Raw genomic sequence first — 57,671 nt, 5'->3', positions numbered from 1 at the left:
AAACCTGGTGTCATCAGCCTAAGGAGCAGGTGGAGGAGCAAATCGAGCTAATTCAGCAATCGGCCAACCAAGCGGTCAGGGAGCTGAAAGGGGCAATTCATAGCCTAAGCTCGAAAAAAAGCGGAGGCTCAACTTGGTTAGGGACGGTGAAAAGCCATCTGCATACGCTCTCCAAGCTGAACCATGTACAAATTGACTTTGATATTCATGGTGATCATTATTCTCTTCCGTACTTGTATCAAAAGGCTTTGTTCCGCATCATTTCCGAAGCAGCGGGGAACGCAATCCGGCATGGATTGGCCAAACGAATTGATGTGAAGTTAAAATTGACGCCCCAAGTGATTAGACTGTCTATTCATGACGACGGAGTAGGGTTTGAGACGGCGAGAATGGTAGCAGGAGGTGAGGTGGTCAGTGCAGGCGGGGGCCTGGGCATGATGAATATGGAATATTTAGCTCAATCGATGGGAGGCGAATTTGATATTTCTAGTCGAATCGGAGAGGGAACACAAATCCGATTGTCCATTCCGGTAAATGCTTATGAATAGGGTTTTGCAAAAATCCTTAAATAAGATGTGTGAACATCCTGCAATACAAAATCTGCGGTAACAATCGGATACATAGGGATTGTGCAAATCCTGAACTGTAGACAGGAGGCCGAATCATGAAAATTGTCATTGTCGATGATCATCCTTTGGTACGGAAAGGACTTGCTGCAGTTATATCCATGCAGCCCAATGTCCAGTTTGCGGGAGAGGCCCAGAATCAACAGGAAGCACTTGTAGTGATCGAGGAAACCGATCCGGACTTGGTGCTGCTAGATTTGAAGCTAGCGGACGAATCAGGTCTGGATATTATCAAGGTCGCGCGCGGGCGCGGGTTCAGAAGCAAATTTATTTTGCTGACCTCTTCTGCAACACGTGAAGATTTTCTGAAAGCGGAGGAAGCTTCCGTGGACGGCTATGTGCTTAAGGAGGCTTTGCCAGAGGAACTAATTTACGCGATTCACCTGGTCAACAAAGGACGCAAATATTATGATCCGGCTATTCTCGAAAACAAGCTGCGCGAGGATGCTGGCAATCTGACGGACGACCTGACACCGAAGGAAAAGGAAGTGTTGGTCGAACTGGGACAGGGCGCCTGCAACCGCGAAATTGCATCCCGGTTATTTATCAGTGAGTTTACTGTAAAAAAACATGTCAGTCAGATTCTGGCCAAGCTGCGGCTGGCAGATCGTACGCAGGCAGCGTTGTATGCCAATGCCATTGGTCTGGCGAAGTATGAGCCAACCAATATGATGATGCGCTGACACCATAAGCTGCGCTGCACTTCCGTGTGCGAATGTTGGAAAAGCCCCAAAATCACCGAATCCGGTGGTTTTGGGGCTTTTTTTCGATTTATTTTTCTGTAATCGACAAAGTATGGTACAAAAGTATACCATGCCGTAGCCAAAAGTATACAATCCCCTTCCCCTCTAGTGAGGGAGAAAGTGCCATTCGGTCCCATGCCGTTCACAGGGCCAATTGTTACAATAAAGTCATACTTAGAATAAGAAGAGAAATGGTATAGGAGGGAGGATTTTTGTGGAGAAAACCATTTTGGATTATCTGGTCCTGATCAAAAAAAGATTGTGGCTGATTGCGATTTTTGTCATCCTCTCATGCGTGACGACTTACATTGTGAGCAATATTGTCGTGAAGCCAGTCTATTCTGCTTCAAGCCAACTGCTGGTTAATCATATTTCCGGCAAGCAGGGAAGCAACAATCTGAATGACGTCAACACAAGTCTTAATTTGGTGGAAAGCTACAAGCAAATTCTCACTTCACCTAAAATTATGGAGGCTGTCGTAACGACTCATCCTGAGTTCGGTTTGACGCAGGAAAAGCTGGCAGAAAAGCTCCAGATTAAATCCTCGGATAAAAGTCAGGTTATCGGCTTGACGTTTGAGGCAGGTAGCTATCCACAAGCCGCAGCTGTTGTCAACGCGGTAGCCCAGAAATTCGTGCAGACGGTTCCTGGATTGATGGAATTGAATAATGTGAAAATTTTGAATGAAGCGGACCCACAGGCCAATCCTGACCCGATTAATGGAAATCCGCTCATGAATATTGCGATTAGTCTCCTCGTATCGCTGATGATTGCGCTGGGCACGATTGTGTTCCTGGAAAGCATTAACGGTACGCTGCGGTCGGAAAAAGAGGCAGATGCAGATATCGGCCTTCCGGTGATTGCATCTATACCGGTCATCCGCAAGAAGGACACCGACGGGGCCACCGGAAATTCTAAAGAACGAGTAGGGGAGCGTAAATATGCTGCGATTGAATGACATGTTGATTACAGAAAGCAATCCTTCATCGTATATCTCCGAATCATTTCGTTCCCTCCGTACATACATCCGGCAGCAGGTGATTGGACACAAGGACCGCGGAACGGTTCTACTGCTGACCTCGCCGGAAAGCGGAGCGGGCAAAACAACCCTGCTTGCCAATATCGGGGTCACTTTTGCACAAGAAGGCAAGAAAGTGGCTTTGGTGGATTGCAATCTGCACAAACCGGCGTTGCACGAGATATTCGGAATGGAGAATACCGGAGGTTTATCGGCTTATTTGCGCGGCGGCGCTTCTTCCAAATCGATCGTTAGACATGGTGGGCTGGAGCTATCAATTGTTCCCGGTGGAGACACCCTGTATAACGCAGCAGATCTGCTGGGCAGCGAACGCATGACAGAGCTGCTGGAAGAGCTAAAACGTGAATACGACATTATCCTGCTCGATTCGGCTCCGGCGTTGAACTACACGGATGCGCGCCTGGTTGCAGGCTTGACGGATGGTGTGATTCTCGTCGCTAAACACGGCCGAACCAAACGTGATGATCTACGCAAAACAAAGCAACTCATGGAGCAGGCCAGTGCAACACTGGTTGGAATTGTGATGAATCAGGTGAAGTAGCAACACCAAAATTCGATGAAGCAAGGAGAATGAGTGCGATGATGAAGAGAGTGAAAAAAGCCATTATTCCAGCAGCAGGGTTGGGTACACGCTTCCTCCCTGCGACAAAAGCGATGCCGAAGGAAATGCTTCCGATCATCAATAAGCCCACGATTCAATATATCGTTGAGGAAGCCATTGCTTCTGGTATTGAGGACATTATTATCGTTACAGGTAAAGGCAAGCGTGCGATTGAGGATCACTTTGACAACGCTTTTGAGCTGGAATCGAAGCTGCTGGAGGACGGCAAGCTGAAGCTTCTGGAGGAAGTACAGCGCTCTTCGGGAGTGGAAATTCACTACATTCGCCAGAAAGAACCTAAAGGTCTGGGGCATGCGGTATGGTGCGCAAGACGTTTTATCGGGGACGAGCCGTTCGGTGTATTGCTGGGCGATGATATCGTAACAGGTCAGAAGCCTTGCCTGCGTCAGCTGATGGATCAGTATGAGGAAACACAAAATTCCGTGATCGGCGTGCAGCGGGTTCCGATGGAATTCACGAACCGCTATGGCATCATTGAACCGGACCAGCAGGACGGACGTTTGTACCGAGTGAACAATTTTATAGAAAAACCGGCTCCAGGCACAGCTCCATCCGACTTGGCTATTATGGGTCGCTATGTGTTCTCGCCGAAAATTTTCAAATATCTCGATCTTCAGGAAAAAGGAGCTGGCGGTGAAATTCAGTTGACGGATGCAATCCAAAAGCTGAATCAGAGCGAGCGCGTGTACGCTTATGATTTTGAAGGTACACGTTATGACGTAGGTGAGCGCCTCGGATATATTCTAACCACACTTGAATTTGCACTCGCCAGCGATGATCTGAAGTATCCGGTTATGGAGGCCATGAATGAATGGTTAAAAAAGACCGAAAAAGCAACTACAGCAGGTTGAGAGGGGGTACGTCAGCATGAGCATGGAAAATTTACCGGAGGACGGCGAGGCTGTCATGTCAGGTAAAGCGTTTTACATGCCATACGGAAATACACAAATTCAGGATAAAACGTCTTACCTGGTCACAAAGCGTCTCCTTGATATGCTGCTGTCTTTCGTGGGTTTGATCGTCTTGCTTCCGCTTTTTGTGGTGGTGGGTGTGCTGATTAAGCTCGAAGATCCAAAGGGAAGCGTGTTTTTCAAGCAAATTCGGGTGGGCAAGAATGAGAAGTTATTCAACATGTATAAATTCCGTTCAATGGTGTCCAATGCCGAGGAGCTGAAAAACGATTTGATGGAGCTGAATGAAGTGAGCGGCGCCATGTTCAAAATTAAAAACGACCCTCGGATTACGAAGATCGGCAGCTTTTTGCGCAAGACGAGTATTGATGAGATTCCGCAGCTGTGGAACGTATTGGTCGGGGACATGACTTTAGTGGGTCCTCGCCCCCCACTGCCCAGCGAGGTTGAGCAATACTCCGATTATGACAAGCAACGCCTGATTGTAACACCGGGCTGTACCGGCTACTGGCAGGTGAGCGCACGTAACAGCGTTGGCTTCGATGAAATGGTGCAAATGGATTTGAAGTATATTCATGCTCGCAATACGTGGCTCGATCTTAAAATCATCATGAAAACAGGCGTTAAAATGCTGTTCTCCAAGGATGCTTACTGATGGATGCATTCAAGCGATGTCCCGCAGTGTCCGTCGTTATTTGCACCTATAACCGGGCGGACCTGCTGGAGAAAACGTTAATGTCCCTGTTGGAGCTGGAGGACCTTGCGCTGGCCGAGATCATTGTGGTCGATAACCGATCCACCGATCATACAGCGGCAACGATCAAAAGATTTAGTGTTGCACATGGTCAGGATATTCACCTCCGATATCATTATGAGCGCGAACAAGGGTTGTCTGCTGCTCGTAATGCAGGCATTACGTTATCGAGAGCAGACGTCATTGCTTTTCTGGATGATGATGCGATCCCGTGTGTTACATGGCTGCAAACGATTATGGCGGCCTTCGGGAACAATCCCGAGCTGACGGCAATGGGTGGAAAAATTGAGCCTATGTTTGAGGTGGAACGACCGGGGTGGCTAACAGGACCGCTTGAGCTTCCTTACACGATTATTGATCTGGGGTCAGCGGTCCGCGAATATCCGGTGGGACTGAATCCGTTTGGAGCCAACATGGCTATGCGCAAAACGGCCTTTGCTGCCGTCATGTTCCCGCTTCACTTGGGCAGAAAAGGAGATATCCTTTTGTCTGGTGAAGAGTCGTGGGTATTTGAGCAAATTCGTAAAAATGGTGGGACGATCATGTACCATCCTCACATGGCTGTGAAGCATTTTGTTCCGGCTACACGATTAACGAAGGAATGGATCATGAACCGCTACTACTGTCAGGGCATGTCTAACGCTGCACAGGCCGCTGGCTTGCTCGGCAACGTCATGCTGATGGCAAAGACGGCGGCCAAAGTATTATACATCACGGTGGATTCCCTGCTGGCACGTACTGAGGGCAGGAAGCTGTTGAACCGATGCAGGTTTGAAAGTATTCGTGGGACGCTGGATACATTGCGCAACCGGAAAAGCGAGTCAGCTGCGGGGTGAAAGATTGAACATGAGTAATTATCCTTGGACTTCCAGAATAAACACCATACAGCATGTTTTTATTTTTCTGCTGGGCGCTCTTGCTGTAGGAGTTGCGGCTACTTATCAGCCTGTAGTCAGTATTGCTGCGGTATGCTTGCTGCTTCTACTGGTCGTTTCGATCCACCACCCGGAGCGCATCAGCTATGCGGTTTTGCTAAGTACAGCAGTATCGGTAGATTCCCTGTATCAGGGCGGTGTGTTTGGTATTGAGATTTTGTCATTGTATAAATTGGGCATTTTGGCTCTGCTGGTGCCTTGCATGCTCGTATATGGCATTCGTCTCAAGTTCAGCTATCCGGTCTGGGCGTTGGTAATCATGCTGGGGATTACATTTGGATTTTCAGCATGGCTGCCTTTGCTAACGACCTCGATTGCAGTGAAGGCATTCGTCGGATTGTCACTCCCCTTCATTTTTCTATTGATTCAGTGGAAAAAGGATGTGGCGGATAAGCATATCCGGCTGATCAGTCTACTGCCGATCATCAGTGTGGTCATTGGATTGGGCCTGCAGACCGTAGGGCTGCATTCGTTTACCGATGTGGAATTTACGGGCGCGGTGAGAATACAAGGAGCGAACATACCGCCGCATCTGGCGATGCTCTCCTTTCTCGGAATTGCCGTCTCTCTGATTGAGATCAAGCGCAAGCCGAAGCAAGCTGCCTTTTATTACACTGTACTGGCATTGAATTTTCTAATCTTGATCGCCACCGGTACACGTGGACCGATTCTGGCATTGCTGTTGATGTTTGCTGTGTATCTGTTTGATATTGCCCGTCAGTACCTCAAAGGTAGAGTCAATTATTTGCTACCGCTGGCCGGATCGTTTTTGGTTGCTCTGGGGGCGGTGGCCCTGCAATGGAACAATTTAAAAAAACGCTCCTTCGAGCGGGAGACCGATACAGGCATTGACCTGTCGGGGCGCTCGGAGGCATGGGAATATTTTTTGAACAAAGTACATGATTACCCGTGGTCAGGCAGAGGGCTGGGTGCAGTAACGGTCGCGAACGACGGGACGCTATTCAATGGCTTTGTTGTACCGCATAACGAGTATATACGCTTTTATTTTGACACGGGATATATCGGCTGCGGGCTATTAATGCTTTCATTGCTGGTCGTGTTCGTTCTCATTTACCGGTCGCTTGCCAAATCGATCAAACCTTATTTTGCAAGCTTAATTGCGGGCTTTCTGATCTATTCGTTTTCAGATAACACGTTGTCGACGGTTCAGATGATTATTCCGTTTTGCTGGTATTTGAACACGTTATACCAGACGTCCACCCAAACCGATTTTTGCAAAGAGAAGTGATACGATGAGCAGAGTGAACATGTTCGATGTCAACTTTGATAATTACGATTTTAACGATTTACTCGAATTTATAGATACTTCTATTGTACATCAGCGTCATTCCTACATTTTGACCTGTAATGTCGATCATGTAATCAAGCTTCGCAAGGATGATGAATTCCGCAAGGTATATTCGGACGCAGGAGCTGTAGTGGCCGATGGAATGCCTATCATATGGGCGTCCAAGTTGCTGAAAAAGCCTCTCAAGCAAAAGGTGTCGGGATCAGATTTGTTCACCCGGCTGGGAGAGGCATTTGAGGATCGAGGCTATCGACTGTTTTTTCTGGGTGCGGCTGACGGTATACCGGAGAAGGCCATGCGCAACCTCCAGGAATCGTATCCGAATATGAATGTGGTGGGCTGCTACTCTCCTTCCTATGGCTTTGAGAAAAATGAGGAAGAGAACAGACACATTGTCCGCTTGCTTCAAGAGGCTCGCCCAGACATTGTTTTTGTTGGCGTAGGCGCACCCAAACAGGAAAAATGGATTTACAGATATTATGAGACTTACCGCGCTCCGATTTCGATTGGGGTGGGGGCAACCTTTGATTTTCTGTCTGGAAATGTGAAGAGGGCACCGAAGCTGATGCAGAAGACGGGATTTGAATGGTTTTGGCGGTTGTCTCAGGAGCCCAAACGCTTGTGGAAAAGATATTTGATTGAGGATTCACAGTTTCTTGTGCTGCTGTTTAAGGAAATGTTCAAGCAGGAGCGGATGAAGGGAGGTCAGGGGTGAGAAATATGAGTCGGTTGGCAGATCAGCAGATTTCCATTTGGTTGGGAAATCGGCGTGGAATCGGCATGATCGGCGTGGGGTTGCTGGCTTGCATGCTGCCACTCGCCATTGGATTTGTCAGCGCCAAGCTGAATCCCACCACGAGCCAACAGGGAGCCATATTGCTAGCGCTCGTTTTTCCGGCCTTCCTGCTGGCGATTTTTCAATCGCGGCTGCTGATTCCCTACACATTGCTGGTGTGGGCAGTGGGCCCGGAAATCCGTCGTATTGCAGACTGGCTGGAAGGGACGTATCACTCGGTTTCCTTGTTGAGCTTGGCACCACTGCTGGTGAGCAGCATGTTGATTATTCCCGTGCTGCGAGGCATTCATGAGGCGGAAAAACCTCTGACCCGGATTGCTGTGTTCTTTGGCATAGAATTGGGCTACGGAAGTGTCGTCGGGTTGTTCAAAAATGGCATTGTTTTTGCTTATGATTTAGCCAACTATGTCATCCCTTTGCTCCTGCTGCCTTATCTTGCGATTAAGCCCATGAAGGCGAAGGAGTTGGACCGACTGCTGTATTCATATGCCAATATTGCTGTGCTTGTAGCGATTTACGGCATTATTCAGTATTTGACGGTCCCTCCCTGGGATGCCTTCTGGATGAATCATGTAGAAATGAATTCCATTGGCTTACCGGAGCCGCTTCAAATTAGAGTTTTCTCTTCCATGAACTCGCCCGGTCCCTGCGCTATTTTCCTGGCGATGGCCCTTGTACCAATGCTGATGGAAAAACGGTGGCGCGGCACTTTGGGATGGATTGGCATCCTGCTGACGGTTGTGTGTCTCCTGATCACGCTGGTACGCTCGGCCTGGCTGATTGCATTCGTCATGTTGCTGGCCTACATTCTCAGTTCATCCTCCAAGGGGAAATGGAAGACCTTGTTTCAACTGGCTATTGTCGGTCTTCTTCTCTATATGATTGTTCCCAAACTCCCGGGAGCAGAGGGACTGGTGGCCCGCATGCAGACATTGACGGATATTCAACAGGATCATTCGTATAATGAGCGCCTGGATTTGCTGAATACGATGATTCCGGCGGTTGTGGGCAATCCGGTCGGGCAGGGGATCGGGAGTGTAGGAATTGGAACCAAGCTGGATAACGGCGGCGATCTTGGCGAACTTGGAATTATGGATAATGGCTATATTGCCATTTTCCTCACCTTCGGTATTTTCGGAGCATTCTTTTTCTTCGGTGGCCTGTTCGTTATCATCAAGCGCCTCCTTGTCCGTATTGCCGAGCGAGATTCCACTCAGCCTTACATCAGACTGGCGCTGGCTACGTGGGCTGGAGCTGTAGCCAGTCTGATATCAGATAACGGTTTTCCTGGTATGCGCGGCTATCTGATCTGGATGATGATCGGAATAGGACTGTGGGCGAAAGATGTCATCGCGGAAAGAAGGTAAAGGCTGTGCAAAACTTACAAACATTATCCGCACCTGTCCGGACACTATGGTCTACGGTGATTCGCTTTGCCAAAAGCAAGGATAATAGCTCGGCAGCAGTAAAAACGATGATATTCAGCATGCTGATTCTCGTCGTGAATATGCTGACTGGCGTGCTGACGGCCCGATTCCTGGGTCCTACCGGACGCGGGGAACAGACCGCCATGGTGAACTGGTCCCAGTTTCTCGCCTTCTGCATGAGCTTCGGTGTACCGTCTGCCTTGATCTACAATGCGAAAAAAAAACCGGAGGAAACGGGCAAGCTGTATGGACTCGCCTTGCTGCTGGCTACGATATTCGGTGGCCTGGCGACACTCGTCGGAGTATTTCTGATTCCTTATTGGCTGCGCTCCTTTTCCTCATCGGTCATACTGTTTGCGCAATGCTCCATGATGATGTGTCCGCTCATTGCGATTTCACAAATCAATAATGCATTGCTTCAAGTTCGATCGGAATACAAGCAGTACAATTTGTTTCGTTATCTCGTACCGCTGAGTACGCTGCTTGGTCTGGTGATCCTGATTCTTACGGGTCATATAAGCCCGTACACCTCAGCACTGGCCTATTTGCTGCCAGGCTTGCCGATTTATATCGGTGTGACGATTCGAATGATTCGGCTGTACAAACCAAAGATAAAGAACAGCTGGACACAATTCAAAAATCTCTTTACCTACGGTATGGGATCATACGGCAACGATCTGATGGGGCAGGTTTCTACCTATATTGATCAGATTCTGATTGCAGGCCTGCTCAGACCGGCTGATCTTGGTTTATATGCGGTAGCAGTCAGCCTGGCCCGAATGGTGAATGTATTTTCAACCTCGATTATTGTCGTGCTCTTCCCCAAAGCCTCCGGGCTGAATAAGGAGGACGCGGTGGCAATCACGTTTCGGGTATTTCGCGTGACTTCGACGGTAACCGTTTTGGCCGCGGTAATGCTGACGCTGATTGCTCCGTTGGTATTTACATTGTTATATGGTCCAGAGTTTAAGCAAGCACTTACGGTATTCCGGTTTCTGGTGCTTGAGGTTGCTATCAGTGGAGGGACCATGGTATTGGCACAACAATTTATGGCGCTGGGCAAGCCCAAGCTGGTGACCATTTTACAGGGTGTCGGATTGGCGCTCGTTATTCCATTGTTGTCCATACTTGTTCCAAAATACGGTTTGACGGGTGCAGGGATAGCGATGCTGTCCTCGGGGATTCTACGGTTCGTTTTCATTTTATGCAATGTTAAATTCGTTCTGAAAATGAAAATTCCAAGACTGGTTATTTCCAAACAAGATTTCCAATGGCTCCGATCAACAATGGCACACTACATCCGGAAAAAGCCAGTTAACGGTTAGATAAAGAAGGAGGCACCCGCTAATGAACCACATGTCTAGCGTTCCCGCGGACAATCGGATATCCGTAGTTATTATCGCTCAGGATGACGGCATCCGCATCTCGGCTGCCATTGAATCCTGCAAGCCCTTTGCGGACGATATCGTCGTCATTGACGGAGGGAGCAAGGACAATACGATTCAGGTAGCTGAATCATTGGGCTGTCGGGTGTTTTCCAACCCGTGGCCGGGCTATGCAAAGCAGCGCATGTTTGGTGTCGATAAAGCGGAATTTGATTGGATTTTCCTGATTGATACGGACGAGGTGGTGGATGCAGAGCTGCTTGGAGATTTACTGAAGGTGAAGGAAACACTCCATGATCCGGCCAAAGCATATTCCGTGTTTCGGATTGGCGATTTTCTCGGCAAATGGATGAACAAAGGCGAATACCTCGTTCGTCTGTACAATCGGCGTATTTATGGCATTACGAACAGTCTTGTTCATGAAATGCCGGATGTAGCTTCTTCCCAGATTGTCAATCTGGACGGGGTGCTATGGCATTACGGCTTCCGCAGCATCAGCGATCATATGACACGTTTTAACAAATATACGGATCTTGAAGCAGAGACGGCATTTAACAAAGGCAAATCCTTTCGGATTACCAGACTGCTGCTGCGGCCCCCTGCCCGCTTTGTCCAGAAGTATTTTGTTCAGGGCTTATACCGCAAGGGGGTGGCAGGCTTTGCCGTAGCGGTCTTCTGGGTGATGTATGAGTTTCTCGTCTGCTTCAAGCATTATGAGCTGACCAAGCGGCGAAAAAAGTTAAAGATTGTGGATGATGGACAGACCGATCAGAAAGGAGAAACCAGCTATGTCGTACAATAACGGTTTTCGGATTGCGGCAACGGGTCTTAGCTGGCCGTCCCTGCAGCCAGGGGGGCTAAACACATATTTCAAATCCATCTGTGAGCAGCTGACGGCAGAGCGCAATACGCTGGATGCTTTGATCTGTACTGACGAGCAGCCGCAGGCGCCCGAGCGTATCCGAATTCATTCGATTGGGAGCAAGCAGCAATCCATTTGGAAGCGTAGAGATCTCATGCAAAAATATGCAGCAGAGCTGTTCGACAAGCAACCGGTGGATGTGCTGTATTCCCATTTTGCCCCCTATGGTGTCGGACCGGCGCTGGAGGCGAAAAAACGCGGGATTCCCGTCGTTACTACCTTTCACGGCCCGTGGACAGAGGAAATGAAGATCGAAGGGCAGGGCCTCAAGCATCTGCTGAAAACGACAATGGCTAGATCCATTGAGATGAAGGCCTATGGTTTGGCGGACAAATTTATAGTGCTGAGCGAGACCTTTCGGGATATTTTGCATGAGCACTATAAGGTTCCGCTTAGCAAAATCCATATCATTCCCGGCGCGGCGAATGTAGAAAGGTTCCATCCGGCAGAGAATCGGGGAGCCGTGCGGGAACGGCTGAATTTGCCACAAGATGCGACGATTGTGCTGACCGTCCGTCGTCTTGTTAACCGAATGGGACTGCTGCAGCTACTTCGAGCATGGCGACGGGTAACCGAGCGTCATCCTGATCATCTGCTGCTGATTGGGGGGAAGGGCCCCTTGATGGAGGAACTGGCTTCCAAGGTGGCGGAATACAACCTTCAGAACCATGTTCGGCTGCTCGGTTATGTGTCGGATGAGGAGCTTCCGCTGTATCATCAGGCTTCAAATCTATTCGTTGTGCCGACACAGGCACTGGAGGGTTTCGGTCTGATCACGGTGGAGGCGATGGCTTCAGGGCTGCCGGTGTTGGCTACTCCTGTGGGCGGCAACAAGGAGATTTTAAGAGGATTCCGACCCGAGCTATTGTTCCAGGGAACAGACAGTGAGGCCATCGCTCAGGGACTCCTGCGTGCGCTGGATCATCCTGAGCTTCTTCCGAACGCAAGGGAGTGCCGGGAGCACGTTCTGAGCAAATATACGTGGGGACATGTAGCGGAGCAGGTGGAAGATGTGTTCCGGCAGGTTCTTGACAGAAAGGCGGCGGCGAAATGATGAGAGTGGCTTATATTGACCATACGGCAAGATGGAGCGGCGGTGAGGTCGCGTTGTATAACATCCTGACGAATATCGGGGAACATATCGACCCGCTTGTCATTTTGGCGGAAGAGGGCGATTTGGCGGATCGGCTCAGGCAGCGTGATATCGACGTGCGTATCGTTCCACTGGACGATTCGATTCGTAATCGGGGGCGGAACGCCGTGAATCTGGGTGCGCCTGCGGCAGCCTATCGATTGCTGGCTTACGGCAGAAAACTTGCGCCCTTGCTCCGCGAGGAAAAGGTTGTGTGTGTTCACACCAACTCGCTCAAGTCCGCGCTGTATGGTGCAGTAGCTGCCAAGTCGGCAAAGCTTCCGCTGATCTGGCACATCCGTGACCACATTGGTCCGCCTTACCTGAAGCCAATCGTAGCCAAAGGCATTCGGCTGATGTCGCGTTTCTTGCCCAATGGGGTCATAGCCAATTCCAAATCCACGCTGAGTGCGCTGGAGCTGCCCCCGGACAAAAAGACGCTCGTCGTCTACTCCGCTTTTGCCAAAGCCATCACGGCTCGTGATGCGTCTGCAAATCCACGGACCGATGACTCGTTTAATGTCGTACTGGTCGGCAGACTGGCGGAATGGAAGGGGCAGCATATTTTGCTGGAAGCAGCCCGCTCCTTTTTACCGGATAAGCGGGTGAAATTCTGGCTGGCCGGGGACGCATTGTTCGGTGAAGAGGAATATAAGAGCCGCTTGGAATCCACGATGCGCGAATACGGGCTGGATAACGTCAATCTGCTGGGACATGTCGATGACATTCAAGGCCTGATGCAGCGCTGTGATTTGCTGATCCACACCTCTATTACGCCGGAACCATTCGGCCAGGTCATTATTGAGGGCATGGCGGCAGGGCTGCCGGTGATTGCCTCAAATGAGGGTGGACCGAAGGAAACTGTAGTGCCGGGCGAAACCGGACTGCTCATTGAACCGGGCGACCCGGCCAAGCTGGAGACGGCCATCCGCTGGATGCTGGAACATCCGCAGGAGCGTCAGCACATGGGTGAGAAAGGGATGGAACGAGTCAAGCAGCATTTTGTCATCGAGAACACGGTTAAGGATATAGTTCATTACTATAAGGGTTTGTTGGCAGGAGTCTGACCGACATTCGCGTTAAAGGATGATTCAGATGAAAATAGCGATAGCACATGATTACTTAATCCAAATGGGCGGGGCAGAAAGGGTGGTAGAGGTATTCCACGATATGTATCCGGAGGCTCCGATCTTCACAACGGTGTTCAGCGACGAACGCCTGTCAAGCAACTTGAAGGATGCGGATATTAGAGCCACCTGGCTGCAGAACCTCCCGGGAGTGAAGGCCAATTTCAAAGGAGTGCTGCCGCTGTATCCCATCGCTATCCGTGATTTTGATTTTAGGGATTTCGACATTGTGTTAAGCTCCAGCAGCGCATTTATGAAAAGCATCCAGGTACCTAAACATACGTTTCACATTTGTTACTGTCACACACCGATGCGGTTTGCCTGGGATTACGATACATATATGGCCCGGCAGTCCAAATCCAACCTGCTCAAAAGCATGCTCAAGCTGTACATGAATCGGTTGAAAACATGGGATGCCAAAACTTCTCGCAACGTAGACCAGTTTGTCGCCAATTCTTCCGTCGTCAAGCGGAGAATTCTGCACTATTACCAACGGGAGGCGGATGTTATTTTCCCTCCTATTAATACGTCACGTTTCGAACGTGCTGCAAGCATCGGTGATTATTACCTGATCGTATCCCGATTGGTGTCCTACAAGCGCATCGATCTGGCGATCGAGGCATTCAAACGCAACGGTCTCAAGCTGCGCATTGTCGGTGAAGGACCGGACCGTAAAAGACTGGAGTCCATGGCTTCCCCGAACATTGAGTTTCTCGGCAGGCTTGAGGATCAAGAGGTTAACAAGCTGATGGCAGAATGCCGGGCGCTCGTTTTTCCGGGAGAAGAGGACTTTGGTATTACGCCTTTGGAGGCGAATGCAGCCGGACGGCCTGTCATCGCTTTTCAGGGCGGAGGCGCGCTGGATACCATTGTCCCTAATGTGAACGGTGTGTTTTTCCGCAAGCATGAGGTGGACGATGTGCTGGAAGCAGTCGCCAGGGTCGAGCAGCATGCATGGAATGTGGATGACATCATCACCCATGCCCGTAAATTTGATGAAAATACGTTCAAGGATCAATTGAAAAAGTATGTAGAGCAAGCCTATGTGAACTTTCTAAAAGGAGGATGAACGGAATGAAGCTGGCTGTAATCGGTACTGGATATGTTGGGCTCGTCTCGGGCGTATGTTTTGCACACAAAGGTAATGAGGTGATTTGTGTCGATCTGGAGCAATATAAAATCGACATGCTGAACCGCGCAGAATCTCCGATTTATGAACCTGGTATTGAGGAATTGATCTCGCTGAATAAGGAAGCTGGCCGTTTGGAGTTTACCTCGAATTTGGCCGATGCGGTACGTCGGTCGGATATCGTTATTTTGGCAGTAGGTACACCTTCTCTGGCTAACGGTGAGGCGAATCTGTCTTACATTGAGCAGGCGGCTGCCGATGTCGGGAAAGCGATGAACGGGTACAAGATTATTATGACCAAGAGTACTGTACCTGTCGGAACAAACGAAAAGATCAAAGACGTAGTGTCCCAGCATACGAATTATTCATTCGACATCGTATCTGCTCCGGAATTTCTCAGAGAGGGCTCTGCCATCAACGATACGCTTCACCCGGATCGCGTCATTATTGGTTTGGACAATGCGGGGCTGCGTGAAACGATGGTTACCCTGCATCAGGTGTTCACGGATAAAATCTATGTGACCGATATCCGCAGTGCTGAAATGATCAAATATGCATCCAACGCATTTCTGGCAACCAAAATTTCATTCATTAATGAAATTGCCAATATTTGCGAAAAGGTTGGCGCGGACGTAACCTGCGTGGCTGACGGTATGGGCATGGACAAACGGATTGGTTCCTCTTTCCTGCAAGCAGGCATCGGGTACGGGGGCTCCTGCTTCCCGAAAGATACGAATGCGCTCATCCAAATTGCGGGTAATGTAGACTATGAATTTAAATTGTTAAAATCGGTAGTCGAGGTTAACACCGACCAGCGCTTTATGATCGTATCCAAGCTGCGTGAATCGCTGGGGCAGCTGCATGGCGTGCCGATCGGTATTTGGGGCTTGGCCTTCAAACCGAATACAGACGACATTCGTGAAGCACCGGCGCTGGAAATTGTAGAAACGCTCATTCAGGCAGGCGCTATTGTGAAGCTGTATGACCCGATTGCGATGGATAAATTCAAGGAGCGTGTGAATCACCCGAATATTGTATGGTGCTCCTCCCCGCAACAAGCCGCCGAAGGAAGCGATGCCGTGTGCTTGCTGACAGATTGGGAAGAGTTCAAAAAAGTCGATCTCGTACAGCTGTCTTCCGTTTTGCGCAAGCCTGTTCTGATTGACGGCCGTAATGTATTCACAGAGGATCAGATTCAAAGCTCCGGGCTGGAATACTACTCCGTGGGTCGTCCGCGGATGAGCGGGTGGAATCGGGATAAGGTGGAAGCTTAAAAAGTGACTTTGGCGGTGTTGGGGGCGCTGCGCGTTCCATTTGATCTTCCGATCGCTGTTGCAGCGGGATTCCTGGATTGTATAAAACATTCCAAGGTAAGAATCCCATTGCAAAGGCGAACGCTGACGCTTCTACAGATTCAAATGGCCCGCTTCGCTGCTTTTACCGCATAAAGTCACGATTTTTAACCTCCCACCTTATGGGGGAGGTAGAAAGGGCGTATCGGAAGAAGCGGCACGCTTGAAGCCGCTCCTTCCGATCAAGGCCGCCATGCGGCTGCGCCGCGCCCGAACGTCTTTACAGGCTGACCGGACTTAATAATGTCCGGTCGTGCCTTTTTGCAATAAACGGTATGATCGGCATGATGCATTTTTGAGTAGCGCAGGGATGGATTTGAATCTGGAGAAGCGAAGCGTTCGCCTGAAAGCTTTCCAAAGGAAAGTTCGCATCGGAAGCATAAGCTTGGAACGGGATTCAAACCTTTATACGGTTTTATACAATCGAATGAATCCCGGTCCAACAGCGATCGTAAGATCAAATGCAGCCCGTAGCGGGCTACTCAACCTTGCCCATCCGATCACCCACACATTATAGAGAGGAAGTGGAGAGTTATGAAGCTCGTACTTTTGTCTGGTGGTTCCGGTAAAAGATTATGGCCTTTGTCTAATGATTCCCGTTCCAAACAATTTTTAAAGGTACTGGAGAGCCCGGAGGGGATTTCGGAATCTATGGTGCAGCGGGTATGGAGACAGTTGGGGGACAACCAATTATCTGAGTCCTCGTTCATTGCGACAGGGAGAGCACAGGTCGAAATGATCCAGAGCCAGGTCGGACAGGATATACGTATCATTGTTGAGCCGGAACGTAGAGATACCTTCCCTGCCATTGCGCTGACAGCAACTTATCTATATTCCATTGCTGGTGTTTCGCCTAATGAAGTTGTTGCTATATTGCCTGTAGATCCTTATGTAGAGGATGCTTTCTTTGCTACAGTTGCCCAGTTGGAGCACACACTTCAGGAGAGTGAAGGCAAGCTTGCATTAATTGGAGTCGTTCCTTCCTATCCATCTGAGAAATATGGTTATATTATTCCAAAAAATGATGCCACCCAAGGGAGCACAGGCTACCGTGAAGTGAGCCACTTTCAAGAGAAACCCGACCGTGAGCAGGCGGAGCGTCTAATTGAACGCAATGCTCTATGGAACTGCGGGGTTTTTGCATTCAAATTAAGCTATTTGCTTGATATCTTGGCAGCCAAGGGTTTGCCGCTGAACTATGAAGAAATGCAAAAGCAATACGCATCTCTGGAAAAAATCAGTTTTGACTATGAAGTAGTCGAGAAGGAGAAGGACATTGTGGTTCTTCCGTATGATGGATTCTGGAAGGACTTGGGCACCTGGAATACGCTCACAGAGGAAATGTCCCATCAGCAAGTGGGCAGAGGGGTAGTAACGGAGGATTGCGTCAACACAAGTCTCATTAACGAGCTCGACATTCCTGTGGCGATTATCGGGACAAATGATCTCATTGTTGCCGCCAGCCCGGACGGTATTCTTGTGACCAATAAGGCGGAAAGTCCACGCATTAAGGAAGTGCTTAAGGCTCATGATCAGCGTCCGATGTACGAGGAGCGTCGTTGGGGGCAGTATCGAGTTGTGGATTATGTAAAGTACGATGAAGGCAACGAGGTGCTGACCAAACGAATCCGCGTGCGCAAAGGTAAAAATATCAGCTACCAGTTGCATTTCAAACGCAGTGAAATCTGGACCATTATCAGTGGTGAAGCGGAAATTATTTTGAATGAAAAGCTGCACAAAGTGAAGGCTGGTGATGTCGTGCGTATTCCTGAAGGAACGAAGCATAGCATTTTGGCCGTGACCGATGTGGATTTGATTGAGGTGCAAACGGGGTCTGAGCTGGTCGAGGAGGATATTGTACGTTTTTGCATGAATTGGAATGAAATTTCTCGTCACCAATTTATTTCATAAATTTCTTCGTAAAAATGAAAAAAAGACGAATTGATGAATATTTATAGCCCGAACTGTCGAAAATGCACGAAAATCTGTAAATTCTTGCACTTGACCTATTAAATTTTGGTAAAAAAAAGTCGATACTTAGGGTAAGAAGGAATCCAAACTCCTTCCAACGATAAACGCAGCCCTGTCGAAAGGTAGGTACGCAAAGCTAAAGGGCCTTCCGTAGGGATGGCAGCCTGGCTACCGAAAGGAAGAGCAAAAGTGAGATTCGATTTTATTCCTCTGTATCGACTGATACGCCATGCACTCCCCGTAGTTATACTTTTTTCTTTGTTGCCCGTCGGTTTTGGTGAATCTCTGTCCGTGGCGAATGCCGCTGCATTACAGCCTGTTGATTCGGACGCTTCTACTCAGGCCCGTGAACTATACAGCTATTTACTCAGCATCTCGGGGAAAAAAATAATCACCGGTCAGCATGATTATTTGGAAAGTCCAGATGAACTAAGTAACAAGATCCAAAAAATCAGTCAGTCGTATGTGGGTGTGCACGGCTATGAGATGGGAGCCATCTCCGGCCAATCTGCCGATACGGAAGCAGAGCAACGTAAAAATGTCGTCGATAGTGCTATCCGCTGGAACAGATCCGGTGGCATTGTGACGATGACTTTTCATGAAGCACTGCCAGGTAGACCACTGACTTGGGCCAATGTGCAGGCGAAAGTAAGTCAGACGGAGTTCAATAAATACGTGACGCCAGGCACTACGCAATACAACCTCCTCATTGCCGATCTGGATAAGGTCGCTGTATCGTTAAAGCAGCTTCGTGATGCGGGTGTTCCGGTTTTATGGAGACCTTATCACGAAATGAACGGTGACTGGTTCTGGTGGGGAAACAAAAACAATTTCAATCAGCTATGGAATATCATGTATGACCGTTTTGTAAACACACATCAATTGAACAATTTGTTGTGGGTATGGAGCCCGAATGCTCCTAATTCGTACACCTTTCCGTATACCCCTAAATATCCGGGAGATGACAAGGTGGACATCTTGGCTGTAGACATTTACAACAATGATTTTAAACAAAGTCATTATGAAGAACTGCTCGGATTGGCAGGGAATAAGCCGATTGCCATCGGGGAACACGGTGAGATGCCAAGCTCCGAGGTATTACAGGCTCAGCCCAAATGGGTGTATTCCATGACTTGGGGCAAGATGCTCTCGGAGAATAACACAACGGATCAAATTCAGGATTATATGAATGATTCGAGGAGCTTGACGCGAGATGATGTGGAAAATGGATTGGCAGCCATTCAACAACCCGGGACAGATGTACCGACCATACCGGATGGGGGGCAAAGCGATCCTTTCCCGGCTCCGCCAGTAGTGATCGTTCCCCCGGCTCCGGCGCCTCCTTCTGTTTCGGATGAGGTTTATGCGAACGGGCTGCGGGGCGAGTATTTTAACAACATGAATCTGGATGGTAGTGCTGCTTTGGTCCGTACAGATAGCAAGCTGGACTACAACTGGCGTGCTGCTGCAGCTGATGCCAAGGTGAATGCTGATCAGTTCTCGGTTCGCTGGACCGGTAAAATAAGGCCTCAATATAGTGAGACCTATACATTTACAACGATATCCGATGATGGTATCCGCGTATGGGTAGACGACAAGCTGATTATTGATAGCTGGTTCAAACAAAGCTGGACAGAGCGTAAGGGCAGTATCACCTTGCAGGCGGGGAAAATGGTAGATTTAAAAGTTGAATACTATGATGAAAAAGGCGACGCGATGGCACGTCTGATGTGGGAAAGTCAGCATGAAGCGAAAGCGGTTGTTCCCGGTAACGCTTTGTTTCTTCCTTAATAGATTCTCTTTCCCGGTCAAAAATTTTGAGGAGAGAGAGTGGATTATATGATGAAAAAATGGTTGACCCACAGGTATACGGCAGTATTATCAGGGCTTTTTGGGATCGCAATAATAGCGCTGATTGCTTGGTTGATTTACACGCCTTCAAGGAGCGTAGAACTGCAGACGGATAAAGTAGCGGCAGCCAGTCCGGTATGGAAGCTGGGTCAGAGGGATGACTCTTCGGCGGAATTTAAAGGGCTGGTCGATAGAAAAAGTGTCAATATTTCCGCCTCTGCTGCTTCTACCGAGACGTCTGCCAAAGGAGCAGCGGCAGTGATGTCCGTAGCAGAGAATACATCGGCCCCGGTATTGCTGGGCAGTGGAGATATTCCTCCCGGCTTGAATGCGTCCATGAATCCCGAATTGTCGCTCCAGTATACGCTGGATCAGGTTCCTCCCAATGGGATGATATTCCGTGTACGGATATTGGATGCGGGCAAAGCTGTTCCGCAAATGGCTGTATTTTCAAATCATCAGCTGTCCGGTATTATTCAGATCGCCGGGGTTTCCGGTACGGGCAGTGCATATAACTACAAAAGCAACTATGAGCTGTATATCCCTAAAGAGCAATTGCAAAGCGGTGTTAACGTACTCAAGCTAAAGACAGCGCGCTGCCTATACTGCTCCTCTGCAGAAGATAAAAATGTGTGGTGGACTTGGGATGACTTGAGCTTGGAGACGTTAGCTTCACCTGCAACTGAACCGATACACGGTAAATATATATTGACTGGAACGAATGTGAACAACAAAGAATTCTATTATGATCAGGGTGCGGTCAAGCATTTACCATACGTTCTCAAATGGCTGGGAATTGCTTATAGCGGCAATGTCATGAGGGTCACCTGTGCCAGCAATGTGGGCAAGGCTTGTACAGACGCGGATGATTACTATCAAACGTTGAAGCAGTATAATATGCAATCGTCTGCTCTGTACTTATATACGGGCGATATCAAGCTGCAAAGGGATGGTTCTCTGCCAGAGACGGCCAAGCAAAAATTGCGCGATTATGTAAAAAAATATGGTTCATACCTTCAATATTATGAAGTAGATAACGAACCCGGGTTGTTTAATCGCTCGAAGGCAGTCAATCTGGCTGTGGCCAAGTGGTTTAACACGGAAGGCAAGCAATTGGCACCGCATCTCAAAACCGTAGCGCCGGGCTGGGCCTATTGGCCTACGTACTCCACCAAGGCTTGCAAAAATCAAGTTGGAGGCACGCTCAAATGTGGTGACCCGGATGGATGGGAAAGAGATCCGGCGCAGCGTAAGCAGTTGGAGGACGTCACCGACCTGACCAATGGACACGCCTATGGTGAATCCTATAACGAAGAGAGCGGAGGCAGTTTCGTTCAAAATCTGAAAACCTTTGGCGGTTCGAGCAACGGGCTGGCCAAGAAGATGCTGAACACGGAGTTCGGTACGAACGATACGCATCGGGACAACCCTGAGTACGGGGCCAGTCAGCCACAAGCAGCCGCTTTTGACCGTATTATGCGTTCGCAAATCGGGTTTGCTGATATGTTTATCCAGCATGCTGCGTTTTATAAGGATTATACGCTGTTTAAAACCGGCTTTGATCTGCAAAGCCACAACCCGGCAAGCACAGAAATTTATCCGTTCGGGGAAGGGCAGGACAGTCGTGTAAAGATCATGAGACGTTTGAGTCTGGCATATGCCACCCACGGCAAACCGCTGACCTATACGGTGCTGAATCGAGAGGATACCAAGGATAAGATGGTCTACGTTCGTGCAGTGGACACGTCCAAGCTTAAACCGCTGGCAGGCAGTGGCGCTACCTCGGACAAATTGCTGGTGAACCTGGTGAATTTCGAGGATTCAGCACAGACCATTCGCGTACGGGTAACGATGCCGAAAGCCGGTGTGTACGCTGGTGAGCGTTTTGGAGCCGGCGCTACCTACAGTCAGGCACAGCGTTCCATATCGGGACTCAAGGCTTCACCTGCCCTTGATTTTGAAGAAAAGCTGGGTCCTGGTGAATCGGTACAATATATTTTGGAACTGAAGAGTACGGATCAGTCCACAGCCTCAGCCCCGACAGGGGTAAAAGCCGCCTCTGTTCAGGATGGGGCGGTAAAGATTGATTGGCTTCAGGCAGAAGGCGTATCCTCCTATGATGTACTGCGTGCAGATGGGACAGACGGGGTTTATCAGGTAATTGCCTCGCAAGTAGCGGGAAGCACCTACACGGATCGTACAGTGAAAGCCGGAAGCCACTACGCCTACAAGATCCGAGCGACCGGAGGCACCCAGATATCTCAAGCAGCCGAGGTTGCTTAATGATTACTGCGAGCAGTATAGGACCTTGGCTGAAGAATACCCGTCTGATATCGCCAAAAAAACAAAAGAGAACCTATCAGGAAAAATAGGACCTGACAGGTTCTTTTTTTATTAATAAATCGTACTGAATTGGCAATACATTACGTATAATGGAGAAAAAAACACGAAAATCCTTTAAAATTCTCGCCATAAGACGACAACATTGCAGGTATGTATTCATATATAATAGGTTTGTTCATAACAATACATACATGGGTTGTAGGGAATCTTTTTCCAGTGACTAAGAATAAAAAAGTGAGGTTAGTGCTGAATGAACAAGGAGACAGAATCAAGGGTGGACAGCCCTCTTCTTCGGAACAACGCACGGAGAGCAGGCAAATCTGTCATCCGCCTAGACATCCGTGACATCTTGCTCCAATGCGGCATTACGATGCCAGAATGGATAGAGAGCGACCTAGACAAAACCAAGTGCCGGAAGGACAAGCACGTGTAATTCCTTCCGGCTGTCTTCTTTATTTCATCATTCGTTCCATACGGACAAACGCGATAAAGCGCTTGGCTTCTTCCTCAGACAAGGTACGTCCGTCAATCGTCAGGTTGAAACGCTGCAGAATATCCTCATCGGACAGTTCCAGCTGATCCACAAACTCCTTCACATCTGAATCCAATATCGCTGTAGGATGGCTCGTGCGTCCCACCAGGTAATCAATGGTTACTCCGAAAATATCGGCAAGCTTGTTCAGGATCTCAAAGTCTGGTTTGCGTCTATTTTTTTCATAGTGAGAAAGAGCCGCCCGCGTAATTCCGAGGGATTGCGCTAGTTCCTCTTGTTTTAATCCCTTATGTTCCCGTAATTCAGCGATTCGGGTTCCATAATTCATCTTTTTTTCCTCCTGAATACAAGGTTGAGAAAGTGAGAAAAGCAATTTTACACTTGACAAGATACAATTTGTATCATAAATTAGTTATGTAAGTTACATATTGTATCACTATTTTGTAGTATTCACGGATGTCATGGTTTATATACTTTAACAGGCCACCGATGATCAAGCATTTGTGCTTAATCGCTGGCTAGACCTGCTATGCGCTATTATATAACATTTTACTATAGATTAGAGGCTCATGCATCGTTCTTTTCCCCGGTGTGCAGAGGATCAGTACAAGCGTTATCACATCGAAAACAAGTCAATCAGGGAGGTCTGGTCTTGTGCAGTTGAAAGAGTACATCCGTGTGATCCGAAAAAGAATGTGGTTGATTGGGAGTATCGTGCTGCTGGTATGTGCTGTAGTGGGCATAAAAAATGTATACTTTACCCCGCAAGTGTATGAAGCGACGGCAAAGCTTATTATCAACCAGACGCCGCGACCGGATCGTGCAGGTGTCGTCGATTACAGTGTCGTACAAACGAATATAGCCTTAACGAACTCCTATAAGCAAATCATGATCTCCTCGGCGATTATGGATCAGGTGGTCGCCAGCTTCCCCGATCTTAAGGTTACTCCGACAGTTCTGGCTCAGAAATTAAGAGTGAACACCGCCGGTGATTCACAGGTCATGGATGTGACAGTTCGCGACTTATCGTATACAAAGGCTGTGAAAACCGTCAATGCGGTAGCCAAAGTATTCAAACGACAAATTCCCTCTATCATGAAAATGGACAATGTCACGATTCTAAGTGAAGCCAGTTTGACTGACCCGGCAATTCCTGTGAACAGTAATCCCGCTGAACAGATGTTTATTGCCTTTGCCATCTCCTTGTTGCTGGGTATAGGCTTGGCATTTTTGCTGGAGGTATTGGATGACACCTTTAAGAATGAGGAGGATATTGAAAAAGAACTCGGCCTGCCGACTCTGTCTTTGATTACGAAAATGAAAAAAGAAGATAAACGCTCTGACAGCTCCACTACAACTCCTAAACAGGTAGGTGAAGGACAATATGCCGCGATTAATCAATAATCAGCTGGTCACATCCCTGCATGCCCAGTCTTTCGTTTCGGAGGAATATCGTATGCTCCGCACAAACATCCAGTTTTCCTCTATAGACGAGCCGATTGAGGTTATGATGGTGGCGTCTGCTCAGGCGGGAGAGGGCAGGACGGTCACGATTAGCAATTTGGCTGTAACCTATGCGCAAGAGGGAAAAAAGGTGCTGGTTATGGATATGGATTTGCGTCGCTCCTCCTTGCATCATATGTTTGGCTTGCGCAATCATACGGGACTGACTCGGGTACTTGCCAATCAACAGGCGTGGCAGGATGTGGTTCAGGAAACCGGGATTGACCAACTGCATGCGATGACAGCCGGACCGAACCCGCCCAATCCGTCCGAAATGCTCAGCTCCCGCAAAATGAAGGCTCTGCTGGTTGAGTTAAAAGAACATTATGACGTGATCCTGATGGATACGCCGCCATTGCTGTCTTTTCCGGATGGCCTCATTATTAGCTCTATGTGTGATGGTGTCATTTTGGTCGTACAGGCAGGGAAGGTCAAAAAGGATGTCGTTAAGAAAGCAAAAGCCCACTTAGAACGAGTGAAGGCGCGCATTTTGGGCGTAGTGCTCAACAATGTGAAGCGATCGAATACCCGCGCGCAGCGTGGAATGGAGGAACGCAGCCTGACATAACTAAAAAGAAGGTGATCGAAAAATATTAAAAATTCCTTTAACAATGTACAAGTGAAACTTAATGATAAGAGAGTGAGGTGATGAAACGTGTCTTCTTCCCGCTCAAACGAGGCAGAAGTTTTGGGCGCGTCAGTGGATGTATACTCGGTCGCTCACAGGCTTGAACGGCGCCAGGGATTGAGCCTGTATCCGTTCGTGAAGCGCAGCATGGACATTATCCTGTCTTTCATCGGCATCATCGTGTTATGCCCGGTATTTCTGCTCGTGATTTTGCTGATTAAGCTGGAGGACCCGAAAGGAAGCGCGTTATTTTACCAAATTCGTATTGGCAAACATGAGCGTCCATTTCGCATGATCAAATTTCGTTCCATGGTATCAGATGCTGAGGACCAATTGTCTGCACTGCTGCTGGAAAACGAAATCGAGGGTGCCATGTTCAAAATGCGGAATGATCCGCGAATTACCCGTGTGGGCCGATTTCTCCGCAAAACGAGCATCGATGAGCTGCCGCAGCTATTCAATGTGCTGCGTGGGCAAATGAGTCTGGTAGGTCCCAGACCACCGCTGCCAAGAGAAGTCCATGATTACACAGTGAGAGATAAGCTGCGTCTGACGGTTACACCGGGTTGTACCGGGCTATGGCAGGTCAGCGGTCGCAATCATCTGAGCTTTAACGAGATGGTAGAACTGGATTTGGAGTACATATCCAGACGCAGCTTACGCACAGATATGATCATCATGCTCAAAACATTTCGTGTACTGCTGGGCTCCAACGATGCGTATTAAAGTCATTTTAACAAGGAAGGGTAGGGGATAGGCATGGATCTTCATTCCAATATATATGTAGCCGGGCACAACGGGCTGGTAGGTTCCGCTATTGTTCGAGCGCTTGAGGGAGCAGATTACCAGCATATTATTACTCGCACCAGTCGTGAGCTGGATCTGCGCAACAAGGAGGCCGTAGATCACTTTTTTGAAACAGAGCCTGTGGATTATGTGTTTTTGGCAGCGGCCAAGGTTGGGGGGATTTTGGCGAACAACGAATATCCGGCTGATTTTATCCGCGACAATCTGCTCATTCAAACGAATGTGATTGATGCGGCATACCGGGCCAATGTAAGCAAGCTGTTGTTCCTCGGCTCTACCTGCATTTATCCCAAATTTGCTCCGCAGCCCTTGCGGGAAGAGTATCTGCTTACCGGTGAGCTTGAGCCTACCAACGAAGCCTATGCGATTGCTAAAATTGCCGGAATTAAAATGTGTCAATCCTACAATCGCCAGTATGGAACCCGTTTTATTTCGGTGATGCCGACGAATTTATATGGCCCGGGGGACAATTTTGACCTCCAGACCTCTCATGTGCTGCCCGCGCTCATCCGCAAGTTTCATGAAGCCAAGCTGAATCAAGCTCCAACTGTAGAAGTATGGGGCTCCGGCACGCCGCGTCGAGAATTTCTTCATTCTGATGATTTGGCGGAAGCCTCCCTGTTCCTGATGAACAACTATGAAGGAAATGAAATTGTGAATATCGGGGTGGGTGAGGATATTTCCATCCGTGAGTTGGCTGAACGGGTGAAGGATGTGGTCGGTTATGAGGGGGAAATTACTTTTAATACATCCGCTCCTGACGGAACGCCACGCAAGCTGGTAGACGTGTCGCGAATTGCCGGTTTGGGCTGGTCGGCGCGTATTTCGCTGGAAGAGGGATTAAGGTCTGTGTATGAGGCATTTCAAGGTCTGAACCTGGTTGAACAATAAAAAAACGGTGGGGGAATTGGAATGAAAAAAGCGCTGATTACAGGGATTACCGGACAAGACGGATCTTATCTGGCTGAGTTGCTGCTGTCCAAGAATTATGAGGTATACGGGGTACGCAGACGCACCAGCACGCCGAATTTTGAAAATGTAGCCCATATCCAAAATGACATCCACTGGCTGTCCGGTGATATGACCGATCTGGCTTCCCTGATTGAAGCCGTCCGTCAATCCGACCCGGACGAGGTCTACAACCTGGCTGCTCAATCCTTCGTAGCAGCTTCATGGCCACAGCCCCTGGCTACAGGACAGCTTACAGCGCTATCCGTCACCAATATGCTGGAGGCCGTTCGGATTGCCAAGCCGGAGGCGCGGTTTTATCAGGCGTCGAGCAGTGAGATGTTCGGTAAGGTGGTGGAGACGCCGCAGACGGAAACAACACCGTTTTACCCGCGCAGTCCTTACGGTGTCGCTAAGGTGTACGGTCATTGGATTACGGTGAACTACCGCGAAAGCTTTGATATGTTTGCTTGCTCCGGCATTTTGTTCAATCATGAATCACCCCGCCGGGGATTGGAATTTGTAACGCGCAAGGTATCGGATGCTGTAGCCCGTATCAAGCTTGGATTGCAACATGAGCTGCGTATGGGGAATTTGGATTCACTGCGGGACTGGGGTTTTGCAGGGGATTATGTAAAGGCCATGTGGCTGATGCTCCAGCAGGATCAACCGGATGATTACGTCATTTCCACGGGAGAGATGCATTCCGTACGCGAATTGCTGCAAATTGCCTTTTCCTATGTAGGTTTAAATTATGAGGATTATGTTGTTATTGATCCTCAATTTGTCCGGCCGGCGGAGGTAGACCTACTGCTCGGCGATTGTGCCAAGGCCAAGGAAAAGCTGGGCTGGCGATTGGAAGTAGGCTTCGAGCAGCTCATTCATATGATGGTGGATACAGATCTGGAGCGGGTAAAAAGGCAGGCTGCAGTCGAAGCTTCCATCGTCGTGTAAGACATGGAGGGGCCACCCGCCTAGCCGGGAGGTCTCTTCGTTGTACATGATTGCAGCTGCATCGAATAGCTGACATGCTGTAAAGCCGCGCGCAAGGTCATTTTTCAAGATGGAGTAGAACCTATGACATTAGTCAAAAACCGCGTCAAACCGCGCAGAAGTTTGCTGGTCAATACATCCTGGCTGTTCGGTGACAAAATGATTCGCATGGTGTTCGGGCTGGCGGTCAGCATCATCATGGCGAGAGTGCTGGGACCGGAGGAGCTTGGAAAATGGAATTATGCCGAATCCTTTTTCGGGATGTTCCTGATCTTCACAACTCTTGGCTTTGATTCCATATTAGTACGCGATCTCGTTAAAGACCCTCAAGATGAGCACGAGCTGTTGGGTACGGCGGTTCTCCTGAAGCTATCGGGTACTTTGGTAGCCATCGTACTGTCCTATTCCTTCATTTCGCTGCTCAGGCCTGAGGACAGTTCGGTACGGTTGATCAATCTGATCCTGGCCACGGCCTCGGTGTTTCAGCTGTTTGATATCATCGACTACTGGTTCCGGGCGCAGATGTTGTCCAAATACACGGTCATTGCCAAGAATACAGCCTTTGTCCTCAGCTCCACTGCCAAAATCATTTTGTTGCTAACAGGTGTTCCGATTTGGGTGGTGGCGCTGTGTGCTCATGGCGAATTCCTGCTGGGGAGCCTGCTGCTGCTGTATTTCTTCCGCAAAGAAGGACGGCGTATGAAGATGTGGACGTTCCGCCTAACCATAGCCCGGCGGATCATGAATCACAGCTGGCCGCTTATTTTGTCATCCTCTGCTGTATATGTACAGGCACGGATCGACCAGGTCATTATCGGTGAGCTGTTGGGGAATGCTGCGGTCGGGCAATACTCCGTTGCGCTCCGGCTTATCGAAGTGCTGGGCTTTATTCCGGTCGTTATTACAACAGCCTATGCCCCGGTGGTGACTCGTTCCAAGCAGAAAGGAAACGACGAATACAAACAGACGTTGTCTAACGTGTATCAGCTGATGTTTATCTGCTTTCTTGTGACCTCGGTCCCGCTATTTTTTTTATCCCAATGGGTGGTGATTGTGCTCTACGGGAGGGAATTTAGCGAAGCAGGCTCACTGCTGTCCCTGTTTGCGATTCGTCTGTTCTTCACCAATTTCAGTGTTGCCAAAAGCCTGTTTATTACCAATGAGAATTTGTTCAAATATACGCTGTTGACCTCGCTCGTGGGCGCCATCACGAATATAGCTTTCAATTATGCGCTGATCCCGCTGCTCGGTGTGAGAGGATCGCTCGTGGCAACGATCCTGTCTTTTACGATATCTGTATTTTTATTGGATGTGTTGTTTAAAGAAGTCAAAGCCAATCTGGGTTGGATGATGAAGTCGATTCTGACCTTCTGGCGTGTTCATATTACAGTACCGAAAGTTGGAGAGAGCAATCATGATACCCATTAAACCGTTTGTTAGGCATGAGGGACAGTGCCCGCATTGTGGAGGCAAGGTACGGGGTGGAGAGGTGTTGTGGCAGGGAATCCACGTATGTGTCAGCACTTGCTGTGAGGGCTGTGGACGTGAGTATATCGAGGATATGCGAGTCGGTCATGCCACCTATTCACCTTATCGAGTGGAAATGCCTGACTATATCCTGACCGGGGATGCGAAGTCGAGAAAATGGCTTGGAGAGCCTTTGCGGCAATCGTTGATGAATCCTTCCTATGATTTAACGATCGGTATGACTGTGCATAAAATGAAGGCCTTCGAGCGCGTGATCATCGTCAACACGGTGGACTATTTGTATGGTCATGCATTGCTCAAGCTGCTCAATGTGCAGCGCGAATACGAGCAGTCGCCGGAACTGGGGATCATCGTTATTGTGCAAAAGCCGCTGGAGTGGATGGTGCCTGCTTTTGTAGCGGAAATCTGGACGGTCGATGTGCCGTTCAGCAAGGCACGAAACTTTCATCCTGTGCTGCACCATCGGATGATTGAGGAACTGATGCGCTTCGAAGAGGTATATGTCAGCCCGGCGTATTCACATCCCAATCAGTTTGATATTAAGCAGTTTACAGGTATCCCCCGCTATGACGATGAGCGTGAATCGGAGCCGCGCATTACCTTCGTATGGAGGGAAGACCGTTTGTGGAGCGGCAGCCATCATATGGCAAGGGCGGTGCAGAAATTTCCACAGCTCAAACGCGGGCTGAAACCACTGATTTATCACCAGCGGAGCAAAATCATCCGGTTGTTCCGCAGGCTGCGGGAATCCTTTCCGGATCATCGGTTTACAGTCGCCGGACTGGGGCGTAGCGGGCGTTTCCCGGCATGGATTGCCGACGAGCGTGTCGCACGTTTTGACCGCGAAAGTGAGCTGCGGGTATGCAAGGTGTATGCAGCCAGCCGATTGGTGATCGGCATTCACGGCTCCAATATGCTGCTGCCCTCTGCACATGCCGGTATGACGATTGATCTGATGCCCAAGGATCGTTGGGGCAATTACGCGCAGGACATTTTATTTCACGAAACCGATCATCGGCTTACGGCTTACAAATACCGCTTTGTGCCGATGGAATCGAGCGTGGCTTTGGTGGCGGATATGGCAGCCGCCCAGCTTAAAGGGGCAGAGCACTTCCAAATGCAGATGATGGAGGAAAGGCAGCGTGAGCATTCGGTTTGGAGGGGGGAGGCCGCTTCGGGACGGATTTGATCTTGGATCGACTATTGTGGATGGAAGCCCGCTGTGGGACGGATTTGATCTTCCGATCGCTGTTGACGTGGGATTCCTTGGATTAATAAGCCCTGTAAGAGGGCGGAATCCCCCGTCAAAGGCGAACGCTGCCGCTTCTCCAGATTCAAATCCTTACCCTCCGCTACGTCCCGCCGCCGCCAAAAAGAATTTCCTCCCTGCCCATAGGGTGGGGGAAGGGAAGAGCATTAGGCGATAGCTTCGCCTTATCGCCGCGAATTTCTCGCCGGGCATGTAATGTTGGCGTAATGCACACTCATCACAGTTCTCTGTCAAGGTGACAAAGCTTGATGAATAGCACTCCCGGCAGGCAACAATCTAGCCATAGTTAAGATCTCCTGGTCAGCCCGAAGATAGTATAGCTATAGCCATGCTGGCTTGTGAGCTTGACATAACTGTGCCAAGCTCACAAGCCGTTCAGCGCAGATCAACACCTGCGCGCATTCGCCGCGTCACCCAGCGGAGCGGGGCATTTCATGCCAAAGTTCCCTTTTTAAAAATAGGGTGACTTTATGGACACGGCGGTCAGCAGCGGAGCGGTCCATTTGAATCTGGAGAAGCGATAGCGTTCGCCTTTATCCCCGGATTTTACCCTTTAAAGGGTCTATATCATCAGATGAAATCCGGGGGTAACAGCGATCGTAAGATCAAATGGAACGCGCAGCGGTCTCTGAACCCTCGCCCCCCATAACTCACCCAATATGTAATGGCAGGAGTCCTGATGATGGTTCAAAAAATATTGTATCTTCGCAACTTTGCCAGCCAGGTGAACGGAGCCTCGTACAATTTGCAGGAAGTCGGCTTGGGCAAAGCGCTCGTTCGTAAAGGCTACGATTGCGATATTGTCTACTACAACAATCATAAGGAAACCCGTTTGGAACAAGTCTACCGTCATGAAGGCTGCACCCTGCGCATCATCTGGCTTCACGGGTTTAAGTTCCTGAGCAACAGCATCTACCGGGATGTCCTCAAGGATTCGTTTTTGGCTGCTTATGATTTGATCATCTCAACCGAATACAACCAGATGATGACCTATCTGCTTTCACGAAAATGTCCCGATAAGCTGGTGCTGTATCACGGCCCGTACCGGGATCATACACACGTGCTGCTCCGCAAGCTGTACGATGTATTGCTGCTGCCGAAGGTAGCAAAGTCTGTTCGCCGTACCTACGCCAAATCCGATCTCGCCAAGCGTTATCTGGAGAATAAGGGCTTTGACAACGTGGTTACGCTTGGGGTCGGACTGGATCGCAGCAGACTGGATCACAGCAGACTGGATCATAGCAAACTGGATCATAGCAAACTGGATCATTGCAAAGCAGAGAGAGCATCCAATAGTGCCAACCATGAGAACAGCGACAACGACGGAAGCGGCGAATATGAAGAAAACCGCGAGGTCGCGGATGAGCTGAGACGAATCGGGGATCGCCCGGTGTTGCTATACGTCGGCGTACTGGAGGAACGAAGAAATATTCGTTTTATGCTGAGCCTGTTCAAAGCAGTACTCCAGAAGCACCCTGATTGCCTTTTGCTAATGGTCGGGGATGGGCGGAAGGCGGATACGGATCGCTATTGGGCCTATGCTCATGAGCTGGGGCTGACGGACAGCATTTTGCATTTTTCAAGGGTCGAGCAGCGTTATCTGTGGCAGGTTTACGGTGTGGCTGACCTCATGCTGTTTCCGACCCACTATGACATTTTCGGGATGGTGCTGCTGGAAAGCATGCTGTTTCGTGTCCCGATTATCTCTTCGGTGAATGGTGGCTCCGTTACCTTGATTGAGGATGGAGTGAACGGTGTGATGCTGAGAGGCTTTTCGGAAGAGGAATGGGTTGGCCGAATATCTGCATTGCTGAACCATACTGAGCTGAGACAAAGTGTGGCTGAGCAGGCGTCCCTTACCGTTGAGCGCATGTCGTGGGACCGTATTGCAGATGAAATATTAAGCCACCAACCGATGAGGCCCGTAGATTCGGGGCGTCCCATGCAATCAACGCAGGAAAGAGGGGCAGCTACGTGAGTGAACAGGTTAGTAGGCAGATGAATTCTCCTGTAAGCAAGGTGCTGATCATCCACAACTTTTATCAGCAAAGCGGGGGAGAAGACAAGGTTGTCGAGCAAGAGTCGGCTATGCTGCACTCCAGAGGCATAGAGACAGAGCATTATTATGTGCATAACGACAGCATCCAGAGCAAAGGGCTGGCGAACATGGCAAAGCTGGCGGTGGAAGCGACATGGTCGCTGCCGGAATTCAAAAGAATCCAAAAGATGCTTTTGCAGGTGAAGCCGGATGTGGTGCATGTGCATAATTTTTTTCCGGTCATTTCTCCTTCGGTCTACCATGCCTGTGAACGGCTGGGGATTCCGGTCGTCCAGACGCTGCATAATTACAGGCTGATTTGTCCGGCTGCGACCTTTATGCGGGGGAATGAGGTTTGTGAAAAATGCCTGCACGGCACACTATTGCACTCCATCCGCCATGGCTGCTACCGAGGCTCACAGCTGCAGACGATTCCGGTGGCGGCAATGATCAAGTTCAACGAGTTGATCGGCACATGGCAGCACAAGGTAAGCCGCTACATTGCGCTAACGGAGTTTGCACGGAACAAATTTGCGGAAAGCGGCATTCCGCTGGATCGCATCTCAGTAAAATCGAATTTTATTCAACCTAAAACAGCGGAAGCCAAGTATGACCCGAATGATCGTTATCTGTTGTTTGTAGGGCGGATTTCACGGGAAAAAGGAGTGCGCAATCTGCTGCAAGCCTGGTCCGGGCTGGAGGATCGGGCGGGCCTGAGACTGGTCATCATTGGGGACGGCCCGGAAAAGGCTGAACTGACCGCCGCTTACCCGCAGGAGGATATCCGGTTTCTCGGCCAGCAGGATGCAGACACGGTGCTGGATTGCATGAGTCGGGCCATGTATGTCATGGTGCCTTCCATTTGGTATGAGGGCTTTCCCATGACGATTGTAGAGTCCTATTCCGTCGGAACTCCGGTGCTGTGCAGCCGGATCGGCGCGTTGGAGGAAGTGGTAGAGGATGGGGTGACGGGTTTCCATTTTCAGCATGATGATTTGGAAAATATAAAGACCGTAATTCGCCGTGCAGTAGCCTATGAAAATTATGCAGCTATGAGACAGCAGGTGTCGGAAATATACACTGCACGCTATACGGAGGAAGTCAATGCCAAGCAGTTGATGGCGATATATAGCAAGGCTATGGAGGAGCGTAATGATGAAGCAGCTGCCTCAGTATAGAGTTGGAAGGATCGCGGACGCAGAGATTGCGGCGCTTACGTTTCAGGAGACGGTGCACACGCTGGAGCAATGGGCAGCCGGACGAAAGAATAGCTATGTCTGTATCTGCAACACGCATTCGATTGTCACGGCGGGGAATCAGCCTGAGTTCCACGAAGCACTCGCTCGTGCAGATTTATGTACTCCGGATGGCATGCCACTGGTATGGGCGCTTAAGCTGTACGGATTTGAGCGTCAGGATCGGGTGGATGGCCCCAGTCTGATGCTCAAGCTGTGCGAGCGTGCGCCACAGACGGAGGTGAGCGTATATTTTTACGGCAGTACGCCGGATACGCTGGATAGCTTAATGGAAAGGATGAGACAGGATTACCCTGGAATCCGCATCGCAGGCAGCTTTTCACCGCCATTTCGGGAGCTTCAGCCAGATGAGGAGGAGCGGATCATTCATGAAATCAATGCGTCAGGTGCGCATATCATATTCGTCAGCTTAGGCTGCCCGAAGCAGGAAATATGGATGTATCGCAACAAGGATCGCGTCAGGGGTGTGATGATTGGGGTAGGAGCGGCCTTTGACTATATTACCGGAAAGGTTCGCAGACCGCCGTTAACGATACAAAGACTGGGATTGGAGTGGCTGTACCGTCTGATCTGTGAGCCGAAGCGGTTGTGGAAGAGGTATGCCTATAACAATCCAGTGTATATCTATCGTTTTCTCAAATCCTATCGGCAAAACAAACGGCTCACGCTCTATCATAATCGGCACACGGGGAGAGGTATAGAGAAGTGAAGCCGGGTAAAAGCACGATGCAATAAGACAGCATGTAAAAGGGGGAATCGCTTTGAAGCTATGTGTAATAGGTGCCGGGTATGTTGGACTGGTGTCGGGGATCTGTTTTGCTGCACTTGGGAATACCGTCGTCTGTATCGATCAGAATGAGGACAAAATTCGTCAGCTTCGCGCAGGAGGAGTACCGATTTATGAACCGGGATTAAAGGCGTTAATCAAAGACAATGTCGAGCAGGGCCGACTGAGCTTTACGACAGATACAACCGCTGCGGTAAAAGAGGCCGAGATTGTTATTTTGGCGGTGGGTACACCTTCACTGCCAAGCGGCGAAGCCAATCTGTCCTATATTGAAGGAGCCGCCTGCGAGGTGGCTGATGCCATGAACGGCTACAAGGTGATTGTTACCAAAAGCACGGTGCCTGTCGGCACGAACGAACGGATTCAGAACCTGATTGCAAGCCGCACGAGCCATCCTTTTGGCGTCGCTTCGGTGCCTGAATTTTTACGTGAAGGCTCGGCAGTACTGGATACGCTACATCCGGATCGCATCGTCATCGGAGCTTCCGACCCGCATGTGGCCTCAGTGCTGACTGCGTTGCACGAGCCGCTCACGACGAACATCCTAACCACAGATATCCGTTCGGCGGAAATGATCAAGTACGCGTCAAATGCTTTTTTGGCGACCAAAATTTCGTTTATTAATGAGATTGCAAATATTTGCGAAAAGGTGGGCGCGGATGTCACGCGCGTGGCCCACGGCATGGGGCTGGATCAGCGGATCGGTTCCTCCTTTTTATCCGCAGGTATTGGCTATGGCGGCTCTTGTTTTCCCAAGGATACACAAGCGCTGATCCAAATTGCGGGCAATGTGGACTATGAATTCAAGCTGCTGAAATCCGTGGTGGAAGTGAATCAGGGGCAGCGCTTTAATGTGATTCGCAAGCTGGAAGAAGCGCTGGGCGAGCTGGAAGGAGCCACGATTGGCATATGGGGGCTGGCATTTAAACCGAACACAGATGACGTAAGAGATGCCCCGGCGCTGGATATTATGCAGTCGCTGCTGGAGGCAGGAGCGCAAATTCGTGCCTATGACCCGATCGCTACCGCTAACTTCCGCAAACTGCTGGACAGCTCGGAAATAACGTGGGCGGATAGCGCACAGGAAGCGGCAGAGGGCTGCGACGCACTGTGTCTATTGACAGAGTGGGAGGAGTTTGGCGAGGTGGGGCTGGGTGAGCTGAATGAGCTGATGAAGCACCCCATTATGATCGATGGACGCAATGTATACAGCGAAGAGCAGATCAGGCGGTCGGCCTTTGCGTATTATTCGGTCGGCAGGCCGCAGCTGAACAATATGGATGTAGATTATCAGCGCTCCGTATTGAATCCGTAAAGGGGAGGCTCCGTATGAAACGATGGCTGAAAATGAAAATAGTATTGGGTGCTGCTGCGTTGTTGTTCGTGGGTGCTGCTGCTTACACCGCTTATATGTATCATTCCTTTAAAACGGCGGCCCATGCGATGTATCATCCGCGCAGCCTTGTCCAGCCAGGGGTGATCTCTGCTGTTGCGACAGGCGGAGCAGGACGTTCAGCAGGTGCAGACACCGGACCTAATGCACCCAATCCTGCAGCCATTTCCCAGTCTAAGCCGTTCACCGTGCTGGTGCTGGGGGTAGATCAGCGTCCTCATGATTCGGGCCGTTCGGATACGATGATCGTTCTGTCCGTCAATCCGGCGGCAGGCTCTATGCTGATGTTCAATATTCCGCGTGATACGCGAACAGAGCTGATCGGCAGGGGACGTGAGGACAAAATCAATCACGCTTTTGCTTTTGGCGGAGTGGATATGTCGATCCGTACGGTAGAGCATTTTTTGAACCATCCGATAGATTACTATGTACAGATGAACATGGAAGGGTTTGCGAAAATGGTTGACCTGGTGGGGGGAGTCACGGTTAACAATCCACTTGATTTTCAGTATGAGGGCCATCATTTTGCACAGGGGAATCTGACATTGAATGGAACAGAGGCGTTGGCCTATGCTCGTATGCGTTTTGATGATCCGCGTGGGGATCTCGGGAGAAACGCCCGCCAGCGCGAGCTGCTCAAGCAGATTCTTGCACAGTCGGTCAGTAAGGAAGGGCTGCTCAGGGCCAAGCCGATTCTGGAGGCAGCGGGGGAGCAAATTCGCACGGATATAACCTTTGACGATATGACAACCTTTCTGACCCGGATCGGCCCGTCTCTCAAACAGACAGATACGGTTGAATTAAAGGGGCACGGAAGTAAAATCAACGGAGTATATTATTATTTCGTGGATGATCAGGAACGTCAGCGTATTCATGAGCTGCTGGAGAAGCATTTGCTCACCACGGCCGTATCGCCTAATTAAGCGAAATGCAAGACGGGTGCACTTGAAGGAGTGGCCCCGTTATTTTCTTCTAAACTCATCTTGTCCCACATACATCTGTAGAGTATCCAGTAGATCGTCCAGCAGAGGGAGGGGCAATCGGTGCTATTTAGAAGGAGAGCAGCTTCAATGTTCATGTTCATTCGGAGGCTGTTGTATTTTGCATTGATATGTGGATTGTTATGGCTGCTGTGGCTGGGACTGCGCGGAGTCATGTCTACGGGGGAGGATAATCAAGCGGTAAAAGTGCTGAACGACTTCTACACCATGGAGCAATCGGGAAATTTCGGCGGCTCATGGGAGCTTTTTCATTCACAAATGAAGAAAAAATTCGAGAAGTCTACGTATGTACAGCAGCGTGCACACGTTTTTATGCAGGATATGGGGACGGATACGTTTACGTTTGAGCTGGGGGAGCCGCAGGCTGAATATGATATACGTACAGATCAGGATGGAGAAGGGGTAGGAAAGGCTTACCGTATTACAGTCACCCAGCATTACAAGACCCGATTCGGTACTTTTAATATTGTACAGCCTTGTTATGTGACGCAGGAAGGCGAGGAGTGGCGGGTGCTTTGGGTATACAAGGAGAAGGAATAGACGTGACAAGGTGTTCCCGAAAGGTGTTTCTGAAAGGATAAATATGGTACAATACTTCCAAAACCGGAAATGAACAGAAAAAGAGTTGGGCTTCACTCCGGATGGAAGGAGTTTCATAGCATGCAGCAAGCGACAGGACAGGTTCCCGTCATACGTATGGAGGGTGTGAGTAAAATCATCTCCTCGAAAGCGATTGTGGACGATCTGACGCTGGAGGTTCCGGCAGGACAGGTATTTGGTTTCCTCGGACCCAACGGTGCGGGAAAAACGACCACGATCCGCATGATGGTTGGCCTGATTTCGATAAGCAAGGGCGATATTCATATTTGTGGAGACAGCATGAATACGGATTTTGAAAAGGCTATTTCTCACGTCGGTGCGATTGTTGAAAATCCGGAGATGTACAAGTTTTTGACAGGCTATCAAAATTTGCAGCATTTTGCACGAATGTCTCCGGGGGTGACCCAGAAGCGCCTGGATGAGGCGATACGCTTGGTAGGGCTCGGAAACCGGATTCACGATAAGGTCAAAACCTACTCGCTCGGAATGCGGCAGCGACTTGGGGTAGCTCAGGCGATTTTGCATCGACCGAAGCTGCTCGTGCTGGACGAGCCGACCAATGGTCTGGACCCGCAGGGGATTCGCGAACTGCGGGATTATTTGCGTCAATTGAGCCGTACCGAGGGAATTACCGTATTCGTATCGAGTCATTTGTTGTCCGAAATGGAGCTGATGTGTGACCGTGTAGCCATTATTCAAAGTGGACGGCTGGTTGATATCAAGCAGCTGAAGAATACGGCGGGAGAAGTGCAGACGGAGGAAATTGCCTTTGAGGTCAATGATGCCGAGCAAGCTTGTGCGCTTGCCGGAGCAGGGCGCGTCGAGGGCAATCAACTGCTGCTTCATCTGGAGCGGGAACAGATTGCAGAGATGAACAGCCTGCTGGCTGCCAACGGAGTCAAAGTATATGCGATTCACCCGGTTGCCCGTACGCTGGAAGATCAATTTTTGGAAGTGACGGGAGGCGGGTCCATTGGCTGATTTCTCCAAGCTGGTACATAACGAAAATCTGAAAATTTACCTGCGTGTCCGCACATGGATTATGCTGGGGCTGCTGGCGGTCATCACTGCTGTGATTCCGATGCTGATTTCCCTGATTTCCGATCAGGTCAGTGTGTGGGATGGGATTGTGTTGACGACAATGTTTACATTTTTCCTCAATACGACGTTTACGGTCATTGTTGCCGCTGATTCGGTGGCAGGTGAATTTACTTGGGGAACGATTAAGCTGCTGCTCATCCGGCCTTGGACACGCAGCAAAATTCTGTTGTCCAAGTATATATCCGTTATTTTGTTCAGTTTGCTCGGAACGATCATTTTGATCCTGATGGTTACGCTGTCCTCTTGGATGATGCTATCCAAGGATGCGCCAGCAGGTTCTGTTCCGCTGTTCAGTGATCCGATATCTTACGTAACGCTGAATTTCTTGTATAGCTATATCGCCTTATTCGTGACGATGGCCTTTGCTTTTATGCTGTCCGCTGTTTTTCGTTCCAGCGCCTTGGCAATTGGACTGTCGCTGTTCATGATGTTCACCAAAACAGTCTATAATTCTATCGGTCTGTTTAATACGGATCGTTTTGCATGGACCCAATACGTACTTTTTACACATATGGATCTGAAAAAATATCTTGACATGCCGCCGGGGACGGTAAGCTCTGATCTTACCTTTTCTCTAACCATGCTGGCCGCTTATTATGTGGTGTTTATAGCCGTTGCCTGGATCGTTTTCGTAAAACGGGATGTTGCAACCTGATCCGAGTCTCTTGCACAGCCTGATTTCCATAGCATCAGAATTTTTGCAAATTGCTAAAATCACAAAAAGGACGTTCAAATGCCTCCATTTGGACGTCCTTTTTTTCTATGTTAACGATATTTAATCTATTTTCAACAAGAATCAATCCGTAGGGGCGTTTTGCGTTTAATCATTGCCATGCACCAAAATCGTCATACGCAAGGTATACCATTTATTTGTGAAGTGCAGAGTGGAGGATATAATGGAATAATGTCAGCCAGCTTTTATCCCGCTTCTGATTGCAGGGGGGCTTGGCTGTTTTCTTGGCTTTTGCCGGGATAGGTGTCGGAACGGGTTAAGGATTCGTCGTTCGAATCGTTCGCCTGGGTCAATGGCTCAGCATCCTTCGTGCGGACCATTTGACTTGTGCCTTCCAGTACGCCGCCTTCTGAAATGATTAATGCGGCTGCGGCTGTATTCCCGTACAGCTCGCCTGTCGGTGTAATGGTCAGCCGTCCCTCTGTGGTGATGCTGCCGAATACCTTACCGGCAAGAACAACGTCCCGTGCAATGATGTCTGAACGCACAACAGCGGTTTCTCCAATGATGATGGTATGAGTGCTGCGGATATCACCTTGAAAATGACCGTCAATCCGAATATTGGCCTCAGACTCAACAGTTCCTTCAAAGCTGGTGCCGTTAGCCAGCAGCGTATCTGTTACAGGAGTGGAGAGCTTTCTTTTCGATTCCTTGAACATGATGGTTTCCCCCAATCTTTTATTGTACATACAGTAATGGATCGACAGGCTGGTTATGCTTGACGATCTGAAAATGAAGATGAGGTCCCGTGCTTCTTCCGGTGCTTCCCAGCAGGCCGATGGTCTGTCCTTTTTGGACATGATCTCCCGGAGCCACCTGCATCCCGCTCAGGTGCATATACCAGCTCTGGAGTCCGTCAGGATGCTGGATGATAATGCACTTGCCGCGGGCTCCGCTGGAATTAGCCTCCAGTACGGTGCCTGCCCCTGCCGCATAGACGGGATCTCCCGTTTGTCCGGCGATGTCCACGCCTGAATGGAAAGCCGATTTGCCCGTAAATGGATCGCTGCGATAGCCGAAGCTGGAGGACATTCGGCGTGAGCCTACAGGCCAAATGGAGGGCCTCCCTTGCTCGGCAAGAGCCAGCCTGCGGGTCTGAAGCAGTTGCGCAGCTTGTTTACGCTCCAGATTCTGTTGTACGGCATTCGCCTGCTGAATAGAGCGGGGAACCGTGCGTTCCACCGTGTCCAGCAGGGATTCGATCTCTTGAAAATCATCCATGGCCTGCCGAGCCAGCAGGACTGTATTTTCGTGAACTGCAATGAACTCGCCCCCGGTATGGTCGGAGGCATCCCAGGAGAGCGGAGTTATGGTTGATTTATTGCTGCTTGCGCTAGAGGAATTTCCGTGTTTACGAATAAATTGCTGCATTTGCTGTTCCAGTTCCGTTATGCGCTGGAGGCGTTCACGAATACTGGTTGCTTGATTCGTCAGCTCCATGACCTCGCGTCGTAGCCGTCCGATGGCTGCATTCTTGTCTGCTACCGTAACCTCCATCTGCAAACTCTGGACAGCAAGATTCGTTTCCATTTGGGAAATAATATGGGAAGAACGGATTTGCAGCCCGATTACGAGTGTAGAGATAGACGCGATCACAAGAGTCGGGACGAGAATGACAGCGGCTGTAGAGCATTGCAGCTGCTTGGGCGGTTGCTGTGCATCCCGAATGACAAGCAAGGTCATTCGGCGATTTAGGCTTCCTTTTTTCATAATCGCTCCTTTCCGGACATCGCTCCTATAGTGCTTGGTTACTATCTATTCAGATAAAGGGGCAAACATGTCAAAAAAATTAGAGAGCTTGGTATAAAACGTAGATATACAAGGAGGCCTGGACATGCTGTGGTTGCTGTTGGTTTTAATCGTTTTTATTTTTCAGACTGGGACAATCCTGTTCTTTGAATTCCGCAAGCCGTCCAAAGCAGTAGCCTGGCTATTCATTTTGTTCTGCTTTCCGCTCGTTGGCTTTGTCGTGTACTACTTTGTAGCACAGGATTATAAGAAGCGCAAAATGATTCGAAAAGGAGGATCGCAGTTGTTTCGTGAATTCAAAGAGCGTCTGTGGGCTCAATCGAGGGTGATTGAGCAGGTGGAACAAATGCACAATCCCCATTTCAGGCATCAGGAGCGTTTGTTTAACCAGTTAATTCGCATGTCTGAGAATCCGTTGACTGGATGCAATCGCACACGAGTCCTGACCAACGGAGAAGAGACCTTTGAAGCGATGCTGACCGCGCTGGAGCAGGCGCAGCATCATATTCATGTGGAGTTTTACATATTTCGAGCGGACGAAATTGGAAAAAAGTTTCAGGAGGTTATGATTCGCAAGGCACGTGAGGGAGTTAAAGTACGATTTGTGGTGGACGGCGTGGGAAGCTACAATTTGCCCTATTCTTTTATTGGCGCCTGTGGCGAGGCGGGAGTGGAGTTTCATTATTTTCTGCCTCCGTTTTTTGCCACGCTGGATCGCCGGATCAACTACCGAAATCACCGTAAAATCGTGGTGGTGGATGGAATGATCGGATTTGTGGGCGGAATCAATGTAGGCGACGATTACCTCGGTAAATATCCTAAAGTGGGATTTTGGAGGGATACGCATTTGCAGATTGAAGGTGATAGTGTCTATTTTCTGCAAAATGCGTTTCTGAGTGACTGGAAGCTGGCTTCGGGGGAGAGATTGATGGATGCGAATTTGTTTCCGCCGCATACCTGCTCAGAGGACGAGGAGGTACAGATATTGAGCAGCGGTCCCGATCAGGTATGGGATACGATTCAGGAGATGTGCTTTGGAGCGCTGTCGGTTGCCAAGCAGCGAATCTGGATTACAACACCGTATTTTATTCCTGACCCGGCTATTTTAGAGGCGCTGAAGCTGGCAGCGGTTAGCGATGTGGATGTGAAGATTATTATTCCATATCAATCGGATTCAAGGCTGGTTCATCTAGCGTCTCTGTCCTATGTGCAGGAATTGCTGGAGGCGGGGGTGGAGTTCTACCAATATCGAAAAGGCTTTATTCACGCCAAAGTGGTGATTGTGGATGACTTGCTCGGCTCAGTAGGGACCGCGAATATAGACATGCGCAGCTTTTTCTATAATTTTGAGCTGACTGCTGTACTCTTTGCCCGTTCAGCGCTGGAACGCCTTTCGACTGACTTTGAAGAGGACATTTCCAACTCCTCGCGCATAGATTTAAATGTATTCCGCAGACGGTCGCGAGCACAGAAAACAGCTGAAATTCTAACTCGCATGCTCTCTCCACTCCTTTAAAGGCGGTTTTCGCCGTTTTTATCAATATAATCCCGCTTTATTGAGATTTATGTGCTTTTTACTAACTTTTTTGCGCAAAATCACAGTTTTGTGATATACTATTTATATAAATAGCGCGGTAAAGAAGAGGGGACTGCGGGTAGCAGCCCCTTTTTTGTCCCATATATCATATTGTAACGGGGGGATTTATATATGAGTGTAGTGAGCAAGGAAGTCCAAAGTTTATCTGAGATCACAGATGTGACCGGAGAGTTGACCAAGATCAGCAAAATTCCAGCTAATCCCAAGAACAAAATAAAACGCCTGTTGCAGCGTGCAGCCATGATTGTCGTTGGTGCGGCTCTGATGGCAGTGGGCCTGGAAATATTCCTGGTTCCCAACGGCGTCATTGACGGAGGCGTTACAGGTATCTCCATTATGGCCTCCAAGATTACTGGTTACCCGCTCGGCATTTTCCTGACCCTGTTGAACCTTCCATTTCTAGTTATCGGCTACAAACAAATCGGTAAAACCTTCGCTTTATCCACATTATTCGGCATTATTGTTATGTCCATCGGAACCGCATTACTTCACAATGTAAGTGCATTGACACCTGGCGAACCGCTGCTCGGCGCTATCTTTGGCGGTGTTATTCTCGGCGTTGGGGTAGGTCTTGTGATTCGATCCGGCGGCTCGCTGGATGGAACAGAGATCGTAGCTATTCTCGTCAGCGAAAAAACTCCTTTTTCGGTCGGTGAGATCGTCCTGTTCGTGAACATCTTCATTCTGGGAAGCGCAGGCTTTGTATTCGGCTGGCCGAATGCCCTCTATTCCATGATTGCTTATTATATTGCCATGAAAATGATTGATATTACGATTGAAGGTCTGGATCAATCCAAATCGGTCTGGATTATTAGTGAAAAATACCGCGACATCGGGGATGCTCTGACAGATCGCCTGGGACGGGGCGTAACCTACCTGGAAGGTGAAGGCGGCTTTACAGGCGACAGCAAAAAAGTCATTTTCGTCGTCATCACCCGTCTGGAGGAAGCGAAGCTGAAAAACATCGTTGAAGATTGGGACCCTCATGCTTTTGTGGCGATTGGCAACATTCACGATGTGAAGGGCGGACGCTTTAAGAAAAAGGGAATACACTAGCTCAAGGGGACAATTCCTCAGCCGTTATGGTTGCGGGGGTTGTCCCCTTTTTTTTGCATAGGCAGAAATCAGGTTGGATGGGCCCTGGCACGCATATGCTTTAGAACATCCTCGACAGGCTGGGGAGGAACCATTCCGATCAAGTCGCCTATCTGATTTAGTCGTTCCTCAATATTCAGCAAATGATAGTCAAGCGGTGATACATCCCGTCGTACCTCTTCCCATGTAAGCGGAGTGGATACCGTAGCACCGGGGCGTGCCCGCGGGGTATAGGGAGCAGCCAGCGTTTTTCCCTGATAATGCTGTAAATAATCAAAATAGATGGCTGTTCCACGATCCTTCTTTAACCGTTCCAGTGTGAACAGATGCGGGTGTTTTTCCGTCACAAACTGTCCGACCAGCAGTCCGATGCTGCGAAGCTCGTCGAAGGTTACACCTGTTCGAATCGGGACGATAATTTGCACTCCGGTGGCTCCGGATGTTTTGGGGATCGAATTCAAACCAAGCGAAGCCAGCACTTCACCGACGATGGAGGCAGCCTCCATAATGCGTGGCTCCACTTCTCTGGATGGGTCCAAATCAATCATCCATTCACAGGGCAAATGGCTTCCCGCTTGATGCAGGGAGGGATGAAATTCCAGCGCAGCCTGATTGCCGAGCCATAGCAATTGAGGCAGCTTGTTAAGCACAATATATTCAATACCGTCCTGCAGCGTGGTTTCAATATAATCCGGCCGAGGGCGCGGGGCATTTTTCTGATAAAAAAAATCTCCGTGGATACCATGTGGCCAGCGGATGACGGTTAGCAGGCGATGCTGGCAATATTTGAGCAGGAAAGGAGCCAATACCGCGAGCTTGCGAAGATATAGCGCTTTGGTCACGCCGGCTTCCGGCCACAGCGGTTTATTCGGGTTGGTGATGGGAATTTCCTGACCTTCAATGCTAATCGTACCTTTAACAGCTTGTCCCATAGTGCTACGCTCCTTCTCTGGAAAGCTTTGAGGCGACCGCTATCGCTCGTACAAGATGTACTTATGCATTAGGATGAGCGCCATGTACACAATTTATCCATCAAAGGGATTGACAAGATACAATATGTATCATAAATTAATATTTAAATACGAATTGTATCGATTAAAGTGTCTTGAGCAGAGTTAGCCTCCCGTTCGTTGGGGAGCATGTACAGCCCCATCAGATTCAGTACATAGCTGGCAACACCTGTTGAATAAACAGGAAATCGAGTCTATTACAGAAGCATAGGGTCTCGCATATCAGGCAAAGAAAAAGGGGGGAGAACGTGAGTGCAATTGCTGGAATCTACAGCTTTGGGTGTGAGTCCGCAAGCGCCGAAGAAGGCGGTAAAATGATGCAAGCCCTGCGAAAATATCCCGCTGACCGCGTATGTGCCTGGTGTGAAGGCTCCGTTTTTATGGGATGCCATGCCCAGCATGTGACCCCGGAATCTGTCCATGAACGCCTCCCCTTCTATGATGAGCAGCGAAATCTGGCTATCACTGCGGATGCGATTTTGGACAATCGTTCCGAGCTGTGTGAACGGCTGGGAGTCAGACAGGAGCGACGGCAGGAAATCGCGGATAGCGAGCTGATTTTACTGGCATATGACAAATGGGGGGGGGAAGCGGCCCAATATTTGATAGGCGATTTTGCCTTTGTTATTTGGGATGCCAAGCGACGGCGTTTATACGGCGCTCGCGATATGACGGGAAGCCGTACGCTGTACACCTATCAGCATGACTCAGGCTTTGCATTTAGCACGGTCGTAGCTCCGCTCTTGACCTTATCCTCTCTGCGAAAAGAACTGCATGAACCGTGGCTGGCCGAATTTCTGTCGATCCGCTCCATGCAGGAATCCGTCGATATCGGCACGACCGCCTACAAGCATATCAACCAGCTTCCTCCCGCACATTGGTTCACTATGGAGGAGGGAAAGCGAATTCTCCATCAATATGCATGTCTGAATGAGGTAGAGCCGCTGCGGCTCAAAACGAGAGGCGAGTACATAGAAGCGTTCCGCGAGGTATTCTCACAGGCGGTCACTGCCCGATTGCGGACACATCGTGCCGTAGGGGCTGCCTTGAGCGGGGGTCTGGATTCCGGAGCGGTTGCCAGCTTTGCCGCACCATCGCTGCATTTGCAACAAAAGCCGCTGTATGCGTACAGCTATGTACCTGTTCAGGATTTTGAGGATTGGACATCGCCCGCACTGCTGGCGAACGAACAAAGCTATATTCAGTCTACGGCTCGCTATGTAGGCAACATTCACGAAAATTATCTGGATTTTGAGGGGAAAAGCCCGTTTTCCGAAATTGATATTTGGCTGGAGCTTATGGAGGCTCCTTATAAATATTTTGAAAATTCCTTCTGGATCAGAGGTTTTTATGAAAAAGCCCAGGAACACAATGTCGGTGTACTGCTGACCGGGGCACGAGGCAATTTTACCGTTTCATGGGGCCCTGCACTGGACTATTATGCCCGTCAGTTTCGCCGTTTGCACTGGCTGCAATCCTTTCAGGGCTTGTGGAGCTATAGCAGGCTGACCGGAAGTCGTATGTCTCGTCTGCTACCTGTGTTGCTGAAAAAAGCGACTTCGCTTGATTCTCGAGCATCGTTATCTCGTAGCCAGCGAAGCCCGGTTCCTTCGCTGATTCACCCGGAGTTTGCCAAACGGATGCATGTAGAAGATGTTCCGGTATTAAGTGGAACAGGCTGGATGAAGAATGCCGATCAGACGAGAAAAGAGAAATTTTCGAATCTGGCGATTGCCAACAAAAATGGTGTAGTTGCGACCAAACTTTCTTTGCGTTATGGCCTGTGGGAACGTGATCCGACCGGAGACAGCCGGGTGATTCGCTTTTGCTTATCTGTACCTTTTGAGCAGTATGTGCAAAATGGTCGAGACCGGGCACTCATTCGTACAGCTATGAAGGATCATCTGCCTGATGATGTTCGGCTGAACCAGCGTGTGCGTGGCGTGCAGCCTGCAGATTGGCTACATCGTATGATTCCCTGCTGGGATACGTTTATGGGGGAGCTTCAAATGATGTGCCATGATTTACGGACCGCCGAATATCTCAATGTAGAGTTTATTAAGACGGCCATGTCGAAACTCCGTCACCCCGGTCCCGAACAGGCGTCCGATCCCAATATACGACTGCTTATGCACAGTTTGATCGTGTACCGTTTTCTTTGTGGATTCAATGATTCGATCTGATCCGATTTAATCTAATTTGATCACGCCGGATCGTTCACATTCGTGGGAAGGAGGTGATGAGATGAGTAAAAAAGAATGGCAGGAACCGACGATAGAGGTGCTGGACATTAACCAGACCATGGCGGGGAAAGGCTGGAAACAGATTGATTGGGTGTCCGACCACGACGCCGATCTTTATAATCCAAGCTAACAGGGGCTATACATTGCAGCCTGTGCGGGCTGGGAGTCATAAAGATAGACGATTACTATCCGTCTTTATTTCTTTTGGGCAAGAGAAACTGCTCAAGGAGATAAAGACGGGATTTTTTAAGGGTAGAGGGAGTGATTCCTATCGTGCATGACAGGAGTGCAAGTGTCGACTGGGCCCAATATACAGCCTTTGGACTCAGGATTGCGAGTGAGCTGAAGCTTCCTGAGCTGGTACGGTCAGCATCGGAGGCGATAGAGGATGTGGTCATTCATGAGGCGGATTTGACAGCATGGAGCGATCAGCTTGAGCAGGCTAATTTTGTGATGCAGGGTGAACGCTTTATGTTCCAAATACCCGGCACAGCCATTTTTGCCGTCAGGGAAGGCAGGGAGATTGAGGTATGCCCTTACCCCGGAGCCGATATGGACACTGTGCGGTTGTTTTTGCTGGGTTCATGCATGGGCGTTCTGTTAATGCAAAGACGGATATTGCCTATTCACGGAAGCGCAGTAGTCATCGGGGGCAAGGCCTACGCTTTTATGGGCGAATCCGGTACGGGAAAATCGACGCTGGCGGCTGCTTTCAGACAGGCAGGCTATCAGATGGTTAGCGATGACGTTATTGCTGTAAAAGCTACCACATCCGTGCCTGTTGTTTATCCGGCTTATCCGCAGCAAAAGCTGGGACTGGACAGCCTGCTTCAACTGGAGGCTTTACAGGGAAATAAGTATTTACACTCCCCAAAGCACAGGCTTGTTTTAACTGATGGCCATCCTGCGCTGCCACAATACGGGGATCTGCGTAAGCTTACAGGAGAATTGAATAAATATGCCGTACCCATAGCAGACGAATTTTATAACGAACCGCTTCCCTTGGGGGGCGTATTTGAACTTGTGGCAGAGGCTTCCAACCGTAAATTTCTGCGCGAGGATGAACTACCTGTTGTTACAGAACAGCCCCTAAACGTACTGGGGTGCTTGCATACATTACTACTTCATACATATCGTAGGGGGACAATTTCGCGAATGGGTTTGGGTGAATGGTATTTTGGAACGGCGGCCCGGATGGCTCGGAAAGTGGAGGGCTGGCGATTGCTTAGAAGTAGCTCCGCTTTTACCGCCTCCGAGATTGTACAACGGGTACTTGAACTCATTCATAAGGAGGAAAACAGCTATGGCAGCCACTGATCGAGCCAAGGACCACTACCGTATCATGTACGATGAAGAGGTCTATGTCAGTGACATGGACGGAGAAAAGGTCATGATGAGCATTAATACTGGAAAATATTACAATTTGGGCTTTACGGGAGGACGTATCTGGGAATTGGCGGAGTCCACTCCTTCACTCGGAGAGATCGTAGCTGCCCTGACGGAAGAATATGAAGTGGACGAGGAACAGTGCAGACAGCAGGTACATGCCTTTGTGGCTGAGCTGGAACGGGAAGGACTGCTAAAGCTCCAGCGGGAGACGCTTTAATATGCGGATACAACGGCTTCTTCTCCTGGCTCCAGAGGTCAGGAGATTATTGCCGGAAGCCTGGCTGGCGCTGGGATGGGCGAGGTTTCGCCAGCTTCGTTCTTTTGAGGATTACTCAACCCAATGGGGGAAACGTATGGAAGAAACCTCTTGGCAATGTGACCCGCAGCAGGAAAAGTCCATTCGGCATATTTCACACGCTGTGGAGCTGGCAAGCCGTTACACCCCATGGCGCAGTAGCTGTCTTGTACAGGCCTCCGCCGCGATGACGTTGCTGGGGCGCAGAAAGCTGGACTGTACGCTATATTTGGGTACAGCCAAAAATGCTGCGGGACGGTTGGCGGCACATGCATGGGTACGAAGCGGACCGATTTATGTTACAGGTGAACGGGAGATGGGGGCGTTTACGGTGGTGGGTCTATTCGGGAGGCGTGCTTCGGCAGCAAATATGAAAACAGCGAATCAAGGCCAAGACCGTTCTTGGCTTTAATTCTCTACTTTAAGCGATGAGACAAAAGGATGTTCAATCAATCGAAGGAGAAGAAAGTATGCCCACCAAGTCTCTTCTGGAACTTTCTAGTTGGAAAAAGGATCAGGAATTAAACCTACTACTTTCTTTATTGCCCAAAGATGCTTTACCATCGTCCAATACGTTCGCTGCCACCCATCCGCATGGGCTGGATTGGGCTCGCCTGTTGCGCCTGGCAGATCATCATCGGGTAGTACCGCTGATATATCTCCAACTGAAAAAGTCGAATCATCCGGCCATTCCCGCATCATTGCTGGGGAGCCTTCAGGCACAATATCACCGAAATACGTTGCGCATGCTTCATCTTCAAGCAGAGGCTGCGCGGCTGACGAGGCTGCTCATGGATCATGGCCTCCGTGTATTTATACTCAAGGGGCCTGCACTGGCGCAGCAATTGTACGGGGATGTTTCCCTGCGTACCTCCAAGGACATAGATTTACTCATTGCGCCGGATGACATGGACGAAGCCGAGCATTGGATACGGGAAGCCGGTTATGAGTCCAAAAGCGGAGAAACGCGTGTCCTTGGCAGCTGGAAGTGGAAGGATCATCATACATCTTTCCTTCATCCACAAAAGCGGATAGAGGTGGAGTTGCATTGGCGTCTCCACCCGGATGCCGGCGGGGAACCCTCTTTTGATGAATTATGGGACCGCCGGCAATTCAGTGAACCCGCAGGAGCGAGCCGGAGGGCATCCGCTGACAGTATGGCGGCGATGGCAGCCAGTACATACACACTCGGCGGCGAGCATCAGTTCCTGTACTTGAGCGCCCACGGCGCACGTCACGGCTGGTTCAGGCTGCGCTGGCTAGTCGACATCGACAGGCTTGCAGTATGCGCTGTCGATTGGGAGGCGCTGCTGCTGATGCTGCGCCGCTACGGAGGCCTGCCTGCGGGCGGGCAGGCCTGGAAGCTCGCCGCTGCGCTGCTAGGTACGCCGATACCGGAGCCGATGCGTCCGATATCAGAGACCCGGCAGGCGCACAGGCTCGCGCTGAGCGCGCTGGCCTTCATGCAGGCCAGCGTACCCGCACCGCACCCGGTTGCCAGCGGGACGGGTGCGAACGGAACGGCTGCGTCAGAGCTGTCGCAAAGCATAGCTTTGACGCAGCCGTTGGAGACCGCCCCTTCGGATGGCGGTGCCTCAGTTGGCGGTGCAGCAGCTGGCGATGCCTTTGGCGAAGCTGCTCTGCACACTGTCAATGACGCTACTGGCATCGCGAGAGAAGTCGGCAGCGTGACGGGTGATACGGTGAACACACTGAACACTGCTGTGAGCAGTCTTACTATGCCTGTAGCTTCTGCTACAGTCGCCTCCAGTTCTGACGTTGCTGGAGCTACAGCTGCTACAGTCGCCTCCAGTTTTGCCGTTGCTGGAGCTACAGCTGCTACGGTCACCTCCAGCCCTGCTGTAGCTGTAGCAACAGCGGTCACACCTCAGCCCATTAGCCGAGCTTACTTGCTTTCCCTCAAGGAGCCAAGACACAGATTACTTTATCTTATTAGCCGTTTGCTTCCTTCTACGGGTGATCCGATCTTGTTGCCGCTGCCTCGCAAGCTGCATTTTTTGTACATCCCTTTACGTCCATTTCTTTGGCTGAAACGGCGATTTTCAAAGCACTGACTCGATAAGGAGTGTGCGTTATGGCTCACCTGCGATTATATTTAACCAAGCTGTACAACGTGAACGGTGGTACGTTAATTCTCAATATCGTATGTATGATGATTATCAGCCTGCTGGAGGGCGTTGGCATTTATATGCTTGTGCCTATGCTGGCGGCCATCGGCGTATTTGCCGGTTATTCAGGACTGCCGTTTCTGTCCGGTGGATTCGATCATTTCTTGTCATACATTCCAAAAAGCTGGCTATTGCCAGGGATGCTGCTGCTTTTTGTGGTGCTGCTTACAGGGCAGGCTCTGCTTCAGCGTTACCAATCGGTCCTGAGCTCACAGATTCAGCAGCGTTTTATGCGCTCGCTTCGAATAGACGTGTATACCTCCTTTATGAAGGCGCAGTGGACTTTTTATTTGCGCCAGCGTAAATCTGATTTTAGCCATGTGATGACGACCGAACTGGCACGTGTCAGTCAGGGAACCAATTTGCTTCTTCAACTCACCACAGCCATCATGTTTACGCTGATCCAGATTGCGCTGGCTTTTTGGTTATCCCCTTCCTTAACCGGATTGGTATTCCTGAGTGGATTGGGATTGTTTGTCGTGTTCCGTCGCTCTATTCGAAATGCCAAGCAGCTAGGTGACCGTACCACAGAGCTTTCACAGATTTATTTTGCCGGCATTACCGATCATATGAATGGAATGAAGGATATTAAAAGCAATCTGCTGGAGGCAGCCAACATAGATTGGTTTCGTTCCCTGACGAGCCGGATGGAGGATAATTCGACCCAATTTGTTCGGCAAAATGCCACCACGCAGTTTTTGCATCGCACAGCAGCAGCTGTATTTGTCGTTTGTCTTATTTTCGCGTCCCTGCAATGGCTGCATGTTTCACCTGAAAAGCTGATTGTGCTGATCCTCATATTTTCCCGCTTATGGCCGAGGTTCGCCCTGATTCAAGCGAGTCTGGAATATATCATGTCCATGATCTCAGCTTTTGAAAGTGTGACCAAAGTACAGCAGGAATGCGAAGCTTTCTCAGATCCGTCGTTGCTTGCAGTTACATCCTCTGCCGCTCGCGTTTCATCCGCTGGATCGGAACTCCATGTAGCTGCATCGACGCGGCACCCCTTGCTTCTGCGCAGCGGGATTGAATGCAGCGGTCTGAATTATCGCTATGATGGTGCGGCAGAGCCTGCACTGCACCAAATTAATCTGTTCATACCTGCCAGGGGGATGACAGCCATTGTGGGGAAATCGGGAGCAGGCAAGAGTACGTTGGTCGATGTGCTGATGGGCTTTCTACGTCCAACTGGGGGGCAGATTAAAATAGATGGACATGTTTTGGATGACGAACTGTTGCCACAGTGGCGGCAATCATTTGGATACGTGTCACAGGACCCTTTTCTGTTCCATGCCACCGTTCGTGAAAATCTGAAGCTGGCAGACAGGAATGCGAGCGAGGAGCAGCTATGGGAGGCGCTGCATTTTGCAGCCGCAGACAGCTTTGTTGCCAGACTGCCCGAAGGGCTGGACACAGTCATTGGGGATCGCGGGATTCGTCTGTCTGGAGGGGAACGTCAACGATTGGTATTAGCGCGGGCTGTCCTGCATCATCCTCCGGTCCTCATATTGGATGAAGCGACAAGCGCGCTCGATGGTGAGCATGAAGCTGCCATTCAGGCGGCGCTTGAGCGAATGAAAGGTCAAATGACGCTGATCGTCATCGCTCACCGCCTGTCAACGATCCGTCATGCGGATCAGATTGTCGTACTGGAGCAAGGCGAGGTCATACAGCAAGGAAACTATCGACAGCTGGTACAAGAGGAGCGGGGGGCGTTCAGCCAGCTATTGTCGTACCAAAGCGGTATCACCGCCACCCCTTAGCCAGTTTATGGTATGATCTCAAGTTTGTTTATCGGGTTTCTTTATCAAGTTTCTTTACGTTTGGCAGTGCTTCTTCTCTTTTTGACTGGAGCCGGAGCAATGTCATCGCCTGCTGCTGCCTGCTGTGCTGTCGGGGCTGTTGGTTTACGCGCAGGGCGTTTCTTCGCAGCAGCAGGGCCGGGAGCAGCAGGACCAGGATCGGTAACGACAGGCTTCACGGCCTCGATACTGGCCTGAAGGGCAGCCATTAAATCCACCACATTGGTCTGCGGCTGTGTCGGGGCGACTCGCACCTCTTCTCCGGCCACTTTATGCTGAATGAGATCCAGCAGACGCTCGCGATACTGATCCGTATACTTGGCTGCGTCAAAAGGTGTAGATAGCTGCTCAATCAGCATCTTTGCCATTGTCAGTTCCTTCTCTTTAACCTCCTCTTGCCCCGGTAAGTTGGGAACCTGAGCAATGGGGCGAATTTCATCCGGGTAAAACATCGTCTCCACTGCCAGGCATTCATCCAGCACCCGAATTGCTGCCAGGCTGCTTTTGGAGCGGATGGAGATTTGGGCAATGCCGATTTTTCCGGTATCCTTCATCGCATTCATGAGCAGCTTATACGCATTGGAGCCAGCCTGATCCGGGGATAAATAATACGTTTTTTGAAAATAAATCGGATCAATTTCCTGCAAATCCACAAAATCCAAAATGACAATGTTTTTATCCGCTTGTCCGCTGATCTGCTCCAATTCCTCCTTGTCGAACATGACGAACTTCCCTTTTTCATATTCGTAGCCTTTTCCAATTTCCTCCCATTCAACCTCCTTGTCACAAACAGGACACTTCCGTACATAGCTCAGTGGGCTTCCACACTCCTTATGAATGTAGCGCATGGAAATATCCTTATCCTCTGTAGCTGAAAACATTTTAACTGGCACATGAACCAGCCCGAAGCTGATTGCGCCTTTCCAGACCGTATGCATACCGCCAGTCCTCCTTTTCTTTAGTCAGCATTTGGCATCATTCGATTCCGGGCGTCCCGGCTGTGGGCATTTTTCGCTTAGTGAGGTTTCGTTTAGCAAGGTTTCGCTTAGTATGCTTCGTACAAAAGATTGTATGAGGTGTAAATGAAGGCTGCGAATTGCTTCCCCTGCGCATGGTTACAGCTTTCTTGGTGCATAGTAAGGCATATCCGATTCAAAAGGAGGCACACAATTTATGCCCGGAAAATCCTATCCTCGGAAGATCAGTCATCGTGTGGGTCAGAGTCATATCGCCTTTCGGGGCCCCGCTGGAGGCGAGCAGGATGCATTGCCGCCCGAGTTTGCCCTTTCCCATGGAGTTCGGCCGCCTTTTCCCGTAGCTGTGGGTCATGTGGATTTGGAGGCTGTGGTTTCAAGTTCGCCTTCTCATAGCATCCCTTCATTGGACGTTGAACGGATTATAGATGAGGACTAGGTCACCTGTATTTCTAAATGAATGCACACAAAAACAATCAGCAGGAGGAGAACAACATGAATGTAGAGCGAGCAAAAGCGATTTACGATTCACCTGATACCATTGCCGTACAATTGGATGGAAAACCGATCTGGATTGAGCATGTAGACGAAGCGAACAGCATGGCAACTGTACAGATAGGCAGCAGACCCGGCAATACTCAAACCGTCCGTGTGGATCGTCTGAAAGAACAATAGGAGATGGGTACTAAACATCTGGTCATTATCCATGGTCGTGACAAAAAGCCCAAATGCGACGAAATGCTTCGTCTCATCAAAATGTCGCTGATCGCAGGATTGCGTCGAGTGAATGAGGAAGCGGCTCAAAGGCTGGAGCAAGAGCATATTTCCCTGACATTTAGTTATTATGGAGATATCAACAATCGCCTCTTATTAGAGAGCCGGCCTCGGTACGGACAACTTTTTGAAAAAGAAGAGGATGGGAATTTCTACGTTCCAGACCATTTTTACGACGAGAGTATGCAGCAATTAATCAATCGACCCACCGATCAAATGACCCCGGAGGAATACGAGCTCCTGATAGCAAACGAACCCATCATACACTTCTATGATGATGCTGCAAAAATACTCAGCCCTTACCTGTCTTTGTTTGGCATGAGCACCCGCGCTATCAAAAAGCTTCTCCCTGATCTGGGAGCTTACTTGACCAGCCGTGTAGTAGGCTCCCAAATTCGCGAAAGACTACAGGCCCCTCTGGCCAAGGCTTTAAGTGGTGGAGACGATGTAATGCTTCTTTCCCATAGTATGGGGTGCATGGTGGCTTATGATGTTTTATGGAAATTCTCACGTATGAGCGAATACAAGCATCTATGGGAGTACAAGGTTAACGAATGGCTAACATTGGGTAATCCGTTAGGCGAGCCCGCTGTAAAGCGCAGCTTGTATGATTCCAATGAGCCTGACGATGGCATGTATCCTGCAAATATCAGACATTGGACCAACATTAACGCCGTGGATGACTACATTGCGCATGACGCTAAGATCGAAGATGATTTCTATCTGATGCTGAGTCGGAATTTGATAGAAAGCATTAATGATCAGCCGCTTATCTACACGTTCTGGAAAGATAGTCATACCGGACGCCCCAATCCCCACAACTTCTTTGCCTATCTTAATCATCCAAAGGTAGCTGAGCAGGTGGCGAATTGGATTTTACGCTCATAAAAGGGTACCAGACCGCCTTAAAGCACACTAAATAAGCGCCCGCAAAGGCGCTTTTTATATTGTCTAATTCAGGAAATGGGGGGTATAGTATGATTAATATTTGAAGGAAGTGAGCCGTATGGACTTTAACATATGTTTGTTCGAGGATTTTGAAACACTGGATGTATTCGGACCCGTTGAGATTTTTGGTCGCCTCCCAGAAGTTTATGACTTAAAATATTTCTCCATGGACGGGGGAATTGTTGAGGGCTGGCAAAAAACCAAGATTGTGACAGAACCCCTTGCACAAGTAAAGCCCAATGGCATATTCATGATCCCGGGCGGACAGGGGACAAGGGGCTTAATCCATGACGATACATTTATGAAACAGATCAAAGAGATTGCGGAACAGTCCAATTTTTGTATAACCGTCTGTACGGGTTCTGCGCTGCTTGCCAAAACAGGCTTGTTAAAAAACAGGCGCGCCACATCCAATAAATTAGCCTTTGATTGGGTCAAATCCATCGACACCGAGGTTGACTGGATTCCAAACGCAAGATGGGTCGTAGATGGAAAGTTCTATACTTCATCCGGTGTATCTGCTGGAATGGATATGTCCTTAGGCTTTGTTTCTGATCAATTTGGTCTTGAAAAAGCTCAACAGATTGCCAATCAAATTGAATATATTTGGAATTCCGACAAGCATGATGACCCTTTTGCGAGATAGCGAAAAGCTTGTGAACTGGATCAAAAGTGACTTCAATTTGTTCTTTTCTGATGAGTCATGCAAGCTTATCTAAGCATGCTTATTTATTGCTATTTAATAAAATTAAGTTTGATGTCTCCACGATTGTTTAGCCACAGCAATTCGTTAATTAGAAATGTCATGCTGTCCATAGTATGTAGTCTTTCAATTGTATCGGATACAGCTTCCATAAGGTCACACTGAATGTTTTCTGCCAGTTGGAGTCCACCGCTATCACCGTCAACGAATAAGTGGGTATGTTCAGGATGGTCTACTTTGAGCACATGCCGAAGCCACAAACGCCCGTCCTCTATGTGAAAAAAGTATTGTCCGTCGTAAATGATCCCCTCAAATATCTCATAATTATGAGATTGATCATAAGGTCCAAACACCATCGCTGCCCGTTCTAGTACGAATGAATTCGTTTTTGTTTTTATAAACATATGTTTACCCCCTGTTGGATAGTTATTGTATTTTGAAACGGTAACATATTGCTAATAACGAAAGGTTTTGCTACGATGAACAGAAGATAAAAAAGTAGTTAACATATCAATATGTCAACATCTTGTGCATAAATGAATAATATCTAATACTGTTCTATATGTCAACATTCTGTGCTTATTTTTTGGAGGAATTTTATGAACCCTTTAAGTATACGTTGTCGCCTCGGTGATATTATGCGAGAGCGGGGACTGCAAAATAAAGATGTAGTGGATTTAACAGGTGTGAGTCGAAACACGATTACTTCGCTTGCTGGTAACGCAACCAAACGGATAGATTACGATACGCTAGGTGCATTATGTCGAGGATTAGGTGTAACTCCGGGTGATCTTCTAGAGTACATGCCGAATGTCAAAGAAAATTTTGAATAAATAATATGGACCGTTGGAATTTTGATTCCAACGGTTTTTTTTTGTAATCTCTATCAAGATTTAATTCGTCTAATAGAGTCGTTTGGTAAACCTGCGAGTGAACGAACTGCCTATAGTATTTTATTAAGAGCTTCAAAACTTCCTGAATTCCATTTTTATTCAGAATATCTTAAAAGATGAACCGATTCCCGCTAATCTTAATGATTATGCGGGTTTTTTGTATAAACCCAAGATCAGTTCATTTGGGTTTGTCAATCTAATGAGCTGATTTTTGATGGAAGTCATAAAAAAATGGGTCACTGATACCAATCTATTGATTTTTTCGTGAAGTGCATAATGATAGAATAAATAGTGTTGAATTGATTCTGAGGGGGAGCTATGTATTAAAAGGGGGCATTACCGCAAAGCCATCGGAATTGGCTTGATCTTTTCGCTCTCCATTGCGTTGTTCGTCGCTATTTATTCCCAAACGATACCCAACCAGGACATGCCGCCTGTGAAGCGGGGAGTACTGGATTTATCGAATTGGGATTTTCACAAGCAGGGATGGGTCAATCTGGATGGAGAATGGGAATTTTATGAAAGCGAATTACTGGAACCTGCCGATTTTCGCCAAGGAACGCGTAAGGAGGTCTCGTATTTATCCGTACCTGGCAC

56 protein-coding genes and 1 riboswitch (2 of these 57 only partly in view) are annotated in these 57,671 nt (G+C 49.2%); of the genes, 50 read left to right on the top strand and 6 right to left on the bottom strand.

Features of this window, described 5'->3' with window-relative positions; all coding sequences use genetic code 11:
* The 20 genes from B4V02_RS19310 to B4V02_RS19220 form a co-directional block, all read left to right on the top strand.
* Positions 1 to 548, top strand: partial view of a sensor histidine kinase gene (locus tag B4V02_RS19310; RefSeq protein ID WP_043890814.1) — the end only. 1,090 nt of this gene lie to the left of the window's left edge; only the last 548 of its 1,638 coding nucleotides appear in the window; the start codon falls outside the window, past its left edge; its stop codon occupies positions 546 to 548.
* A 116-nt stretch (positions 549 to 664) separates the two neighbouring features.
* The gene (locus B4V02_RS19305) at positions 665 to 1,309 is read left to right on the top strand and encodes a response regulator (RefSeq protein ID WP_007429194.1); all 645 of its coding nucleotides are present in this window, start codon (positions 665 to 667) and stop codon (positions 1,307 to 1,309) included.
* 274 nt (positions 1,310 to 1,583) lie between these two features.
* A complete protein-coding gene (locus tag B4V02_RS19300; RefSeq protein ID WP_094155997.1) occupies positions 1,584 to 2,327 on the top strand; it encodes a YveK family protein in 744 nt (247 codons plus the stop codon).
* A complete protein-coding gene (locus tag B4V02_RS19295; protein ID WP_094155996.1) occupies positions 2,311 to 2,949 on the top strand; it encodes a CpsD/CapB family tyrosine-protein kinase in 639 nt (212 codons plus the stop codon). The genes B4V02_RS19300 and B4V02_RS19295 overlap by 17 nt, the downstream gene beginning before the upstream one ends.
* A gap of 41 nt (positions 2,950 to 2,990) precedes the next feature.
* Positions 2,991 to 3,881, top strand: coding sequence for a UTP--glucose-1-phosphate uridylyltransferase GalU (galU, locus tag B4V02_RS19290; protein WP_176718123.1), 891 nt, complete (start codon positions 2,991 to 2,993; stop codon positions 3,879 to 3,881).
* A 16-nt stretch (positions 3,882 to 3,897) separates the two neighbouring features.
* The gene (locus B4V02_RS19285) at positions 3,898 to 4,596 is read left to right on the top strand and encodes a sugar transferase (RefSeq protein WP_094155995.1); all 699 of its coding nucleotides are present in this window, start codon (positions 3,898 to 3,900) and stop codon (positions 4,594 to 4,596) included.
* Positions 4,596 to 5,531, top strand: a complete 936-nt coding sequence (locus B4V02_RS19280) for a glycosyltransferase (protein WP_094155994.1) — start codon at positions 4,596 to 4,598, stop codon at positions 5,529 to 5,531. Before B4V02_RS19285 ends, B4V02_RS19280 begins: the two co-directional genes overlap by 1 nt.
* A gap of 10 nt (positions 5,532 to 5,541) precedes the next feature.
* Complete coding sequence (locus B4V02_RS19275) at positions 5,542 to 6,879, top strand: O-antigen ligase family protein (protein ID WP_094155993.1); 1,338 nt, start codon at positions 5,542 to 5,544, stop codon at positions 6,877 to 6,879.
* Between the two features lie 4 nt (positions 6,880 to 6,883).
* Positions 6,884 to 7,654 (top strand): WecB/TagA/CpsF family glycosyltransferase, encoded by a 771-nt coding sequence (locus tag B4V02_RS19270; protein ID WP_007429201.1) that lies wholly within the window; start codon positions 6,884 to 6,886, stop codon positions 7,652 to 7,654.
* 5 nt (positions 7,655 to 7,659) lie between these two features.
* On the top strand, positions 7,660 to 9,102 hold the full coding sequence (locus tag B4V02_RS19265) for an O-antigen ligase family protein (protein ID WP_094157043.1): 1,443 nt from the start codon (positions 7,660 to 7,662) through the stop codon (positions 9,100 to 9,102).
* A 5-nt stretch (positions 9,103 to 9,107) separates the two neighbouring features.
* A complete protein-coding gene (locus B4V02_RS19260) occupies positions 9,108 to 10,487 on the top strand; it encodes a lipopolysaccharide biosynthesis protein (protein WP_094155992.1) in 1,380 nt (459 codons plus the stop codon).
* 22 nt (positions 10,488 to 10,509) lie between these two features.
* Positions 10,510 to 11,349 carry a glycosyltransferase family 2 protein gene (locus B4V02_RS19255; protein WP_094155991.1) on the top strand — a complete coding sequence of 280 codons (840 nt, stop codon included), beginning with the start codon at positions 10,510 to 10,512 and terminating at the stop codon, positions 11,347 to 11,349.
* Positions 11,336 to 12,523: a glycosyltransferase family 4 protein gene (locus B4V02_RS19250; RefSeq protein ID WP_094155990.1), complete on the top strand. Its 1,188-nt coding sequence runs from the start codon at positions 11,336 to 11,338 to the stop codon at positions 12,521 to 12,523. Before B4V02_RS19255 ends, B4V02_RS19250 begins: the two co-directional genes overlap by 14 nt.
* Positions 12,520 to 13,668, top strand: a complete 1,149-nt coding sequence (locus B4V02_RS19245) for a glycosyltransferase family 4 protein (RefSeq protein ID WP_094155989.1) — start codon at positions 12,520 to 12,522, stop codon at positions 13,666 to 13,668. The genes B4V02_RS19250 and B4V02_RS19245 overlap by 4 nt, the downstream gene beginning before the upstream one ends.
* A 28-nt stretch (positions 13,669 to 13,696) precedes the next feature.
* Complete coding sequence (locus B4V02_RS19240) at positions 13,697 to 14,797, top strand: glycosyltransferase (RefSeq protein ID WP_007429207.1); 1,101 nt, start codon at positions 13,697 to 13,699, stop codon at positions 14,795 to 14,797.
* A gap of 5 nt (positions 14,798 to 14,802) precedes the next feature.
* Positions 14,803 to 16,131 (top strand): UDP-glucose dehydrogenase family protein, encoded by a 1,329-nt coding sequence (locus tag B4V02_RS19235; protein ID WP_094155988.1) that lies wholly within the window; start codon positions 14,803 to 14,805, stop codon positions 16,129 to 16,131.
* 3 nt (positions 16,132 to 16,134) lie between these two features.
* A complete protein-coding gene (locus B4V02_RS25950) occupies positions 16,135 to 16,305 on the top strand; it encodes a hypothetical protein (RefSeq protein WP_157739755.1) in 171 nt (56 codons plus the stop codon).
* A 438-nt stretch (positions 16,306 to 16,743) separates the two neighbouring features.
* Positions 16,744 to 18,120, top strand: coding sequence for a sugar phosphate nucleotidyltransferase (locus tag B4V02_RS19230; RefSeq protein WP_007429210.1), 1,377 nt, complete (start codon positions 16,744 to 16,746; stop codon positions 18,118 to 18,120).
* 155 nt (positions 18,121 to 18,275) lie between these two features.
* A riboswitch (cyclic di-GMP riboswitch) is annotated at positions 18,276 to 18,356 on the top strand.
* A gap of 13 nt (positions 18,357 to 18,369) precedes the next feature.
* Positions 18,370 to 19,971, top strand: a complete 1,602-nt coding sequence (locus B4V02_RS19225) for a glycosyl hydrolase (RefSeq protein WP_094155987.1) — start codon at positions 18,370 to 18,372, stop codon at positions 19,969 to 19,971.
* Positions 19,972 to 20,019: 48 nt separating this feature from the next.
* Positions 20,020 to 22,314: a PD-(D/E)XK nuclease family protein gene (locus B4V02_RS19220; protein WP_094155986.1), complete on the top strand. Its 2,295-nt coding sequence runs from the start codon at positions 20,020 to 20,022 to the stop codon at positions 22,312 to 22,314.
* A gap of 512 nt (positions 22,315 to 22,826) precedes the next feature.
* Here B4V02_RS19220 and B4V02_RS19210 read toward each other — a convergent pair.
* Positions 22,827 to 23,195 carry a helix-turn-helix domain-containing protein gene (locus B4V02_RS19210; RefSeq protein ID WP_007429214.1) on the bottom strand — a complete coding sequence of 123 codons (369 nt, stop codon included), beginning with the start codon at positions 23,193 to 23,195 and terminating at the stop codon, positions 22,827 to 22,829.
* A 326-nt stretch (positions 23,196 to 23,521) separates the two neighbouring features.
* Between B4V02_RS19210 and B4V02_RS19205 the strand changes: the two genes are divergently transcribed.
* The 15 genes from B4V02_RS19205 (at position 23,522) to B4V02_RS19135 (ending at position 39,335) form a co-directional block, all read left to right on the top strand.
* Entirely contained in the window at positions 23,522 to 24,271 is a 750-nt protein-coding gene (locus B4V02_RS19205) for a YveK family protein (RefSeq protein WP_007429215.1), read from the top strand.
* The gene (locus B4V02_RS19200; protein ID WP_094155984.1) at positions 24,252 to 24,938 is read left to right on the top strand and encodes a CpsD/CapB family tyrosine-protein kinase; all 687 of its coding nucleotides are present in this window, start codon (positions 24,252 to 24,254) and stop codon (positions 24,936 to 24,938) included. Before B4V02_RS19205 ends, B4V02_RS19200 begins: the two co-directional genes overlap by 20 nt.
* 87 nt (positions 24,939 to 25,025) lie before the next feature.
* Positions 25,026 to 25,724: a sugar transferase gene (locus B4V02_RS19195; RefSeq protein ID WP_094155983.1), complete on the top strand. Its 699-nt coding sequence runs from the start codon at positions 25,026 to 25,028 to the stop codon at positions 25,722 to 25,724.
* Between the two features lie 33 nt (positions 25,725 to 25,757).
* Positions 25,758 to 26,696 carry a GDP-L-fucose synthase gene (gene fcl, locus B4V02_RS19190; RefSeq protein WP_094155982.1) on the top strand — a complete coding sequence of 313 codons (939 nt, stop codon included), beginning with the start codon at positions 25,758 to 25,760 and terminating at the stop codon, positions 26,694 to 26,696.
* 21 nt (positions 26,697 to 26,717) lie between these two features.
* Positions 26,718 to 27,707 carry a GDP-mannose 4,6-dehydratase gene (gene gmd, locus B4V02_RS19185; protein ID WP_094155981.1) on the top strand — a complete coding sequence of 330 codons (990 nt, stop codon included), beginning with the start codon at positions 26,718 to 26,720 and terminating at the stop codon, positions 27,705 to 27,707.
* Positions 27,708 to 27,830: 123 nt separating this feature from the next.
* Positions 27,831 to 29,174 (top strand): flippase, encoded by a 1,344-nt coding sequence (locus B4V02_RS19180; protein ID WP_094155980.1) that lies wholly within the window; start codon positions 27,831 to 27,833, stop codon positions 29,172 to 29,174.
* Entirely contained in the window at positions 29,161 to 30,423 is a 1,263-nt protein-coding gene (locus B4V02_RS19175) for a hypothetical protein (protein ID WP_094155979.1), read from the top strand. Before B4V02_RS19180 ends, B4V02_RS19175 begins: the two co-directional genes overlap by 14 nt.
* A 763-nt stretch (positions 30,424 to 31,186) precedes the next feature.
* On the top strand, positions 31,187 to 32,482 hold the full coding sequence (locus B4V02_RS19170; RefSeq protein ID WP_094155978.1) for a glycosyltransferase family 4 protein: 1,296 nt from the start codon (positions 31,187 to 31,189) through the stop codon (positions 32,480 to 32,482).
* Positions 32,479 to 33,720 (top strand): glycosyltransferase family 4 protein, encoded by a 1,242-nt coding sequence (locus tag B4V02_RS19165; protein ID WP_094155977.1) that lies wholly within the window; start codon positions 32,479 to 32,481, stop codon positions 33,718 to 33,720. The genes B4V02_RS19170 and B4V02_RS19165 overlap by 4 nt, the downstream gene beginning before the upstream one ends.
* Entirely contained in the window at positions 33,695 to 34,507 is an 813-nt protein-coding gene (locus B4V02_RS19160) for a WecB/TagA/CpsF family glycosyltransferase (protein ID WP_094155976.1), read from the top strand. Before B4V02_RS19165 ends, B4V02_RS19160 begins: the two co-directional genes overlap by 26 nt.
* 52 nt (positions 34,508 to 34,559) lie before the next feature.
* Positions 34,560 to 35,900, top strand: coding sequence for a UDP-glucose dehydrogenase family protein (locus tag B4V02_RS19155; protein WP_094155975.1), 1,341 nt, complete (start codon positions 34,560 to 34,562; stop codon positions 35,898 to 35,900).
* Between the two features lie 14 nt (positions 35,901 to 35,914).
* Positions 35,915 to 36,901 carry an LCP family glycopolymer transferase gene (locus tag B4V02_RS19150; protein ID WP_094155974.1) on the top strand — a complete coding sequence of 329 codons (987 nt, stop codon included), beginning with the start codon at positions 35,915 to 35,917 and terminating at the stop codon, positions 36,899 to 36,901.
* A gap of 120 nt (positions 36,902 to 37,021) precedes the next feature.
* Entirely contained in the window at positions 37,022 to 37,519 is a 498-nt protein-coding gene (locus B4V02_RS19145; RefSeq protein ID WP_094155973.1) for a hypothetical protein, read from the top strand.
* A 120-nt stretch (positions 37,520 to 37,639) separates the two neighbouring features.
* Entirely contained in the window at positions 37,640 to 38,560 is a 921-nt protein-coding gene (locus B4V02_RS19140) for an ABC transporter ATP-binding protein (protein WP_094155972.1), read from the top strand.
* Positions 38,553 to 39,335, top strand: a complete 783-nt coding sequence (locus B4V02_RS19135) for an ABC transporter permease (RefSeq protein WP_094155971.1) — start codon at positions 38,553 to 38,555, stop codon at positions 39,333 to 39,335. The genes B4V02_RS19140 and B4V02_RS19135 overlap by 8 nt, the downstream gene beginning before the upstream one ends.
* Before the next feature lie 263 nt (positions 39,336 to 39,598).
* On the opposite strand, the gene B4V02_RS19130 is transcribed toward B4V02_RS19135, so the two are convergent.
* Both B4V02_RS19130 and B4V02_RS19125 read right to left on the bottom strand, forming a co-directional pair.
* Positions 39,599 to 40,072, bottom strand: coding sequence for a bactofilin family protein (locus B4V02_RS19130; RefSeq protein WP_094155970.1), 474 nt, complete (start codon positions 40,070 to 40,072; stop codon positions 39,599 to 39,601).
* A 19-nt stretch (positions 40,073 to 40,091) separates the two neighbouring features.
* Complete coding sequence (locus B4V02_RS19125; RefSeq protein ID WP_043890833.1) at positions 40,092 to 41,123, bottom strand: M23 family metallopeptidase; 1,032 nt, start codon at positions 41,121 to 41,123, stop codon at positions 40,092 to 40,094.
* 124 nt (positions 41,124 to 41,247) lie between these two features.
* Between B4V02_RS19125 and cls the strand changes: the two genes are divergently transcribed.
* Positions 41,248 to 42,678, top strand: coding sequence for a cardiolipin synthase (gene cls / locus B4V02_RS19120; RefSeq protein WP_094155969.1), 1,431 nt, complete (start codon positions 41,248 to 41,250; stop codon positions 42,676 to 42,678).
* A 192-nt stretch (positions 42,679 to 42,870) separates the two neighbouring features.
* Positions 42,871 to 43,815, top strand: coding sequence for a YitT family protein (locus B4V02_RS19115; RefSeq protein ID WP_007429236.1), 945 nt, complete (start codon positions 42,871 to 42,873; stop codon positions 43,813 to 43,815).
* Positions 43,816 to 43,883: 68 nt separating this feature from the next.
* On the opposite strand, the gene ligD is transcribed toward B4V02_RS19115, so the two are convergent.
* Positions 43,884 to 44,786 carry a non-homologous end-joining DNA ligase gene (gene ligD / locus B4V02_RS19110; protein ID WP_094155968.1) on the bottom strand — a complete coding sequence of 301 codons (903 nt, stop codon included), beginning with the start codon at positions 44,784 to 44,786 and terminating at the stop codon, positions 43,884 to 43,886.
* Positions 44,787 to 45,112: 326 nt separating this feature from the next.
* Between ligD and B4V02_RS19105 the strand changes: the two genes are divergently transcribed.
* From B4V02_RS19105 to B4V02_RS19080, 7 genes are all read left to right on the top strand, one after another.
* Positions 45,113 to 47,047, top strand: a complete 1,935-nt coding sequence (locus B4V02_RS19105; RefSeq protein ID WP_094155967.1) for an asparagine synthase-related protein — start codon at positions 45,113 to 45,115, stop codon at positions 47,045 to 47,047.
* Between the two features lie 61 nt (positions 47,048 to 47,108).
* Positions 47,109 to 47,237, top strand: a complete 129-nt coding sequence (locus B4V02_RS25945) for a paeninodin family lasso peptide (protein ID WP_013369856.1) — start codon at positions 47,109 to 47,111, stop codon at positions 47,235 to 47,237.
* Between the two features lie 143 nt (positions 47,238 to 47,380).
* Complete coding sequence (locus B4V02_RS19100) at positions 47,381 to 48,424, top strand: phosphoenolpyruvate carboxykinase (ATP) (protein WP_094157042.1); 1,044 nt, start codon at positions 47,381 to 47,383, stop codon at positions 48,422 to 48,424.
* Positions 48,411 to 48,713 (top strand): lasso peptide biosynthesis PqqD family chaperone, encoded by a 303-nt coding sequence (locus B4V02_RS19095; RefSeq protein ID WP_094155966.1) that lies wholly within the window; start codon positions 48,411 to 48,413, stop codon positions 48,711 to 48,713. The genes B4V02_RS19100 and B4V02_RS19095 overlap by 14 nt, the downstream gene beginning before the upstream one ends.
* Position 48,714: 1 nt before the next feature.
* Positions 48,715 to 49,203, top strand: a complete 489-nt coding sequence (locus B4V02_RS19090) for a lasso peptide biosynthesis B2 protein (RefSeq protein ID WP_094155965.1) — start codon at positions 48,715 to 48,717, stop codon at positions 49,201 to 49,203.
* A gap of 58 nt (positions 49,204 to 49,261) precedes the next feature.
* Positions 49,262 to 50,866 (top strand): nucleotidyltransferase domain-containing protein, encoded by a 1,605-nt coding sequence (locus B4V02_RS19085; protein WP_094155964.1) that lies wholly within the window; start codon positions 49,262 to 49,264, stop codon positions 50,864 to 50,866.
* 20 nt (positions 50,867 to 50,886) lie between these two features.
* A complete protein-coding gene (locus B4V02_RS19080; protein ID WP_094155963.1) occupies positions 50,887 to 52,743 on the top strand; it encodes an ABC transporter ATP-binding protein in 1,857 nt (618 codons plus the stop codon).
* A 44-nt stretch (positions 52,744 to 52,787) separates the two neighbouring features.
* Here B4V02_RS19080 and ku read toward each other — a convergent pair whose 3' ends face one another.
* The gene (ku, locus tag B4V02_RS19075; protein ID WP_094155962.1) at positions 52,788 to 53,720 is read right to left on the bottom strand and encodes a non-homologous end joining protein Ku; all 933 of its coding nucleotides are present in this window, start codon (positions 53,718 to 53,720) and stop codon (positions 52,788 to 52,790) included.
* A 235-nt stretch (positions 53,721 to 53,955) separates the two neighbouring features.
* On the opposite strand from ku, the gene B4V02_RS19070 reads away from it, so the two are divergent.
* From B4V02_RS19070 to B4V02_RS19055, 4 genes are all read left to right on the top strand, one after another.
* On the top strand, positions 53,956 to 54,195 hold the full coding sequence (locus B4V02_RS19070) for a hypothetical protein (protein WP_007429248.1): 240 nt from the start codon (positions 53,956 to 53,958) through the stop codon (positions 54,193 to 54,195).
* A gap of 56 nt (positions 54,196 to 54,251) precedes the next feature.
* The gene (locus tag B4V02_RS19065; protein WP_007429249.1) at positions 54,252 to 54,431 is read left to right on the top strand and encodes an H-type small acid-soluble spore protein; all 180 of its coding nucleotides are present in this window, start codon (positions 54,252 to 54,254) and stop codon (positions 54,429 to 54,431) included.
* 3 nt (positions 54,432 to 54,434) lie between these two features.
* Complete coding sequence (locus B4V02_RS19060) at positions 54,435 to 55,418, top strand: hypothetical protein (protein WP_094155961.1); 984 nt, start codon at positions 54,435 to 54,437, stop codon at positions 55,416 to 55,418.
* A gap of 118 nt (positions 55,419 to 55,536) precedes the next feature.
* Positions 55,537 to 56,124, top strand: a complete 588-nt coding sequence (locus B4V02_RS19055; RefSeq protein WP_094155960.1) for a DJ-1/PfpI family protein — start codon at positions 55,537 to 55,539, stop codon at positions 56,122 to 56,124.
* Positions 56,125 to 56,213: 89 nt separating this feature from the next.
* Here B4V02_RS19055 and B4V02_RS19050 read toward each other — a convergent pair whose 3' ends face one another.
* Positions 56,214 to 56,585 (bottom strand): hypothetical protein, encoded by a 372-nt coding sequence (locus B4V02_RS19050; RefSeq protein WP_007429252.1) that lies wholly within the window; start codon positions 56,583 to 56,585, stop codon positions 56,214 to 56,216.
* A gap of 195 nt (positions 56,586 to 56,780) precedes the next feature.
* Between B4V02_RS19050 and B4V02_RS19045 the strand changes: the two genes are divergently transcribed.
* Together B4V02_RS19045 and B4V02_RS19040 are read left to right on the top strand one after the other, a co-directional pair.
* On the top strand, positions 56,781 to 57,014 hold the full coding sequence (locus B4V02_RS19045) for a helix-turn-helix domain-containing protein (RefSeq protein WP_007429253.1): 234 nt from the start codon (positions 56,781 to 56,783) through the stop codon (positions 57,012 to 57,014).
* A 487-nt stretch (positions 57,015 to 57,501) separates the two neighbouring features.
* Positions 57,502 to 57,671, top strand: partial view of an ATP-binding protein gene (locus tag B4V02_RS19040; RefSeq protein ID WP_244188558.1) — the 5' portion only. It continues 2,845 nt past the right edge of the window; only the first 170 of its 3,015 coding nucleotides appear in the window; it begins with the start codon at positions 57,502 to 57,504; its stop codon lies beyond the right edge, outside the window.

This window comes from Paenibacillus kribbensis, assembly GCF_002240415.1.
Classification (GTDB): domain Bacteria; phylum Bacillota; class Bacilli; order Paenibacillales; family Paenibacillaceae; genus Paenibacillus; species Paenibacillus kribbensis.
Note: the sequence above shows the minus strand (reverse complement) of the source record. Positions and strands in the feature narration are given on the sequence as shown.

Bases quoted from the DNA above. Each gene is read 5' to 3' on its own strand.
- B4V02_RS19085 (WP_094155964.1), top strand. From the start codon at position 49,262: ATGCCCACCAAGTCTCTTCTGGAACTTTCTAGTTGGAAAAAGGATCAG.
- B4V02_RS19095 (WP_094155966.1), top strand. From the start codon at position 48,411: ATGGCAGCCACTGATCGAGCCAAGGACCACTACCGTATCATGTACGAT.
- B4V02_RS19275 (WP_094155993.1), top strand. From the start codon at position 5,542: ATGAGTAATTATCCTTGGACTTCCAGAATAAACACCATACAGCATGTT.
- B4V02_RS19295 (WP_094155996.1), top strand. From the start codon at position 2,311: ATGCTGCGATTGAATGACATGTTGATTACAGAAAGCAATCCTTCATCG.
- B4V02_RS19200 (WP_094155984.1), top strand. From the start codon at position 24,252: ATGCCGCGATTAATCAATAATCAGCTGGTCACATCCCTGCATGCCCAG.
- B4V02_RS19285 (WP_094155995.1), top strand. From the start codon at position 3,898: ATGAGCATGGAAAATTTACCGGAGGACGGCGAGGCTGTCATGTCAGGT.
- B4V02_RS19150 (WP_094155974.1), top strand. From the start codon at position 35,915: ATGAAACGATGGCTGAAAATGAAAATAGTATTGGGTGCTGCTGCGTTG.
- B4V02_RS19180 (WP_094155980.1), top strand. From the start codon at position 27,831: ATGACATTAGTCAAAAACCGCGTCAAACCGCGCAGAAGTTTGCTGGTC.
- B4V02_RS19090 (WP_094155965.1), top strand. From the start codon at position 48,715: ATGCGGATACAACGGCTTCTTCTCCTGGCTCCAGAGGTCAGGAGATTA.
- cls (WP_094155969.1), top strand. From the start codon at position 41,248: ATGCTGTGGTTGCTGTTGGTTTTAATCGTTTTTATTTTTCAGACTGGG.
- gmd (WP_094155981.1), top strand. From the start codon at position 26,718: ATGAAAAAAGCGCTGATTACAGGGATTACCGGACAAGACGGATCTTAT.
- B4V02_RS25945 (WP_013369856.1), top strand. From the start codon at position 47,109: ATGAGTAAAAAAGAATGGCAGGAACCGACGATAGAGGTGCTGGACATT.
- ligD (WP_094155968.1), bottom strand. From the start codon at position 44,786: ATGGGACAAGCTGTTAAAGGTACGATTAGCATTGAAGGTCAGGAAATT.
- B4V02_RS19170 (WP_094155978.1), top strand. From the start codon at position 31,187: ATGGTTCAAAAAATATTGTATCTTCGCAACTTTGCCAGCCAGGTGAAC.
- B4V02_RS19130 (WP_094155970.1), bottom strand. From the start codon at position 40,072: ATGTTCAAGGAATCGAAAAGAAAGCTCTCCACTCCTGTAACAGATACG.
- fcl (WP_094155982.1), top strand. From the start codon at position 25,758: ATGGATCTTCATTCCAATATATATGTAGCCGGGCACAACGGGCTGGTA.
- B4V02_RS19115 (WP_007429236.1), top strand. From the start codon at position 42,871: ATGAGTGTAGTGAGCAAGGAAGTCCAAAGTTTATCTGAGATCACAGAT.
- B4V02_RS19175 (WP_094155979.1), top strand. From the start codon at position 29,161: ATGATACCCATTAAACCGTTTGTTAGGCATGAGGGACAGTGCCCGCAT.
- B4V02_RS19265 (WP_094157043.1), top strand. From the start codon at position 7,660: ATGAGTCGGTTGGCAGATCAGCAGATTTCCATTTGGTTGGGAAATCGG.
- B4V02_RS19235 (WP_094155988.1), top strand. From the start codon at position 14,803: ATGAAGCTGGCTGTAATCGGTACTGGATATGTTGGGCTCGTCTCGGGC.
- B4V02_RS19280 (WP_094155994.1), top strand. From the start codon at position 4,596: ATGGATGCATTCAAGCGATGTCCCGCAGTGTCCGTCGTTATTTGCACC.
- B4V02_RS19230 (WP_007429210.1), top strand. From the start codon at position 16,744: ATGAAGCTCGTACTTTTGTCTGGTGGTTCCGGTAAAAGATTATGGCCT.
- B4V02_RS19245 (WP_094155989.1), top strand. From the start codon at position 12,520: ATGATGAGAGTGGCTTATATTGACCATACGGCAAGATGGAGCGGCGGT.
- B4V02_RS19070 (WP_007429248.1), top strand. From the start codon at position 53,956: ATGCCCGGAAAATCCTATCCTCGGAAGATCAGTCATCGTGTGGGTCAG.
- B4V02_RS19255 (WP_094155991.1), top strand. From the start codon at position 10,510: ATGAACCACATGTCTAGCGTTCCCGCGGACAATCGGATATCCGTAGTT.
- B4V02_RS19050 (WP_007429252.1), bottom strand. From the start codon at position 56,585: ATGTTTATAAAAACAAAAACGAATTCATTCGTACTAGAACGGGCAGCG.
- galU (WP_176718123.1), top strand. From the start codon at position 2,991: ATGAAGAGAGTGAAAAAAGCCATTATTCCAGCAGCAGGGTTGGGTACA.
- B4V02_RS19305 (WP_007429194.1), top strand. From the start codon at position 665: ATGAAAATTGTCATTGTCGATGATCATCCTTTGGTACGGAAAGGACTT.
- B4V02_RS19210 (WP_007429214.1), bottom strand. From the start codon at position 23,195: ATGAATTATGGAACCCGAATCGCTGAATTACGGGAACATAAGGGATTA.
- B4V02_RS19270 (WP_007429201.1), top strand. From the start codon at position 6,884: ATGAGCAGAGTGAACATGTTCGATGTCAACTTTGATAATTACGATTTT.
- ku (WP_094155962.1), bottom strand. From the start codon at position 53,720: ATGCATACGGTCTGGAAAGGCGCAATCAGCTTCGGGCTGGTTCATGTG.
- B4V02_RS19080 (WP_094155963.1), top strand. From the start codon at position 50,887: ATGGCTCACCTGCGATTATATTTAACCAAGCTGTACAACGTGAACGGT.
- B4V02_RS19065 (WP_007429249.1), top strand. From the start codon at position 54,252: ATGAATGTAGAGCGAGCAAAAGCGATTTACGATTCACCTGATACCATT.
- B4V02_RS19160 (WP_094155976.1), top strand. From the start codon at position 33,695: ATGATGAAGCAGCTGCCTCAGTATAGAGTTGGAAGGATCGCGGACGCA.
- B4V02_RS19250 (WP_094155990.1), top strand. From the start codon at position 11,336: ATGTCGTACAATAACGGTTTTCGGATTGCGGCAACGGGTCTTAGCTGG.
- B4V02_RS19060 (WP_094155961.1), top strand. From the start codon at position 54,435: ATGGGTACTAAACATCTGGTCATTATCCATGGTCGTGACAAAAAGCCC.
- B4V02_RS19045 (WP_007429253.1), top strand. From the start codon at position 56,781: ATGAACCCTTTAAGTATACGTTGTCGCCTCGGTGATATTATGCGAGAG.
- B4V02_RS19240 (WP_007429207.1), top strand. From the start codon at position 13,697: ATGAAAATAGCGATAGCACATGATTACTTAATCCAAATGGGCGGGGCA.
- B4V02_RS19125 (WP_043890833.1), bottom strand. From the start codon at position 41,123: ATGAAAAAAGGAAGCCTAAATCGCCGAATGACCTTGCTTGTCATTCGG.
- B4V02_RS19220 (WP_094155986.1), top strand. From the start codon at position 20,020: ATGATGAAAAAATGGTTGACCCACAGGTATACGGCAGTATTATCAGGG.
- B4V02_RS19055 (WP_094155960.1), top strand. From the start codon at position 55,537: ATGGACTTTAACATATGTTTGTTCGAGGATTTTGAAACACTGGATGTA.
- B4V02_RS19140 (WP_094155972.1), top strand. From the start codon at position 37,640: ATGCAGCAAGCGACAGGACAGGTTCCCGTCATACGTATGGAGGGTGTG.